Source organism: Acinetobacter sp. ANC 4973 (assembly GCF_002135275.1).
Classification (GTDB): domain Bacteria; phylum Pseudomonadota; class Gammaproteobacteria; order Pseudomonadales; family Moraxellaceae; genus Acinetobacter; species Acinetobacter kyonggiensis.
This window is the reverse complement of sequence record NZ_NEGM01000005.1, coordinates 286,532-344,202: the sequence shown is the minus strand read 5'-3', so window position 1 is coordinate 344,202 and position 57,671 is coordinate 286,532. Positions and strand designations below refer to the sequence as shown.

59 protein-coding genes (1 of these 59 cut by a window edge) are annotated in these 57,671 nt (G+C 38.6%); 38 read left to right on the top strand and 21 right to left on the bottom strand.

Features of this window, described 5'->3' with window-relative positions:
- Window positions 1-122 precede the first annotated feature (122 nt).
- On the bottom strand, window positions 123-563 hold the full coding sequence (locus B9T30_RS09075; RefSeq protein ID WP_086165746.1) for a DUF2147 domain-containing protein: 441 nt from the start codon (window positions 561-563) through the stop codon (window positions 123-125).
- Between the two features lie 474 nt (window positions 564-1,037).
- Window positions 1,038-1,664 (bottom strand): alpha/beta hydrolase, encoded by a 627-nt coding sequence (locus B9T30_RS09070; protein ID WP_086184682.1) that lies wholly within the window; start codon window positions 1,662-1,664, stop codon window positions 1,038-1,040.
- 124 nt (window positions 1,665-1,788) lie between these two features.
- On the opposite strand from B9T30_RS09070, the gene yaaA reads away from it, so the two are divergent.
- The 5 genes from yaaA to B9T30_RS09045 all read left to right on the top strand — a co-directional run bounded on the left by yaaA (window position 1,789) and on the right by B9T30_RS09045 (window position 6,325).
- Complete coding sequence (yaaA, locus tag B9T30_RS09065; RefSeq protein WP_086184681.1) at window positions 1,789-2,568, top strand: peroxide stress protein YaaA; 780 nt, start codon at window positions 1,789-1,791, stop codon at window positions 2,566-2,568.
- Between the two features lie 277 nt (window positions 2,569-2,845).
- The gene (locus B9T30_RS09060; protein WP_086184680.1) at window positions 2,846-3,079 is read left to right on the top strand and encodes a hypothetical protein; all 234 of its coding nucleotides are present in this window, start codon (window positions 2,846-2,848) and stop codon (window positions 3,077-3,079) included.
- A 369-nt stretch (window positions 3,080-3,448) separates the two neighbouring features.
- Entirely contained in the window at window positions 3,449-4,771 is a 1,323-nt protein-coding gene (locus B9T30_RS09055; protein WP_086184679.1) for an NCS2 family permease, read from the top strand.
- A 108-nt stretch (window positions 4,772-4,879) separates the two neighbouring features.
- Entirely contained in the window at window positions 4,880-5,881 is a 1,002-nt protein-coding gene (locus B9T30_RS09050) for an adenosine deaminase (protein ID WP_086184678.1), read from the top strand.
- Between the two features lie 81 nt (window positions 5,882-5,962).
- On the top strand, window positions 5,963-6,325 hold the full coding sequence (locus B9T30_RS09045; protein WP_086184677.1) for a hypothetical protein: 363 nt from the start codon (window positions 5,963-5,965) through the stop codon (window positions 6,323-6,325).
- Window positions 6,326-6,394: 69 nt separating this feature from the next.
- On the opposite strand, the gene B9T30_RS09040 is transcribed toward B9T30_RS09045, so the two are convergent.
- Window positions 6,395-6,949, bottom strand: a complete 555-nt coding sequence (locus tag B9T30_RS09040) for a cytochrome b (protein WP_086184676.1) — start codon at window positions 6,947-6,949, stop codon at window positions 6,395-6,397.
- A 224-nt stretch (window positions 6,950-7,173) separates the two neighbouring features.
- Here B9T30_RS09040 and B9T30_RS09035 point away from each other — a divergent pair, with 224 nt between their 5' ends.
- Entirely contained in the window at window positions 7,174-7,557 is a 384-nt protein-coding gene (locus tag B9T30_RS09035; protein WP_086184675.1) for a hypothetical protein, read from the top strand.
- A 362-nt stretch (window positions 7,558-7,919) separates the two neighbouring features.
- A complete protein-coding gene (gene rnhB, locus B9T30_RS09025; RefSeq protein WP_086184673.1) occupies window positions 7,920-8,498 on the top strand; it encodes a ribonuclease HII in 579 nt (192 codons plus the stop codon).
- Between the two features lie 58 nt (window positions 8,499-8,556).
- Here the strand turns inward: rnhB and csrA are convergent, their stop codons facing one another.
- The 3 genes from csrA to alaS all read right to left on the bottom strand — a co-directional run bounded on the left by csrA (window position 8,557) and on the right by alaS (window position 13,109).
- On the bottom strand, window positions 8,557-8,820 hold the full coding sequence (gene csrA, locus B9T30_RS09020; protein ID WP_004648598.1) for a carbon storage regulator CsrA: 264 nt from the start codon (window positions 8,818-8,820) through the stop codon (window positions 8,557-8,559).
- 248 nt (window positions 8,821-9,068) lie between these two features.
- The gene (locus B9T30_RS09015) at window positions 9,069-10,349 is read right to left on the bottom strand and encodes an aspartate kinase (protein ID WP_086184672.1); all 1,281 of its coding nucleotides are present in this window, start codon (window positions 10,347-10,349) and stop codon (window positions 9,069-9,071) included.
- A gap of 66 nt (window positions 10,350-10,415) precedes the next feature.
- Window positions 10,416-13,109, bottom strand: coding sequence for an alanine--tRNA ligase (gene alaS, locus B9T30_RS09010; protein ID WP_171264145.1), 2,694 nt, complete (start codon window positions 13,107-13,109; stop codon window positions 10,416-10,418).
- 430 nt (window positions 13,110-13,539) lie between these two features.
- Here alaS and B9T30_RS09005 point away from each other — a divergent pair, with 430 nt between their 5' ends.
- Window positions 13,540-14,562 (top strand): type I glyceraldehyde-3-phosphate dehydrogenase, encoded by a 1,023-nt coding sequence (locus B9T30_RS09005; protein ID WP_086184670.1) that lies wholly within the window; start codon window positions 13,540-13,542, stop codon window positions 14,560-14,562.
- Between the two features lie 60 nt (window positions 14,563-14,622).
- On the opposite strand, the gene B9T30_RS09000 is transcribed toward B9T30_RS09005, so the two are convergent.
- Window positions 14,623-15,153, bottom strand: coding sequence for a hypothetical protein (locus tag B9T30_RS09000; protein ID WP_086184669.1), 531 nt, complete (start codon window positions 15,151-15,153; stop codon window positions 14,623-14,625).
- Between the two features lie 292 nt (window positions 15,154-15,445).
- Here B9T30_RS09000 and B9T30_RS08995 point away from each other — a divergent pair, with 292 nt between their 5' ends.
- Entirely contained in the window at window positions 15,446-15,763 is a 318-nt protein-coding gene (locus B9T30_RS08995; RefSeq protein WP_086165732.1) for a hypothetical protein, read from the top strand.
- A 26-nt stretch (window positions 15,764-15,789) separates the two neighbouring features.
- On the opposite strand, the gene B9T30_RS08990 is transcribed toward B9T30_RS08995, so the two are convergent.
- Together B9T30_RS08990 and B9T30_RS08985 are read right to left on the bottom strand one after the other, a co-directional pair.
- Window positions 15,790-16,089: an AzlD family protein gene (locus B9T30_RS08990; RefSeq protein WP_086184668.1), complete on the bottom strand. Its 300-nt coding sequence runs from the start codon at window positions 16,087-16,089 to the stop codon at window positions 15,790-15,792.
- Window positions 16,086-16,832 (bottom strand): AzlC family ABC transporter permease, encoded by a 747-nt coding sequence (locus B9T30_RS08985; RefSeq protein ID WP_086184667.1) that lies wholly within the window; start codon window positions 16,830-16,832, stop codon window positions 16,086-16,088. The genes B9T30_RS08990 and B9T30_RS08985 overlap by 4 nt, the downstream gene beginning before the upstream one ends.
- 155 nt (window positions 16,833-16,987) lie before the next feature.
- Here B9T30_RS08985 and B9T30_RS08980 point away from each other — a divergent pair, with 155 nt between their 5' ends.
- The 5 genes from B9T30_RS08980 (at window position 16,988) to B9T30_RS08960 (ending at window position 21,622) form a co-directional block, all read left to right on the top strand.
- Window positions 16,988-17,443: an Lrp/AsnC family transcriptional regulator gene (locus B9T30_RS08980; RefSeq protein ID WP_086184666.1), complete on the top strand. Its 456-nt coding sequence runs from the start codon at window positions 16,988-16,990 to the stop codon at window positions 17,441-17,443.
- A gap of 231 nt (window positions 17,444-17,674) precedes the next feature.
- Window positions 17,675-18,841 (top strand): ATP phosphoribosyltransferase regulatory subunit, encoded by a 1,167-nt coding sequence (locus B9T30_RS08975; protein ID WP_086184665.1) that lies wholly within the window; start codon window positions 17,675-17,677, stop codon window positions 18,839-18,841.
- 69 nt (window positions 18,842-18,910) lie between these two features.
- A complete protein-coding gene (locus B9T30_RS08970) occupies window positions 18,911-20,230 on the top strand; it encodes an adenylosuccinate synthase (protein WP_086184664.1) in 1,320 nt (439 codons plus the stop codon).
- Window positions 20,231-20,423: 193 nt separating this feature from the next.
- Complete coding sequence (locus B9T30_RS08965) at window positions 20,424-20,732, top strand: hypothetical protein (RefSeq protein WP_086165726.1); 309 nt, start codon at window positions 20,424-20,426, stop codon at window positions 20,730-20,732.
- 113 nt (window positions 20,733-20,845) lie between these two features.
- Entirely contained in the window at window positions 20,846-21,622 is a 777-nt protein-coding gene (locus B9T30_RS08960; protein WP_086165725.1) for a M48 family metallopeptidase, read from the top strand.
- A gap of 127 nt (window positions 21,623-21,749) precedes the next feature.
- On the opposite strand, the gene B9T30_RS08955 is transcribed toward B9T30_RS08960, so the two are convergent.
- Together B9T30_RS08955 and crp are read right to left on the bottom strand one after the other, a co-directional pair.
- Window positions 21,750-22,799: an NADP(H)-dependent aldo-keto reductase gene (locus B9T30_RS08955; RefSeq protein ID WP_086184663.1), complete on the bottom strand. Its 1,050-nt coding sequence runs from the start codon at window positions 22,797-22,799 to the stop codon at window positions 21,750-21,752.
- A gap of 188 nt (window positions 22,800-22,987) precedes the next feature.
- Window positions 22,988-23,695 carry a cAMP-activated global transcriptional regulator CRP gene (gene crp / locus B9T30_RS08950; protein WP_086184662.1) on the bottom strand — a complete coding sequence of 236 codons (708 nt, stop codon included), beginning with the start codon at window positions 23,693-23,695 and terminating at the stop codon, window positions 22,988-22,990.
- A 147-nt stretch (window positions 23,696-23,842) separates the two neighbouring features.
- Between crp and B9T30_RS08945 the strand changes: the two genes are divergently transcribed.
- The 3 genes from B9T30_RS08945 (at window position 23,843) to B9T30_RS08935 (ending at window position 28,881) form a co-directional block, all read left to right on the top strand.
- A complete protein-coding gene (locus tag B9T30_RS08945; protein ID WP_086184661.1) occupies window positions 23,843-24,265 on the top strand; it encodes an OsmC family protein in 423 nt (140 codons plus the stop codon).
- Between the two features lie 514 nt (window positions 24,266-24,779).
- A complete protein-coding gene (clpB, locus tag B9T30_RS08940; RefSeq protein ID WP_086184660.1) occupies window positions 24,780-27,362 on the top strand; it encodes an ATP-dependent chaperone ClpB in 2,583 nt (860 codons plus the stop codon).
- A gap of 232 nt (window positions 27,363-27,594) precedes the next feature.
- The gene (locus tag B9T30_RS08935) at window positions 27,595-28,881 is read left to right on the top strand and encodes a DUF945 family protein (protein WP_086184721.1); all 1,287 of its coding nucleotides are present in this window, start codon (window positions 27,595-27,597) and stop codon (window positions 28,879-28,881) included.
- A gap of 124 nt (window positions 28,882-29,005) precedes the next feature.
- On the opposite strand, the gene rlmKL is transcribed toward B9T30_RS08935, so the two are convergent.
- Window positions 29,006-31,210 carry a bifunctional 23S rRNA (guanine(2069)-N(7))-methyltransferase RlmK/23S rRNA (guanine(2445)-N(2))-methyltransferase RlmL gene (gene rlmKL / locus B9T30_RS08930; RefSeq protein WP_086184659.1) on the bottom strand — a complete coding sequence of 735 codons (2,205 nt, stop codon included), beginning with the start codon at window positions 31,208-31,210 and terminating at the stop codon, window positions 29,006-29,008.
- A gap of 222 nt (window positions 31,211-31,432) precedes the next feature.
- Between rlmKL and B9T30_RS08925 the strand changes: the two genes are divergently transcribed.
- From B9T30_RS08925 to B9T30_RS08895, 7 genes are all read left to right on the top strand, one after another.
- Window positions 31,433-31,792, top strand: coding sequence for a hypothetical protein (locus B9T30_RS08925; protein ID WP_086184658.1), 360 nt, complete (start codon window positions 31,433-31,435; stop codon window positions 31,790-31,792).
- Between the two features lie 337 nt (window positions 31,793-32,129).
- Window positions 32,130-33,146, top strand: coding sequence for an aspartate carbamoyltransferase catalytic subunit (locus B9T30_RS08920; protein WP_086165718.1), 1,017 nt, complete (start codon window positions 32,130-32,132; stop codon window positions 33,144-33,146).
- A 9-nt stretch (window positions 33,147-33,155) separates the two neighbouring features.
- Window positions 33,156-34,391 (top strand): dihydroorotase, encoded by a 1,236-nt coding sequence (locus B9T30_RS08915; protein WP_086184657.1) that lies wholly within the window; start codon window positions 33,156-33,158, stop codon window positions 34,389-34,391.
- A gap of 164 nt (window positions 34,392-34,555) precedes the next feature.
- A complete protein-coding gene (locus B9T30_RS08910) occupies window positions 34,556-36,040 on the top strand; it encodes an OmpA family protein (RefSeq protein WP_086184656.1) in 1,485 nt (494 codons plus the stop codon).
- Between the two features lie 134 nt (window positions 36,041-36,174).
- The gene (locus B9T30_RS08905) at window positions 36,175-37,206 is read left to right on the top strand and encodes a lysozyme inhibitor LprI family protein (protein WP_086184720.1); all 1,032 of its coding nucleotides are present in this window, start codon (window positions 36,175-36,177) and stop codon (window positions 37,204-37,206) included.
- Between the two features lie 93 nt (window positions 37,207-37,299).
- Window positions 37,300-38,082, top strand: coding sequence for a Rossmann-like and DUF2520 domain-containing protein (locus tag B9T30_RS08900; RefSeq protein WP_086184655.1), 783 nt, complete (start codon window positions 37,300-37,302; stop codon window positions 38,080-38,082).
- An 85-nt stretch (window positions 38,083-38,167) separates the two neighbouring features.
- Entirely contained in the window at window positions 38,168-38,842 is a 675-nt protein-coding gene (locus B9T30_RS08895; RefSeq protein ID WP_086184654.1) for a class I SAM-dependent methyltransferase, read from the top strand.
- Window positions 38,843-38,902: 60 nt separating this feature from the next.
- Here B9T30_RS08895 and trmB read toward each other — a convergent pair whose 3' ends face one another.
- Both trmB and B9T30_RS08885 read right to left on the bottom strand, forming a co-directional pair.
- The gene (gene trmB, locus B9T30_RS08890) at window positions 38,903-39,619 is read right to left on the bottom strand and encodes a tRNA (guanosine(46)-N7)-methyltransferase TrmB (RefSeq protein WP_086165713.1); all 717 of its coding nucleotides are present in this window, start codon (window positions 39,617-39,619) and stop codon (window positions 38,903-38,905) included.
- A gap of 515 nt (window positions 39,620-40,134) precedes the next feature.
- Window positions 40,135-41,586 (bottom strand): SulP family inorganic anion transporter, encoded by a 1,452-nt coding sequence (locus B9T30_RS08885; RefSeq protein WP_086184719.1) that lies wholly within the window; start codon window positions 41,584-41,586, stop codon window positions 40,135-40,137.
- A gap of 219 nt (window positions 41,587-41,805) precedes the next feature.
- Between B9T30_RS08885 and B9T30_RS08880 the strand changes: the two genes are divergently transcribed.
- The 3 genes from B9T30_RS08880 (at window position 41,806) to B9T30_RS08870 (ending at window position 43,592) form a co-directional block, all read left to right on the top strand.
- Window positions 41,806-42,417 carry a glutathione binding-like protein gene (locus tag B9T30_RS08880; protein ID WP_086184653.1) on the top strand — a complete coding sequence of 204 codons (612 nt, stop codon included), beginning with the start codon at window positions 41,806-41,808 and terminating at the stop codon, window positions 42,415-42,417.
- Between the two features lie 266 nt (window positions 42,418-42,683).
- Window positions 42,684-43,265 (top strand): NAD(P)H-dependent oxidoreductase, encoded by a 582-nt coding sequence (locus tag B9T30_RS08875; protein WP_086184652.1) that lies wholly within the window; start codon window positions 42,684-42,686, stop codon window positions 43,263-43,265.
- A 15-nt stretch (window positions 43,266-43,280) separates the two neighbouring features.
- Window positions 43,281-43,592 (top strand): putative quinol monooxygenase, encoded by a 312-nt coding sequence (locus B9T30_RS08870; protein WP_086184651.1) that lies wholly within the window; start codon window positions 43,281-43,283, stop codon window positions 43,590-43,592.
- Between the two features lie 40 nt (window positions 43,593-43,632).
- Here the strand turns inward: B9T30_RS08870 and B9T30_RS08865 are convergent, their stop codons facing one another.
- The 6 genes from B9T30_RS08865 to B9T30_RS08840 form a co-directional block, all read right to left on the bottom strand.
- Window positions 43,633-44,358, bottom strand: coding sequence for a hypothetical protein (locus tag B9T30_RS08865; protein ID WP_086184650.1), 726 nt, complete (start codon window positions 44,356-44,358; stop codon window positions 43,633-43,635).
- Between the two features lie 185 nt (window positions 44,359-44,543).
- On the bottom strand, window positions 44,544-45,329 hold the full coding sequence (locus B9T30_RS08860; RefSeq protein ID WP_086184649.1) for a thiazole synthase: 786 nt from the start codon (window positions 45,327-45,329) through the stop codon (window positions 44,544-44,546).
- Between the two features lie 12 nt (window positions 45,330-45,341).
- The gene (gene thiS / locus B9T30_RS08855) at window positions 45,342-45,539 is read right to left on the bottom strand and encodes a sulfur carrier protein ThiS (protein WP_086184648.1); all 198 of its coding nucleotides are present in this window, start codon (window positions 45,537-45,539) and stop codon (window positions 45,342-45,344) included.
- A gap of 21 nt (window positions 45,540-45,560) precedes the next feature.
- Complete coding sequence (locus B9T30_RS08850) at window positions 45,561-45,926, bottom strand: DUF423 domain-containing protein (protein WP_004648639.1); 366 nt, start codon at window positions 45,924-45,926, stop codon at window positions 45,561-45,563.
- Window positions 45,927-46,075: 149 nt separating this feature from the next.
- Window positions 46,076-46,945, bottom strand: a complete 870-nt coding sequence (rpoH, locus tag B9T30_RS08845) for an RNA polymerase sigma factor RpoH (RefSeq protein ID WP_086184647.1) — start codon at window positions 46,943-46,945, stop codon at window positions 46,076-46,078.
- A gap of 138 nt (window positions 46,946-47,083) precedes the next feature.
- Window positions 47,084-47,317: a sulfurtransferase TusA family protein gene (locus B9T30_RS08840; protein ID WP_086184646.1), complete on the bottom strand. Its 234-nt coding sequence runs from the start codon at window positions 47,315-47,317 to the stop codon at window positions 47,084-47,086.
- A 383-nt stretch (window positions 47,318-47,700) separates the two neighbouring features.
- Between B9T30_RS08840 and B9T30_RS08835 the strand changes: the two genes are divergently transcribed.
- Together B9T30_RS08835 and rhlB are read left to right on the top strand one after the other, a co-directional pair.
- Window positions 47,701-47,913, top strand: a complete 213-nt coding sequence (locus B9T30_RS08835; RefSeq protein ID WP_004648643.1) for a cold-shock protein — start codon at window positions 47,701-47,703, stop codon at window positions 47,911-47,913.
- 99 nt (window positions 47,914-48,012) lie between these two features.
- Window positions 48,013-49,164, top strand: a complete 1,152-nt coding sequence (gene rhlB, locus B9T30_RS08830) for an ATP-dependent RNA helicase RhlB (RefSeq protein ID WP_074945237.1) — start codon at window positions 48,013-48,015, stop codon at window positions 49,162-49,164.
- A 525-nt stretch (window positions 49,165-49,689) separates the two neighbouring features.
- Here the strand turns inward: rhlB and B9T30_RS08825 are convergent.
- Window positions 49,690-50,070, bottom strand: coding sequence for a hypothetical protein (locus tag B9T30_RS08825; protein ID WP_086184645.1), 381 nt, complete (start codon window positions 50,068-50,070; stop codon window positions 49,690-49,692).
- 226 nt (window positions 50,071-50,296) lie between these two features.
- Between B9T30_RS08825 and B9T30_RS08820 the strand changes: the two genes are divergently transcribed.
- The 9 genes from B9T30_RS08820 to B9T30_RS08780 all read left to right on the top strand — a co-directional run.
- A complete protein-coding gene (locus B9T30_RS08820) occupies window positions 50,297-50,872 on the top strand; it encodes a nitroreductase (RefSeq protein WP_086184644.1) in 576 nt (191 codons plus the stop codon).
- A 48-nt stretch (window positions 50,873-50,920) separates the two neighbouring features.
- Window positions 50,921-51,994 (top strand): NAD(P)H-dependent glycerol-3-phosphate dehydrogenase, encoded by a 1,074-nt coding sequence (locus tag B9T30_RS08815; protein ID WP_086184643.1) that lies wholly within the window; start codon window positions 50,921-50,923, stop codon window positions 51,992-51,994.
- A 79-nt stretch (window positions 51,995-52,073) separates the two neighbouring features.
- Window positions 52,074-52,529 carry a phosphohistidine phosphatase SixA gene (gene sixA, locus B9T30_RS08810; RefSeq protein WP_086184642.1) on the top strand — a complete coding sequence of 152 codons (456 nt, stop codon included), beginning with the start codon at window positions 52,074-52,076 and terminating at the stop codon, window positions 52,527-52,529.
- A gap of 30 nt (window positions 52,530-52,559) precedes the next feature.
- The gene (gene gspL / locus B9T30_RS08805) at window positions 52,560-53,699 is read left to right on the top strand and encodes a type II secretion system protein GspL (protein ID WP_086184641.1); all 1,140 of its coding nucleotides are present in this window, start codon (window positions 52,560-52,562) and stop codon (window positions 53,697-53,699) included.
- A complete protein-coding gene (gspM, locus tag B9T30_RS08800) occupies window positions 53,699-54,178 on the top strand; it encodes a type II secretion system protein GspM (protein WP_086184640.1) in 480 nt (159 codons plus the stop codon). The genes gspL and gspM overlap by 1 nt, the downstream gene beginning before the upstream one ends.
- A gap of 90 nt (window positions 54,179-54,268) precedes the next feature.
- Window positions 54,269-55,279, top strand: coding sequence for a quinone-dependent dihydroorotate dehydrogenase (locus tag B9T30_RS08795; protein ID WP_086184639.1), 1,011 nt, complete (start codon window positions 54,269-54,271; stop codon window positions 55,277-55,279).
- Complete coding sequence (locus B9T30_RS08790; RefSeq protein ID WP_086184638.1) at window positions 55,276-55,860, top strand: CvpA family protein; 585 nt, start codon at window positions 55,276-55,278, stop codon at window positions 55,858-55,860. The genes B9T30_RS08795 and B9T30_RS08790 overlap by 4 nt, the downstream gene beginning before the upstream one ends.
- A gap of 24 nt (window positions 55,861-55,884) precedes the next feature.
- A complete protein-coding gene (purF, locus tag B9T30_RS08785) occupies window positions 55,885-57,423 on the top strand; it encodes an amidophosphoribosyltransferase (RefSeq protein WP_086165696.1) in 1,539 nt (512 codons plus the stop codon).
- A gap of 130 nt (window positions 57,424-57,553) precedes the next feature.
- Window positions 57,554-57,671: the 5' end (the start) of a M48 family metalloprotease gene (locus B9T30_RS08780; protein WP_413772565.1), read on the top strand. The gene runs 1,733 nt beyond the window's last position; 118 of the gene's 1,851 nt are visible here — the first part of the coding sequence; it begins with the start codon at window positions 57,554-57,556; its stop codon lies off the right edge, out of view.

Here is a 57,671-nt window from a genome sequence, read left to right as displayed (position 1 = left end):
GGAAGATATTGTTGACACCGATAGCTGCTATTTTTGAATTTGAAATGCTAAGGGTTTATTGGTCTTGCATAGTTTGAGCTACGAACAAAACAGTGCTGTGTTGGTAGCTCAGGACTTATATTTTATTCCACACGTAGCCAAGTCTGGTTACGACCTACAGCGGATACTCCCATATATCCGCGAAGAAATAATTTTTTGCCATTTGCGCTGATTCTGCCTTTAAGGCGGTAAACTTTTCCTGAAACAGGATCAATGATTTTCCCATTTGTGTAATTCATTTGATCTTCAGTTTGTAATCCAGAAATAACCTGCATACCTATGATGGGCTTGTTGGTGTAGGGTGCAGGACAATTAGTACAAAACTCTTTCGGTATATAGCCAGCACGTGGTGTTGCTTTGAGTGCTGTACCTGCGTATGTTCCATTGGCTTGCTGCTCAATTTTGACTAATCCCTTAGCTTCACCTGTTTTATCATCCATATAACGCCATGTACCTACAATATTTTCTGCAATGGCTGATGAACTGAATAAAACGATGCAAATTATCCCAAAAATAGTTTTCATAATATCCCTCTAACTATTAAAAATGTTTCCGAACATCTTAAGCCGTACTTGGCTAAGTATTTGATTATATAATTCTTAGATTCTCAAATGAAGTGCAATAGAATTAATTTTGCAAAGATGTGAATTGATATAGCATTTTGCTTAGCAAGTTCATAAGTTGGTTCACGAAGGCATGCTTCTAATGCTTATCTCGTCTCGCCTGACACTTGGCTTAAGGTAGGGCAATATTTATTTATCCAGTGGGGCTCTAAATAAGTTGCCTTTAAAATCGGTATAGGTCTTTATTTTCTATCAATTAAAAACAATCATAGCAGACAAGGGTAAAGGCGTTTAGCCAGCATCACCCTGATGAATATCTTGCAAAGATCTATATAGATTGGAGCTATTACGCAAAAAAAGACTCGGATTTAAGAGTCCGAGTCAGGTGTTATTTCAAGAGCATAGTATTGCACTTTAAATGTTAATTTAAGCCAGTTAAATTAAAAAACGAGAAATTGCAATACGCAATTGTTTTAAATAGCCAGTAAAGAAATGGTTTGCACTAGGCAAGATTGTCAATAAGTGACGTTGAGGTTTTGCCCAAGCGATCAAGTCTGACAATAAAGTAACTTCATCACCTTCACCGTGAATAAATAAAATATCACCTTTAATTTCGGGGGTTACATAATGACGCAAGCCAGCAACAGTTGCAGTCGGTAAACCACATAAAATTAATTGTTTAGGTTTGATTTCATCAGGAAGAGCATGATAGCTTTTAGCCATCACGTGCGCTCCAAAACTAAAGCCGCCAGCATAAAAAGGCAGGCCAATATGTTTGCAACGCATCTGTCTAATTACTTCTAGAATATCATCCGTTTCACCAAAGCCTTCATTATGGACACCGGTACTTTGACCTGAACCACGGAAACTAGGTCGGTATACAATACAACCACGCTCAACAAACATTTGAGCAAGAAGTGTTGGCACTTTATGCTGTGGTGTACCGCCTTGTAATGGATGAGGGTGGCATACAACCGCGAATCCTTTCACTTCACCCTGCGGATAATCAACAAAAACTTCAATTTGACCTACAGGACCTTGAATGAAAATTTGCTCGGACATATTACAACCGACTAATAACAGGAGAATCGCCTATTTTACCGATAATGTTCAGTAAAAACACAAATTGGAAATAAAATAAGTCTACTGTTATAGTCTGTTTAATTATTTTTTGATCAGGTTGTCCATGCTCGCCTTAATTTCTCCTGCTAAGACTTTAGATTATGAATCTGCACTTCCTACCGATTTGCATACTTTACCAAGATTGCTGGAACATTCACAACAACTTATAGACGTAAGTCGTAAACTGTCTGCTACAGATATTGCCAATTTAATGAGTGTCAGTGAAAAGATTGCCAAATTGAATGTAGATCGCTTTCATGACTGGCAATCAGACTTTAATTTTTCTAATGCACGTCAGGCTTTATTTGCGTTTAAAGGTGATGTTTATACGGGTTTAGATGCATACAACCTAAATAATCAAAAACTTGAATATGCACAAAAGCATTTGCGCATGTTATCTGGCTTGTATGGTTTATTACGTCCTTTGGATTTGATGATGCCATATCGTTTAGAAATGGGCACAAAATTACATAATTCACGGGGTCATAACCTCTATGAATTTTGGGGTGATAAAATTACCAGTTTAATAAATGATGATTTGGAACAAGCCAATTCAGAATTATTGGTCAATATTGCTTCGGATGAATACTATAAATCAGTGCATGAACGCAAACTTAAAGCTGAAATCATTAAGCCTGTGTTTTTAGATCAAAAAAATGGCAAATATAAAGTCATTAGTTTTTATGCTAAAAAAGCGCGTGGCTTGATGGCTCGATATATGATTGAGAATCAGTTAAGTAAAGTTGAAGACTTAAAATCATTTAATGTTGATGGTTATTATTTTGATGCTAAGAGTTCACTTCAGGGTGAGTTGGTTTTTAAACGTGATGAAAAAGTAGTTTAAGTTGGTCTTTTAAAGACAGAAAAAATCCTGACATTGTTCAGGATTTTTTATTTATGTGAAATTTAATCAATTGCTTGAAAAGCATGGACGTTATAAGTGTACAGAGATGAAAGGGGGCACTGAACAGCTATTTGGTTTGATAAGGATCATCTATACAATTTTTTTTATTAGTCGCTTTAATGGATATTAAAATATTTAAAAAATGTGTTTCATATCACCTTTTTGTGTTGTTTTTTGTTATTATAATGAAAAGTTTTTAAAATAATAAAATTTTATTATGAAAAAATTACTCATTCCAGTCTTTATTCTTATTGTTGTGCTATTGGGATATTATGTTTATCAGGATGCTCAACGTAAAAAAAAGAATGAAGTTGATCAGTTGATTTATGACGCTCATCAGTCACTCAGTGTAATCGACTCTAATCCTAATTTTTTTATTCACAATACTGAAAGTAAAGAGGTAAATACAAAACCTTTAGTTCAATTGGTTGGTCAGTCCACTAAAGACTAGACGATGAGTTTAACGAACCAAACTAATATCCTATTGAATTTTAATTGAAAATAAATTTTAGAAACAATAAAAAATCATTGTGTTATAATTTGCCCCGACCATATTTGAATCATATTGTTTATTAATTAAGTATTTGATTTTTTTGAATTAATTGAGCTGCATAAAAGTTATGCGGCTTTTTTGTTTACAATTTTTGTCATTTGGCTATTTGGGCTGGAATGAAGAATTGTTCAATATACTTGTTTTTAAATGGAAATATTGGCATATCCATTGCTTAAACATCTACAAAATTAATGATGATTTGTATTAGACGGATCATTAATTTTGTAGCGTGCTGATTGCATAAAGTTTACTTACAGGGGTGAAGTCATGACGACTCCTAGTCCATCTTCAGAGAATATGCTTGAACGCTTATTTAAGTTGAGCGAAAACAAAACCAATTTTCGTACCGAAGTTCTTGCTGGTGTAACTACTTTTTTAACAATGTGTTACATCATTATTGTTAATCCAATGATTTTATCCGAAACAGGGATGGATCATGGGGCTGTGTTTGTCGCAACTTGTCTTGCAGCCGCAATCGGTTGTTTGGTTATGGGGCTTGTTGCAAATTATCCAATTGCACTGGCACCGGGTATGGGGCTAAATGCTTACTTTACCTATTCTGTATGTATGGGTATGGGCGTGCCTTGGCAAACGGCACTTGCTGCTGTGTTTGTATCAGGTTTGGTGTTTATTTTCATCAGTATGTTTAAAATCCGAGAGGCAATTGTCAACGCGATCCCAATGTCATTAAAACTGGCGATTGGTGGTGGTATTGGAATGTTCCTTGCACTGGTTGCGCTAAAAAATGCCGGTATTATTGTTGCTAATCCTGCAACTTTAGTCGGTTTGGGGGATTTAAAACAACCTTCGGTTATTCTTGCATTGCTTGGTTTCTTAATGGTTGTGGTCATGCATCAGTTTAAAGTGCGTGGCGCAATTATTATTAGTATTTTAGCAGTGACGGCTATTTCAACAGTATTGGGTTATAACCAATTCCATGGTGTTGTCGGTCAAGTGCCATCAATTGCGCCAACATTTATGCAAATGGATTTTGAGGGTTTATTCACTGCAAGTTTGGTGGGCGTAATTTTTGTCTTCTTCTTGGTCGATTTGTTTGACTCGACGGGGACATTGGTTGGGGTTTCACACCGTGCAGGTTTGTTGGTAGATGGTAAATTACCTCGTTTGAAAAAAGCACTTTTTGCCGACTCAACTGCAATTGTTGCGGGTGCCGCTTTGGGTACGTCTTCAACTACGCCTTATATTGAGTCATCTGCTGGCGTTGCGGCTGGTGGTCGTACGGGTTTAACGGCTGTTGTTGTGGGCATTATGTTCTTGTTATGCCTCTTTTTAGCACCACTTGCGCAATCAGTACCAAGTTTTGCTACAGCACCTGCATTGTTATTTGTAGGGGTATTAATGATTCAAGGTATTGTTCATATTGAATGGGATGATATCACTGAAGCGGTTCCTGCCTTTTTAACCATTGTATTTATGCCATTCACATATTCAATTGCAGATGGTATTGCGATGGGTTTTATTAGCTATGCGCTAATCAAACTATTCACTGGTAAAGCGAAAACTGTACCTTATATGGTGTGGATTGTTGCCGTACTTTGGGCATTAAAATTCGTATTATTTGGCGGTTAATATTCCAAATTTACAGCACAGCGTGTTGAACTTGCATTGATGAATGTTCCACACGCCTTAGGGTGTAAACTCAAGTTTGCACCTTTTTTTATTTTTAAGGATTAAGGTATGAATAGACTTGAGCTCATCCGTGCTTTGCCAAAAGCAGAATTACATGTACATATTGAAGGGACGTTTGAGCCTGAGTTGATGTTTGCAATCGCTCAGCGTAATCAAATTGATATTCCTTATAAGTCGGTTGAAGAAGTAAAGCAGGCCTATAATTTTCATAATCTACAATCTTTTCTCGATATTTATTATGCCGGTGCCAATGTTTTAGTACTCGAACAAGATTTTTATGATTTAGCATGGGCCTATTTCGAAAAATGTCATGCCGATCATGTGACGCACACAGAAATGTTCTTTGACCCTCAAACCCATACCGATCGTGGTGTAGCATTTGCAACCGTATTAAATGGTTTGCAACGTGCTTGTGATGATGCAAAAGCCAAGCTAGGTATTAGCTCGCATTTAATCATGTGTTTCTTACGTCATTTAAGTGAAGAGGCGGCATTTAAAACCTTAGAACAAGCACTACCATTTAAAGATCAAATTATTGCGGTGGGTTTAGATTCTAGTGAAGTGGGACATCCACCTGCTAAGTTTGAACGTGTTTTTGCCAAAGCCCGTGAAGCAGGTTTCTTGGTGGTGGCACATGCGGGTGAAGAAGGTCCAGCTGAATATGTTTGGGAAGCCTTAGATTTACTAAAAGTAAACCGTATTGACCACGGTGTACGTTCAGAAGAAGATTCTGAATTAATGCAGCGTTTAATTCGCGAAAAAATGCCTTTAACAGTGTGTCCTTTAAGCAATTTAAAGCTGTGTGTGGTTGATGATATGGCGCAGCACAATATCCGTCGTTTATTGCAAAAAGGGGTGCATGTCACGGTAAATTCAGATGATCCATCTTATTTTGGTGGATACATGAATGATAATTTCATTGCCATTGCTGAAGCTTTAGATTTATCTAATGATGAACTGAAACATTTGGCTAAAAATTCGTTTGAGGCTTCTTTTATTTCTGAAGCTGAAAAACAAAAATGGACACAGCAAATTGATGCCTTAGTGTAATTTATATTTGAAAATGTACTGCTTTATTTAGTGGATCAATCGATTGATCTACTAAATTATGCAGGTTGAAAATTAGGTTTGATGGTGAAAAAGAGTCTTTGTTGGATATTAGTCGCAGGTTTAGTGATTGGTTCGATGTCAGTTTTTGCGACCAATCAAGATTATTCTTTAACACAGAAAATGCTCAAGCCAGTATTAGAGCAAAGTTGTAAAAGTGAATTAAATGATTCAAAAATTTGGCAATCGGCTGCATTTTTTATGAGTGCAGAACGCCAAACGGGTTTGCAAAAACAAATTTGTGCTTGTGTGAGCGATCATGCACTGAATAATATTTCAGCCAAAGACTTGGCTTTGGCATCAGTCAGTGAATCTGCAAAAAATAGTCTGATTAAACAAGCGGTATTGAATAGTGTTAAGGGCTGTGCTCAAGAAGCGCTTAACTAAGTTTTAATCGTAAAAAAGCCACATCGCTATATAGCTGATGTGGCTTTTTTGATTTTGGGTTTTAATGCGCTATTTATTTTGTCGAGTCATACTGCGTAAAATATTATCTCTGTCGATAAAATGATGTTTTAACGCTGCTGCAATATGGCCGATGACCAGAAAGCCAGCAAACCAAGATAAATAAATATGGACGGGTTTAACAATCGCTAAAATATCAGGATTGTCTTGAACCAGACGTGGTATTTCAAATAAATATAAAACGGGTGCAGGATGTCCAGCACTCCAACTAAACAAACAACCTGTAATGGGTAAAGCCAATAACATTAAATATAAGGCCAAATGTCCAAGATGTGCCAAGAATTTCATCATAGGTGACATGCTGTCTGGGAGCTGCGGAGCAGGATGGGTATAGCGCCAAAACAAACGAATTAACACGAGGAATATAATCGTTGTTGCGATATTTTTATGCAGGGTAATAACTTGACCTTTAAAGCTGCCATCAACATCATAGCTTAAAAAATTGCCACTATAGAAACCAATCAACCATGCTGCAATGAAAATGATGGCCATGAGCCAATGTAGCATTTGTGCTGTGCGCGTATAGTATTGTGAAGTGCGTTGCATGTTGTACCAACATGTGATTTTTAGTTTAACTATGCTAATCAAATTACAGTCATTTAAAAACCTTGAATATAGAACAAAGCGTATAATTCTTGAAACGCTGAAAGCTGTATTGTTTTTAGCCAGATAGTAAGTGCGCTCGGAATTGCAACGAAATATACGTTTCTTCTGTATCAAAGATTCGGCAAAATACGCGCAATCTATTTTAGAACTTAGGATATTAAACTGTGAAAAAATTAATTGCTGTACTTGTACCTTTGACTTTAGCTCTAACAGCGTGTGTTTCAACGAACACAACAATGGGTACAACAGGCATGCAATCAACAACTCAGCAACTTGGCAATACGGCACTTAAAATTGCCATTAATGCAAAATGCACAACAGAGTTAAATAATACTGCTGCATGGCAAACCGCAACGAAATTGATGACAGCAACGCAAAAACAAAATATTCAGTCTGAAATTTGTGGTTGTGTTAGTGAAAAAGCACCACAGAGCGTTACAGCTGTAGATTTAGCAACTGCTGCTATTGATCCCGCAGCACGTAACACGATTGTTACCAATGCTGTGACTAAAACCATTAATGCTTGCGTTGCTGAAGCAGTGAAATAATTGTTAATAAAGAAGGGTCTGTTGATATTTCAGCCATGCATTGCGTTATTCGCTAAAACAACGCAAACAAGGCATGAAATGCAGACAATGGTGACCCCCTTGTTAAATTTCATAACGAAGTTTGGGGGAGTTTTAGTGATAACCCTACGGGACAGGGATATTTTTGCCGCTACTGCGTTATCTTGCGCAGCTTTAGTCACTGCTCATCATTTAGAATGACTAAATTTCGCAAAACATGCCTTGTACCGTCTAAACATCTTGCGCCGTATACGGCTCATGTCGCAAGCATCGGTGAAATATCAACAGACCCTCATAATGAGGCTGACGTGTTCAGCCTCTTTTTTTTATAGGTAGATGAAGTGATGAAAATTGCTGGTGTAGATGAAGCGGGGCGTGGCCCACTTGTCGGTTCTGTGGTTGCTGCTGCGGTTATTTTAGATCCCAATAACCCAATTGAAGGTTTAAATGATTCTAAAAAACTCTCTGAAAAAAAACGTGAAAAATTATTTGTAGAAATACAAGAAAAAGCATTGGCTTGGGCAATTGCTGAAGCAAGTCATACAGAAATTGATGAAATTAATATTCTTCAAGCATCATTGTTGGCGATGCGCCGTGCTGTGGAGGCTTTAAGTATTTCACCTGAGCATGTGCTGGTAGATGGAAATAAAGTCCCACAAGGCTTGATGATGAGCTGTGATGCGATTGTTGGTGGGGATGCCTTGCATGCGGAAATTTCAGCTGCCAGTATTTTGGCGAAAGTAACGCGAGACCGTGATATGGTTGAGCTGGATGTGCAATATCCACAATTTGGATTTGCTAAACACAAAGGCTATCCAACCAAAGCACATTTTGAAGCGATTGCAGAACATGGTGTGATTGATCAACACCGTCGTAGTTATGCACCTGTAAAAAAAGCGTTAGCTTTGCTTGAGCAAAACTAAGCTTTAGATAAATTTAAAGCGGCTTAGTAAAGCCGCTTTAGGGGAAAACATTTAATGTTTAACGATTAAAGTTATTCTGGGTATTCTGTGTGAAATTATCTTCTTCAAACGAAGGTTGATAATCTTGATCGAGATGTTGAAGATGTTCATGCATAGCGCGTTCATGTTGAATACGTTGGTAAATTTCTTCACGGTGAACTGATACTTCTTTTGGAGCATTTACACCAATACGAACTTGATTTCCTTTAACCCCAAGTACAGTTACACTGACTTGGTCCCCAATCATTAATGTTTCTCCGACACGTCTAGTCAGAATCAGCATGTTTATCTCCTTGCAAAATGCTAAACCTGCAATTGATCTAAAATGAACAAAACACAACCTTAAATATCAAAAGAAAATTTTAACAAAGCAATGTCAGGAACATTACCCAAGATGCAGTTTTGTTAAAATTTTCTTAAAACCTTAGGGCTAATATAACAGAGCCACTATAAGAAAAACTATAGTGGCTCTGCTTTTTTGTGTTGTTTTTCAAAAACTGTCTAACAATGACAATTTTTGTTAGGTGCAAATTATGCGCGTACGCTTGATTCGCCATGTTCTCGGTCTAAACCGAAAGCAGTATGTAGTGTGCGAACTGCGAGTTCTAAATAGTTTTCTTCAATGATCACAGAAATCTTAATTTCTGAAGTCGAAATCATCAAAATGTTAATGCCTTCTTCAGCCAGAGCAGTAAACATTTTGCTTGCAACACCTGCATGTGAACGCATACCTACACCCACGATTGATACTTTGACAATATCATCACGGGTTGCGACTTCACGCGCACCAATTTTTTGTGCTGTATCCTCTAAAATGGCTGTGGCTTTTTTCAATTCACCGCGGTTAACCGTGAAAGTAAAATCAGTTGTACCATCTTCTTCAACATTTTGGATAATCATATCCACTTCAATGTTGGCATCACCAATTGGGCATAAAATTTTAGATGCAATACCTGGTTCATCAGGTACACCTAGAATGGTTAATTTTGCTTCGTCACGGTTAAATGCGATACCAGAGATAATTGGCTGTTCCATGTTGTCTTCCAATTCAGTAGTAATAAGAGTGCCGACGTTTTGTTTAAAGTCTTCGTCAAATGCGCCATCATTGTCATTATCAAAACTTGATAATACACGCAAAGGCACTTGATACTTGCCTGCAAATTCAACTGAACGAATTTGAAGAACTTTAGAACCCAAAGATGCCATTTCAAGCATTTCTTCAAAAGAAATACGATCTACTTTTTTCGCTTTAGGTGCAACACGTGGATCGGTGGTATAAACACCATCTACATCTGTATAGATTTGGCATTCATCTGCTTTTAGTGCAGCAGCAATCGCAACACCTGAAGTATCTGAACCGCCACGCCCTAGAGTAGTGGTGTTACCAAGATCATCAAAACCTTGGAAGCCAGCAACAACGAGTACACGTCCGGCATTTAAATGATCAGTTAAAACGTCAGTATCAATTGCTTCGATACGCGCTTTGGTGAAAGCACTGTCAGTTTTAATGCCAACTTGGCGACCTGTTAGAGACTTAGCTTCAACGCCAATAGAATTAAGCGCCATCGCCAACATAGAAATCGTTACCTGTTCCCCAGTAGAGACCATTTGGTCGAGTTCACGTGGATCAGGGGTTTCGGTAATGGCTTTCGCTAAAGCAAGTAGGCGATTGGTTTCGCCACTCATGGCTGAGACAACCACTACAACCTTGTGACCGTGGTCATGCCAACGCTTTACACGACGAGCAACATTTAAAATGCGCTCGGGAGTACCCATTGAGGTACCGCCATATTTTTGAACGATTAATGCCATAGTTGTTCCATAAAAGCCATGATCCTGAATTACCTTTTCAGGATCAGTTACACAAAAAGTGAAGTCTTATTTTGCTTCAAGCCAAGCAGTTAAACCTGCTATCACTGATGCAAACTTCTCGTTAAGTGGCGCGCCACCTTGTGCCAAGTCAGGTTTACCACCACCTTTACCACCAAGTTCTTGGCTCAAGTGTTTGATAATGTCACCTGCTTTAATGTTTGCAGTGAAATCTTTTGCGACCGAAGCAAGGAGGCTGACTTTGTCGCCTTCAATGCCAGCAAGCACAATCACTGCATTGTCTAATTTAGATTTTACCCCATCATGTAAGTTACGTAGCGATTTCGCATCCATACCTTGCACAGTGGTGATTAAAGTTGAACGACCAGCAATGGTTTGAACTTGGCTTAAAAGTTCAGCTGCTTGCAAGTTCGCCAATTTTTGGTTTAGTTGTTCAATCTGTTTTTGCAATTGATGTGCTGTTTCAACCGTGGCTTCAACTTTTTCAACCGTTTGATCTTTTTGCGCTTTCAATAAGCCATTGATCTGTTGAATGTCTGCATCTGCTTTTTGAATCACTTCAACTGCTTTTGTACCTGTCACGGCTTCAATACGACGTACACCCGCTGCGACACCACCTTCAGAAGTGATTTTAAACAGACCGATATCACCAGTACGTTTGACGTGAATACCACCACACAGTTCGATCGAGAAGTTTTTATCTTCAACCATTGAACCCATAGAAAGTACGCGAACTTCGTCACCATATTTTTCGCCAAACAACATCATTGCGCCTTTTTCTTGGGCAGATTCGATGTCTAACAATTCGGTAGAAACGGCTGTGTTGGCAATCACTTCACGGTTTACAATGCGTTCAACTTGTTGAAGTTGTTCGAAAGTGACTGGTTGATCGTTGGCAAAGTCGAAACGTAAGATATCGCTGGCAACCAATGAACCTTTTTGCTGTACATGAGCACCGAGTACTTGACGTAGAGCAGCATGTAACAAATGCGTTGCAGAGTGGTTACGTGCAGTGGCTTCACGAATATCGGCTTTAACGATTGCGTCAACAGACTGAGTTGCTTTTAAGCTACCCATCGTTACGATACCTTGATGGACGAATGCACCACCAGATTTTTTGGTATCTTGAACTTCAAAAATACCTGTCTCATTTTTGAATAAGCCAGTATCACCGATTTGACCACCGCTTTCTGCATAGAAAGGCGTTTGGTTCAGTACGATCAGTGCTTCATCGCCTTCATTCACTTCAGTAACTTGCTCGCCATCTTTATAGATCGCAATAATTTGACCTTGACCTTGGGTGGCATCATAACCGTCAAATTGAGTTTCGCCTTCAACATTGACAATGCTGTTGTAGTCGATTGCAAATTTACCCGCATCACGTGCGCGTTGACGTTGTGCAGCCATTTCAACTTCAAAGCCAGCTTCGTCAATCGTTAAATCACGTTCGCGTGCAATATCAGCTGTTAAGTCAGCAGGGAAGCCGTAAGTATCGTAAAGTTTAAATACAACTGCACCTGGAATGACTGAACCTTTTAGGTTCGCAAGTTCACCTTCAAGCAATTTCAAACCTTGCTCAAGTGTTTTGGCGAATTGTTCTTCTTCTTTTAACAATAAAGCTTCAATACGTGCTTTATTTGCTTCAAGTTCTGGATAAGCAACACCCATCACATCAACAAGTGGTTGAAGCATTTTATAGAAGAATGAACCTGTTGCACCGAGTTTATTGCCATGACGTACTGCACGACGAATAATACGGCGTAGTACATAACCACGACCTTCATTGGATGGGTTTACGCCATCAGCAATGAGGAAGCAACATGAACGTGCATGGTCGGCAACGACTTTTAAAGATGCAGGGTAGTTAACGGGTGTGTTGTTTGCCGCAGCTTCAGCGTCAATTGCAGTAGTATCAAGCTCAATAATTTCAGCAGCAGATTTAAGCAAGTTTTGGAACAAGTCGATTTCGTAGTTTGAATTGACGTGTTGTAAAACCGCAGAAATACGTTCTAAGCCCATACCTGTATCTACAGATGGAGCAGGTAATGCATGTAATACGCCATCAGCAGTACGATTAAACTGCATGAATACGTTGTTCCAGATTTCAATGAAACGGTCGCCATCTTCTTCAGGTGTGCCTGGTAGGCCACCCCAAATGTGGTCGCCATGATCAAAGAAAATTTCAGAACAAGGACCACAAGGACCGGTATCACCCATTGCCCAGAAATTATCGGATGCGTATTGACCGCCTTTGTTGTCACCAATACGAATAATACGGCTGGCATCTAAGCCAATTTCTTTGTTCCAGATGTCAAATGCTTCGTCATCGGTATGGTAAACAGTGGCATATAATTTATCTTTAGGCAGTGCTAACCATTTTTCACCAGTAAGGAATTCCCATGCAAATTTGATCGCATCACGTTTAAAGTAATCGCCAAAAGAGAAGTTACCTAACATTTCAAAGAAAGTATGGTGACGTGCTGTATAACCGACATTGTCTAAGTCGTTGTGTTTACCGCCAGCACGTACACATTTTTGTGAAGATGTTGCACGAACATAATCACGTTTTTCCAAACCAAGGAAGCAGTCTTTAAACTGGTTCATCCCTGCATTGGTGAACAGTAAAGTCGGGTCGTTGGCGGGTACTAGTGAACTCGACGCGACACGTGTATGCCCTTGCGATTCAAAGTAACGCAAAAATGCTTCACGAATTTCAGCTGATGTCATAAAACGAGTACTCACAACCAAGTCACTCCATATATTTCGTATTGGCTAATAGCATAACCGAGCAAATTCATTTAAGAATAGCTGCCTCAGTATACTGGGCTTAAAATTTTAAAACGCCAAATTATAACGGAAAAAGCTGTATGCACCAATCACTTTAAGGTGAATTAATGACAATTCTATAGAATCGTTGTCCTGAGCTTTTTGATGTAAATCTAAGAGTTAATTGATCTAGAGCTGTTATCGTCAAAATTTAATGCACAGCTTGGTCAATATTTTTAGCTTGCTTTCTTTGATCCTGATTTGTGAAAAAATGACATCAAAATTAAAGTCAGGGTGATTGGAGCGCAATATTCATCAATAGATGTGAAGAAATGGTATCGATATTCAGTCGAAATCCATTAACATATACAAGTATTTACATCTACCCAAGAGTTAAGGATATCTAATGCAACGAGTAGCCATTAATGGTTTCGGGCGAATTGGTCGCAATGTATTACGTGCTTGGTTTGAAAATCCTAAAGATTTTCATTTTGACATTGTGGCGATTAATGATGTTGCAGATGTAGAGACTTTAATTCATTTATTTAAATATGATACAACCCATGGGCGCTTTAAAGGTAAAGTTGAAGTGTTATGGGAAAATGAACAGATTTTTTTGCATATTTCGGCGGGTTTGGCGCAATTAAAAGTAAAGGTCTTTTGCCAGGAAAATCCAGAATTATTGCCTTGGCATGATTTAAATATTGATGTTGTACTTGAATGTACGGGTTTATTTCGTTCCCGTGAAGCTGCGACAAAACATATTACAGCAGGAGCGAGGCGGGTCATTATTGGCGCAGCTCCTTTTGATAGTGTAGATGCCGCGATTGTTTATGGTGTCAACCATCATGAAGTGAAAAGCACGGATCAAATTATTTCCAGCGTATCGTGTACCACACAAGCCTTGGTTCCACTGGTTAAAATCATTGATGATGCATTTGGTATTGATACTGCGCTCATGACGGAAATTCATGCCGTCACAGCAGATCAATCGGTATTGGATCATGCGCATCGTGATTTACGTCGTGCGCGTGCTTCTGGGCAAAACATTATTCCAACCACTTCATCTGCTTTGGGGGCTTTGAAAAGTGTGATGCCAAAAATGGCAGATCGTATTGATGGTTATTCTATTCGTGTACCGACTATTAATGTGGCAGCCATCGACTTAACGTTTATTTCGCAATCGCATGTTACAGTACATAAAATTAATGAAGTTTTGGTCAAGTCAGCACGTCATGATTATGCTGAAATTATGGATGTGACAGATGAACCCTTAGTTTCATCGGACTTTAACCATTCGCCCTATTCGTTGGTGGTCGATCTGAATCAAACTATGGTGGTTGGGCATCAAGCCAAAGTTTTTGCATGGTATGACAATGAGTGGGGTTATGCCAATCGCTTGCTTGATTTGTGTGAATCCTTTACATAACAAGCCATATAAAAACAGAGGCAGATTAAATGTTTAACCTGCCTCTGTTTGAGAAAAAGACTATTCTTCTTCACTGATGTAATTGGGATCGTTTAAGAAGCCTTCTTGGATTTCTTTCGGCATGTCTTTGTGCCACCATGCATATATGGAAGATTGGATCTGTTGGTCTTCATCAGGGTCATTGAAGGGTTCATCATCTTCACGAATAAGTTCATCACCCTCAAATTTAAACCAAAATTCCCAAGGGTCATCATCACCACAACCCCAAGCTTGGGTGTGGATGTCAGAAACTAAGCTTTTTAAGAAGTTTAAAATGGCTTCCATGAATTCATCACCCGATGAACCATGCACAAAGTGGGCAATTGAATATCCTTCAAAACGGTACAGTGATTCTGGTCCTAAGTCATATTCAATCTGATCTACTAGGTCAATGAGATCTTGAGCAAGTTCTTCACCTTCGGTTGGATTGATGGTGGTCGCAATTTGTTTGAATATTTCAGCATTGCCCTGATGTTCTTGAAAAAGGCGATCTAATTTATTCATGATTTCTTGATTAGGATGTTTAAAGTATAAATTACTGTGAAGTTCCATAGTGAGCGCAGACCCCGAAATGTTGAAAGCATAAAATGCTGATAAATAATGATTGTTTTTAACGGTGTAAATGACAACTGAATATAGCGTTATTGATGAATAAAAATACAATGTATTGTGGTTATTTGGGAAGTGTTTTTTGAATGAATGTGTTGGCTGTGTCATTGGTGATTTAGAAATTAGCTCGATAGATCAAAATAGTTGCTGAACTTAAACGAATTTTTGAAAATTTAGATGATTAATTCGTTATGATAGTGAATAACAACTAAATAAGATAAGAGAAATGCATATCATGTTGATATTTATATGGGGTTTTATTCTGCTTTTAGCAATTGCTGTGATTTTTTTAATTTGGGTACAAATAAAGAATCAAACTGATGTACTAAGTGAAACTGAACTTAATCAAAAACTTGAAGAAAAAGTTATTCACTTAGAAGAAAACTTAAAAAAGACCTTGGAAATTATGCAGGACTTGGCCAAAAAAATGCATCTTCAGCAAGAAATGTTGGATAAAACCACAGTTAAATTAAGTCAGATCGAGTTACACAATGCTGAACTGGTTGGGTTGCTGGCAAAGGCGGCAAATTCGTCTGACAGACCATCACTTTAATTTCAGTTTTTAAGGCTTAAACCAGCTTAAATAAGCACGAACCTTAAAACTGCTGCGGATAACATGCTAATCAACACTGTGGGTAGTAAGGAAAAACGTGAAGCTGCAAGCAGTGTAATCGCAATTGCCAGTAAATCGGCAGGGTTGTCTTTGACAAAATAAGGTGCAATCACTGAAATGAGCACACAGCCAGGAACCACTTCTAAGATTTGTTTCTGGCGAGCTGTTAGGGTTTTATTTTTCAGTAAGACATAGCCTAAAATACGTGTCAAATAGGTGGTGATTGCAATACATAAAATGGCAATCAGGGTTGCTGAGTGAATCATTCTTTATCTCCAAGCAACCAATAGGCTGACGCAATACCCGCGATTGCTCCAATAGGGACATGCCAACCTTGGGGTAAATATAAATATGCCAGCGCAGCCGTGATTAAGCTGACCAACCATGGTCGTGCCGCGTGTAAACCTTTCCACATGCTGCGTAATAACACTAGAAATACTGCGGGAAATGCCATGTCAAAGCCAAAACGTGAGGCATCGCCTAAAATGGGGCCAATTGCGCCGCCTAATGCGGTGAATCCAACCCACATGAGGTAGAGAGCAAAACAAAGACCTGCGTAAAAAGACAGATTAAAGGCATGATTGATACCCGTCTGAGCTTGTCTTTTTTGTGCATCCGCCAAGGCAACTGCCCAACTTTCATCACACATAAAAAATAAAGCGGGAAAAACCTGTTTATTGGGTAAATGTCTTAGGTAGGGAACTAGGCTTGCACCCATGAGTAAATGACGACTATTCACTAAAAAAGTAATGAACATCAGCATTAAGATATTGGGTGGATTGGTCCACAATTCTAAAATGGCAAATTCTGAGCCGCCTGCAAAATTGAGACCTGTAAATAAAGGCACTTCAATAAAAGAAAAGCCTTTTTGCGTGGCTTGTGCGCCAAGTACTAAAGCAAAGGGAATAATCCCCAATAGCATAGGAATTGATATTTTTATGCCACGTTTAAATTCAGTAAAGTCCTGCGAATACGTTAAATCTTGAGTTATATTTTTTAACGTAGACATAAGGTTTGGCCTGACAGGAGGAATTGAATTGAGGGAAATATTTTATGATAATTTATGGGGTATTTTTCACTTAAATTAGCTTGATTTTGGTTTTAAATGGCATTAAATAGCGTTAAATTATATTTAATTAAAATTTACTGCTCTGGTGATTGGTGATGGATCATATTGATAAGCGCATACTGAAAGCCTTGCAGCACAACGGAAAGTTGCAAAATAATGAACTGGCTCAAATCGTGGGTTTGTCGGCATCGCCATGTTTACGGCGCGTTAAACAATTAGAAGATGATGGCATTATTGAAAAATATGTGGCTTTGGTTGATCCGACAAAAGTAAATCTTGCGTTAACGGTTTTTGCACGAATTTGGCTGAAAGGACAAGATGCAGAAACTGTAAACCAGTTTGTCGATGCTGTGCATGATATGCCTGAGGTGGTGGAGTGTCAGCTTATGGCAGGGGATTGTGATTTCTTTTTAAGAATTGTGGTTGCCGACTTAGCGGCTTATCGTCAGTTTCAAATTCATCATTTAAATAAAATTGCAGGAATTCAAAATGTCAAAACTGAGATTCCTTTACAAAAAGTCAAACAAACAACAGCCTTACCTTTAGACTGATCACTTGCTTGCTGTATGATTGTGTTTTGGCTTAGATATTGAATTTTCTATTGATTGATAATTTCATAAATTTGAATGATTTCATGTTGATTAAACAATAAGTATTCGCCATTTTTTCTGAAAAAGTCAGGTGCACAGCTAAAATTATCGTGCTAGACTAGGAGAAATCGGGTGTGTTCCCGATTTTTTTATGCGGATTCGTTCCGCGCTGACAGAATTTAGGTTTACAACATGCCCATTTCAGAGACATGGTTATTACCTGATGGTGTAGCTGATGTATTACCCGAACAGGCGCAAGTGATTGAAACTTTGCGTCGTGACGCACTAGATTTCCTCGCATCTCGAGGTTATCAATTGGTGTACACGCCATTTATTGAATACATCGAATCTCTATCTTCTCTTTCAGAATCGAATCAAGATTTAGACTTAGCTACTTTTAAAGTGATCGATCAGCTTTCTGGTCGTTTACTTGGTGTGCGTGCCGATATGACACCACAAGTGGCTCGTATTGATGCGCATGTACATCCAGTAGAAGGTGTGGCTCGTTACTGCTATGCAGGAACGGTTTTACATACGAAACCACAAGGGTTTAATACCACACGTTCACCATTACAATTGGGTGCAGAACTATTTGGTTCAGACAGCATTGATGCTGATGTCGAAATGGTTGATGTCATGCTGAGCTTGATTGAAAAAGCAGGCTTGGCAGCAGGTACGCATTTAGATTTAGGGCATGTTGGGTTGTTCCGTAGTTTAGTTAAACATGCGGGTTTGACCAAGGCTGTTGAAAGCCATCTTTCGGATTTGTATCAACGTAAAGCACTGCCTGAACTGGCAGAGTTTACTCAAGAATTAAAATATGGTTCAGATTTCTATACGCTTGGTCGTTATTCAAGTGATTTAGATGCATTACAGACACATTTAAGTGCTGAAATATTGGCGGATGAAGCATTTAAACACGCTTTTGATGTATTGAAAACGACTCAAGTCGAAATTCAATCACGTTGGCCAAATCTGCACATTGGTATTGATGTTATAGAGTTGCGTTCATATCATTATCACACGGGTTTAATGTATGCAGTGTATGCACCAAACCGTGCAGCTCCACTGGCACAAGGTGGGCGCTATGACGGCATTGGTCAACATTTTGGTCGTGCCCGTCCTGCCACAGGTTTCAGTTGTGACTTATATGCTTTAAGTGCAGGTCAATTTACAGATTTAAATGTAGTGGTTGCACCGAAGGGTACAGCGATGGATTTGCTTGAAGCAATTTCGAATGCACGTACACAAGGCTTTGGTGTAATTCAGTTACTTGGAAATGACAGTTTAAACTCAGTACCACATGCAACTCATCAATTGGTGAATGTGGCAGGTGAGTGGAAAGTCGAAAAGATTTAATGACATGAATTAGTTTCAAGTGACTAATTTAAGTTTTCAATTTTAACAGCATGATGCAATGAGGCTATTATGGGCAAAAATGTTGTGGTACTCGGTACCCAATGGGGCGACGAAGGTAAAGGTAAGATTGTCGACCTGCTCACAGATCAAGCGGCTGCGGTAGTTCGTTACCAAGGCGGACACAACGCTGGTCATACACTCGTGGTTGGTGGTAAGAAAACTGTATTACACCTCATTCCATCTGGTATTTTACGTGAAAACGTACTTTGCTTAATTGGTAATGGTGTTGTACTTTCACCTGCTGCATTAATCGAAGAAATGGACATTCTTGAAAAAGAAGGCGTGCCTGTTAAAGAACGTTTACGTATCTCTCCAAACTGTCCTTTAATTCTTCCGAACCATATTGCACTTGACCAAGCACGTGAGAAAAAACGTGGTAATGCGAAAATTGGTACGACTGGCCGTGGTATTGGCCCAGCGTATGAAGATAAAGTTGCACGTCGTGCAATTCGTATTGCAGACTTAGTGCGTGGTGGTGAACATCTTAAAGCTCAACTTGAAGAGCTACTTGAATACCATAACTTCCAATTAACTCAATTCTACGGTGTGGAAGCGGTTAATCTTGAAGATGTACTTGCGCTTTGTGATCAATGGCGTGAAGTTGTAGCCCCACTTGTTGTGGATGTAACAACTGAATTGCATAACTACCGTAAAAACGGTGAAAACATCATGTTTGAAGGTGCTCAAGGTTCACTTCTTGATGTCGATCATGGTACATACCCATATGTAACATCTTCAAACACAACAGCGGGTGGCGTAAGCTCAGGTTCAGGTTTAGGTCCATTACACCTTGACTATGTGCTTGGTATTACTAAAGCATATACAACACGTGTAGGCGCAGGTCCTTTCCCAACAGAGTTGGTTTATGATGCTGCAAATGACGTAGGTGATGCAATTGGTAAACACCTTGGAACTAAAGGTTCTGAATTTGGTGCATCTACGGGTCGTCAACGCCGTTGTGGTTGGTTTGATGCAGAAATTCTACGTCGCTCTGTAGATGTAAACTCACTTTCTGGTATTTGCTTAACTAAACTTGACGTTCTTGACGGTTTAGAAGAAGTGAAAATCTGTATCGGTTACGAAGCTGCTGATTCTGGTTGTGTTGGTTCTTCTGATGCACTTGCATTTGAAACTTTAAAACCAATCTATGAAACAATGCCAGGTTGGTCTGAGTCGACTTTCGGTGCAAAAAGCATGGAACAATTGCCAGCAAATGCAATTGCTTATGTAAAACGCATTGAGCAGTTAATTGAATGTCCAATCGACATCGTTTCAACTGGTCCAGACCGTGAAGAAACCATTGTATTACGTCATCCTTTTAATGCTTAATTTAAGCGCATAGAAAGATGGTAAAAAAAGCCTCGCAATATGTGAGGCTTTTTTATATTCACTTTTTTTAACAAGATGATAAGTGGATATATTGATGAAAATTTTGCAAGACTAAAGTTGCATCAGAGAATACTGTTTAAATCATTGGCAGTTGCTAAAATACAAAACATAAGATAAATAGCGGGTTGTGCGGATGCATAAAAATATTTCAGGAACGATTTTTTATTCCTTACTTTTTGCAATGGGTGGAGCACCGACCATTGCGATGCTGATTATTCAAGCACAGACTCAAGATCCTAATATTGTCTATGGGGTATTTATTGGTTTAAGTGTCATTATTGCGTGTATTTTGGTGCCATTAATTTTAATTCAAAATGCATTTTTATTTTTTAAACGAAAAAATGATCAACTTGAGCAAAAAATCAAACCACTTTGCCAAGTGTATTTGGTTCTGAATGCTTTATGTCTTATTTATTGGCTTAGTTTTCAGTTTCTTAAATAAGCACGGTTACATAAATGATATGAATGTGGATTGAATAATAATTTAAAGCTGATCCACAATTCCATATAATCGCCTTAAAACAGATATCTATTTTTAAGGTGGAGATTATTATAATGAACAGCAAGTTTATTTTGAGTTTGTGTGCAGCAAGTGTGATTACTATTTCGGGTTGTACCACTGTTGCGGAAATGGCAGGGGCGGATTCATCCACATTAAATGTAGCTGCGGCACAAGGCTTTAATAAAACAGTTCAAGAAGCAAGTGCAAATAAAACCTTAGATACTTCATCTGCGACGTATAAACGTATTAATGCTGTATTTTTGCGTTTAAAGCCGTATGCAGATCAAGTTAACCAAACGGGTCAGAAGTTTAGTTGGCAACTGGCAGTTTTGAAATCTGATCAGGTGAATGCTTATGTCGCACCCGGTGGTAAAGTTGTGTTCTATACAGGCATTGTCAATAAGCTAAACCTGACTGATGCAGAAATTGCGGCAGTGATGGGGCATGAAATGGTACATGCTTTAGAGGAACATTCTAAAAATAAAATTGGTGCTCAAGCCTTAACTGATTTAGCTTTAAATATTGGTTTAAGTGCAGCAGGAAATAACGTTGGACAATTGGGTACAGCAGCAGCGCAGTTAGGGAGTCAAGTCGGGATAGGATTGCCTTATTCACGTAGTCTTGAAAGTCGTGCCGACCAAGGTGGATTACTTCTTATGGCGCGTGCAGGTTATAACCCACAAGCAGCAATTACCCTTTGGGAAAAAATGAATAAACTAGATGGTGCAGGTGGTTCATCATTCTTGTCTACTCACCCTTCAAATAGCCAACGTATTGAAGCGATGCGTAAAAATTTGCCTACTGCTCAAGCAATTTATAACAAACGTTAATAAATAGTTAGGTTCAAAAAGGATGCGATAGGCATCCTTTTTTATATGATTTTTTTGATTTTGAACATCATAAATTATTTGTGACAGGTGAAGCAGTGCTTCACCTTAACAGGTAACTGAGAAATATCTATGGTGCAGGATTAGGTTGTTGACGATGGATATCTTCAATGCCTTGTAAAATGTCTACAGATAAATCAATGTCAAAAGCTTGGATGTTTTCTTTGAGTTGATCTAAATTGGTTGCACCAATAATAGTGCTGGTCACAAAGAACTGTTGCTTGATAAATGCCAGTGCAAGCTGAGTGAGTGTTAAACCATGTTGCTCTGCAAGTTGAGCATACTGTTCGGTTGCCCATTCACTTTCTGGATTGCTATAGCGGCTAAAACGAGAGAATAGTGTGACACGAGCATTGGCGGGACGCGCGCCATGACGGAGTTTACCTGTCAAATAACCAAAAGCTAAAGGGGAATAGGCCAGTAATCCTACATTTTCATAATGAGCAATTTCTGACATACCAATTTCATAGGTACGGTTTAATAGATTGTAGGGGTTTTGCACACTGACAAACTTTTCTAAACCTAATTTTTCTGCCAAGTTTAAAAATTTCATGGTTCCCCATGGCGTTTCATTGGACAGTCCAATATAACGAATGCGTCCTTTTTTAATTTCATTACTTAAAGCGGTTAGGGTTTCTTCTAAAGCTGTAATTTCGCTATTTTGCTGTGCTTCACTGTTGCCATAACCGAGTTTACCAAAGAAGTTGGTTGGGCGTTGTGGCCAATGCAGTTGATAGAGGTCGATATAATCGCTTTGCAGGCGTTGTAGGGAGTCATCAATAGCAGAAGTGATTTCTGCTGCTGTAAAGCGTGTTTGTCCATCACGGATCTGGCTGCCGCCTTGTGATGGCCCTGCTATTTTTGAGGCAATAAATAATTGATCTCGATTGCCACGTTGAGCAATCCAATTGCCCAATATGGTTTCAGTAGCACCTTGAGTTTCAGGTTTGGGAGGTACTGGATACATTTCAGCGGTATCCCAAAAGAACAAACCTTGATCTAAAGCATATTCAAGTTGTTGGAAGGCCTCTGCTTGGGTATTTTGCTCACCAAAAGTCATGGTTCCTAAACAAATTTCAGGAACCAATATTCCTGTATTGGCTAAAGGTTTAAGTTGCATCGAGGTTTATCCTTTAATTTTTATCATGGAGTTTTAAATCGTGTACAAGACTACCTGATTTAGTCATAAGAGTTAAATCATGAATAATTTTAAAGTTGTCATAAATGTGACAAAAGAATAAAAAATTAAAGCATAAAAAAGCAAATCATAAGATTTGCTTTTTTATTGAATTGGCAAAGATAAAAAGCTTATTCTTCGTCATCATCCTTATCTAAAGAAACATCAGTTTCTTCAGGTGTAACATCAAAAATAAGAATGGCTTTACCATCTGTTTCGATCATGCCTTGTTCTTCAAGCGTTTTTAAAACGCGTCCAACCATTTCACGAGAACAACCAACAATACGGCCAATTTCTTGACGAGTAATACGGATCTGGCGACCATTTGGAAGAATCATGGCTTCAGGTTGTGAAGAAAGATCAATTAAACAACGTGCAATACGACCAGATACATCTATAAATGCAAGGTCTGTGACTTTACGTGTGGTATTTTTTAATCGGCGCACCAATTGAGCAAATACAGCATAGCTAAGATCTGGATATTGTTTGCTTAATTCATGAAAATTTTCATAGGTAATTTCAGCAATTTCACATACGTCACGTGTACGAACTTCTGCAGTACGTTGTGGATTTGCTTCAAATAAACCCATTTCCCCAAAAAAGTCACCGGCATTCAAATACGCAACTACAATTTCGCGTTCATCATCTTCGCGTAAAATAATGGAGACTGAACCTTTTAAAATCAAATAAAGAGATTTTGATTCAGTGCCTGCGTCGATAATTGCAGTACGTTTTGGATAGCGATTAATATATGCACGTTTTAATAATGCTTTTACTGACTCTGGTAGCTGGCCAGGAGAAAGCGCATCAGTGCTAAGTTGTGAAAAGTTTGCAGTCATGCTAACGGTTCCGAATATGGATAAGTAATAGATCGCACAAGACCTAAAATGAACTTGTCACATAGAAGAGATGAAATTCCGTATCAACTCAATTTATGTTAGTGTACAGGTACGTCGTAAATTTATAGCTTTTTTCAGGTAGTTGCAATGCAAACAAGTGTTCATTGGCTAGAGAATGTTGCTTTTGAAGCCAAATCAGAGAGTGGTCATCAAATTGTCATGGATGGGGCTGAGGCATACGGTGGTGAAAACCGTGGTCCACGTCCTATGGAACTTATATTAATGGGACTTGGTGGGTGTGCTTCCTTTGATATTGTGACTATTTTAAAGAAATCACGCCAAGATGTGATAGGGGTCGTATGTCAGTTGAAAGCGGATCGTGCTGATAGTATTCCTGCCGTATTTACCAAAATCCATTTACATTTTGTGGTAACGGGTAAAGCGGTAAAAGAAAAACAGGTGGCTAAAGCAGTTGAACTTTCTGCTGAAAAATACTGTTCAGCAAGTAAAATGCTGTCAGATGGCGGTGTAGAAATTACTCACGACTTTGAAATTATTGAAGCTGAGTAATGAAAAAGTGGATGGCAATTCATAGGTGAGTTGCCATTTTATAAATCTAAGAATGATATAAGTCATACCTTTTTTAAGTTAAAAATCTACAAAATTGAATAAAATAGTCTTAGCTCAATCCAAATTAAGAACTTTAACAACAACGTTAAGCAATCTTGTTCGCGTGTTGCTTTATATTCATCAAATTGCTTATTTTAAACTGCATTAAGATTCTGATTGCTCAAATGCACTTGCTATATAAATTTTTAAACTATCAAGCACAAATGCAAGGTGTTTTATACAGTTGCTCAAAATGAGTCAGATAATATATTCTGAATAGAATTTGATACATAAGATATCAAATTGAACTTGAAAAATGTGCAATATATACCCATATTATAACTGAGTTATATTTTTTGTCTTAATGACTTTAATTATTGAAAATTAAAAAATATTTTTTAATAAAATTGTTGAAAAATATCAAACCATTCCCATCTATTATCCAAGTACAAAATTTGTTGTGAGGAAAATAAGAATGCGTTTTGAAAAATTTACAAATCGCTTACAGCAAGCCTTATCAGATGCCCAATCTTTAGCTATGGGTAAAGATAACACCGCCATTGAAGGTATTCACATTCTATCTGCACTGTTGGAAGAATCATCTAATATCAGCTTGTTACAACAGGCAGGTGCAAATTTAAGAGACCTTCAAACCAAGTTGCAGCAGGCATTAAATAATGCTGCAACGATTGCAAACCCAACAGGCGATATCAATTTAAATCCAGAAGCTGTACGTGCATTGAATTTAGCAGATAGTTTTGCACAAAAAGCGGGAGATGAATTTTTATCTACGGATTGGGTGATTTTGGCGCTCGCTGAAACAGGTGCAACGAAAACACTACTCAATAGTGTAGGTGTGACGACAGATAAGCTGCGTAAAGCAATTGAAAATATACGAGGTGGTGACAAAGTTATGGCAAATAACCACGAAGATCAACGTGATTCTCTGAATAAATATACGGTTGATTTAACTGAGCGTGCCATGTCTGGTAAGCTTGATCCAGTCATTGGGCGAGATGAAGAAATTCGTCGAACGATTCAAGTTTTATCACGTCGTACTAAAAATAACCCTGTACTTATTGGTGAGCCAGGGGTGGGTAAAACTGCGATTGTAGAAGGTTTGGCACAACGTATTGTCAATGGTGAAGTGCCTGAGGGCTTAAAAGGTAAACGTGTTTTATCTTTGGACTTAGGGTCATTATTGGCAGGTGCGAAATATCGTGGTGAGTTTGAAGAACGTTTAAAAGCCGTTCTAAAAGACCTTGCTAAATATGATGGCGAGATCATCTTATTTATTGATGAGTTACATACGCTTGTCGGTGCTGGTAAGGGCGATGGCGCGATGGATGCAGGGAATATGTTAAAACCTGCATTGGCGCGTGGTGAGCTTCGCTGTGTGGGTGCAACCACTTTGGATGAATATCGTCAGTTCATTGAAAAAGATGCAGCATTGGAACGTCGTTTCCAAAAAGTTTTGGTCGATGAACCGAGTGTAGAAGACACCATTGCAATTTTACGTGGTTTAAAAGAGAAGTACGCAACACATCATGGTGTGCAGATTCTCGATTCTGCGATTATTGCTGCGGCGAAAATGTCACATCGTTATATTACAGACCGTCAATTGCCAGATAAAGCCATTGATTTAATTGATGAAGCTGCATCGCGGATTAAAATGGAAATTGACTCGAAACCTGAGCCACTTGACCGTTTAGACCGACGTCTTATCCAGTTGAAAATGCAATTGGAAGCGGTAAAACAAGATGCAGATTCTGTCAGTAAAGTTGAAGTTGAATATTTGGAAAAGCAAATTGAAGAAGTTCAACGCGAATATAACAATTTAGAAGAAGTGTGGCGTGCTGAAAAAACCTTAGTCGAAGGAACGAATCAAGCGCAAGTTGAGTTAGATAAAGCTCGAACTGCTTTTGAAAAAGCACAGCGTGAAGGTGATTTGGCTGAAGCAAGCCGTTTGCAATACGGCGTAATTCCTGAATTGCAAAAACGCCTTGCAGCGGAAGAAGTGGCTGAAGAAACTAGTGAAGAGCCGAAATTAATTCGTACCAAAGTGACCGAGAATGAAATTGCTGAAGTGGTCAGTGCTGCAACGGGTATTCCTGTGACAAAAATGTTGCAGGGTGAACGTGAAAAACTTCTTCATATGGAAGATTTTTTACATAACCGTGTGGTTGGGCAAGATGAAGCGGTTGTTGCTGTATCGAATGCAGTTCGTCGTTCACGTGCAGGCTTATCTGATCCGAATCGACCTAGTGGTTCATTCTTATTCCTTGGGCCAACAGGTGTCGGTAAAACTGAATTGACCAAAGCTTTGGCGAATTTCTTGTTTGATAGTGACGATGCTATGGTTCGTGTCGATATGAGTGAGTTCATGGAGAAGCATTCTGTGAGTCGCTTGGTTGGTGCACCTCCAGGCTATGTTGGATATGAAGAAGGCGGTATCTTAACTGAAGCTGTGCGACGTAAACCTTATAGTGTAGTGTTGTTTGATGAGGTGGAAAAAGCACATCCTGACGTGTTTAACATCTTATTACAGGTGCTTGATGATGGTCGTTTAACGGACTCTCAGGGGCGTGTCGTTGATTTTAAAAATACAGTCATCGTGTTGACCTCAAACTTAGGTTCACAAGATGTGCGTGAGCTAGGTGGAGGTGCTACGGAGGATGAAGTTCGTACGGTGGTGATGAATGCAGTATCGCAACATTTCCGTCCAGAATTCATTAACCGTATTGATGAATTGGTGGTTTTCCATTCATTGAAAAAAGAACAAATTCGAGGCATTGCAGATATTCAGTTGGATCGTTTACGCTCACGCTTAAGCGAAAAAGACATGAGTCTTTCTGTAGAGGATAGTGCTTTTGATCAATTAATAGATGCTGGTTTTGACCCTATCTATGGTGCGCGACCACTGAAACGTGCAATTCAACAACAAGTCGAAAACTCGTTGGCACAAAAAATATTAAGTGGTGAGTTTCTTCCAGGCGATACGATTTTGATTAAAGGTGAACATGGTCATCTTGAGTTTGAAAAAATGAAATTGAGTTAAGAGTTAAACTTGTTTTCAATCGCAAAATAAAAAACCTAGCTTCGGCTAGGTTTTTTTATTGAGGAATAGAAATGTTAAAAATGACATTTTAAAGTCAAAATGTGACGTAAGTTTTCACATTTTTGTGATGGAAATATCATCTAAGTGCTTTATTTGCAAAATAATTATCTTTATTTAATGATTCTCTTTATAATTTATTTTAATAAAAAATAAACAGCTTGAGATGGAAAAAATGACTAAATTAAAGTGGGGTATTGGAAGTGTACTTACGCTTGCTGTGGTCGCAGTAGGAGGGAATCTTTATGCGGATAAAAGTTTGAAAACTTATTATCAGCAGGGCAGCAAGCAGTCAAATAATTTAAGTTTACAGTATCAAGCTTTTAACATGGGAGCTTTAAAAGGCAGTGCCAACTGGAGCGCTGAATTAGTACTTGATCCATGTAAACCGAAAGAAGTGCTTCAATTTAGTGGTCAGGATAATATTAAACGTAGTTGGAATGGATACGTTATTTATTCAGATATTAAAATTATTCAAGCACCGGGAGCACTTCAGTCGTTGTTGAAGGAACCGCTTAAAGTCCAAACGACAGTCAATTGGTTAGGAAACATGAATAGCACGTTGACGACGCCAGTCATTACACGAAATGAAGCCCAAATACAGTCTAGATTAGATCCGATAAAATTAAAATTCCGTGCAAAACCGATAGACCAACAATTAAAGATACTGGATTTACAACTTGAAATTCCGAATTTGACCGTAACAGATACAAACACACATTTCCAAATGGTTGGGTTAAAGCTAGAAACCAACCAAGGACTAAATGGCGAGTATCTAGAGGCGGGGAAAACCAAAATTCAGATGGATTTGTTGAAAATGTCAGATCGAGATATCAATAAACCAACCAATGCTGAACTGAAGAATTTTAGTATAGAGACTGAAAGTGAGTTGACGGATCGGGTTTTAAATACTGAAATGTTGCTGCGGCTTGATGAAATGAAAATGCCTTTTGTGCCTGCAATGCAGAAAGTACAGTTTAATTTTAATGTGCTTGATTTGAATCGACAAAAATTACAGAGTTTTTTTGATATCTTGGAAAACGGTGACAAAAGTTGTTTGGCCCAAGAAAAACTGGTGACAGATATAGAACCTGCTTTGTTGGCTGTGATCAATGAGGGCTTTCGTTTTGAATCAAAAGATAATCAGTTTGCTATGGGAGGAGGCGTTGCTCAAGCTGGCATGACGGGGCGTATTATGCCGAGTCATCAATCGACCATGATGGGTTTTGTAAAAATGATGCCAAGTTTAATGGAATACAAAGCAGATGTTCAGTTTGATAAAAATATGCTCTCTAGTGTGATGAATAATTATATGCAAAAAGGCGGAGTTGCCATGTCTGATCAAAATGTCGAAAATATGTTGTCTACTATGCAGCAGTCAGGGCAGGTGAAACGCGAAGGTGATATTTTGAAAATGTCAGTTGAATACAAATATGGGCAGAAAAAGTTCCTGACTGAATAATGCTGTGTGATTAGGTAGGGCATAAAAAATGGGACGAATTACGTCCCATTTTTTATGCTTGAAAACTTTCCAAGGCAAATCTTAGCAGAGATGAAATGCGAGGTCGTATTTCATCTCCAGTGTATTAGCTTTTTGGATGGGTAATTTTCCATGCGCGGTGAATTTTGGTATTGCGTTTGAAGTCAGTACCAATGGTTTCGCTGGTAATTTCTTCAACATCAAAGAAGGCCAAAATTTCATCATCCATTTCAAAACCACGATAGTTGTTTGAAAAGTATAATGTACCTTCTGTGGTTAAGCGGTTCATTGCGCGTTTGAGTAATGACAAATGGTCACGTTGCACGTCAAAAGTACCGTGGAACTTTTTCGAGTTAGAGAATGTTGGCGGGTCAATGAAGATTAGGTCATATTGTTCATGACCTTCTTTTAACCATTCAAAACAGTCGCTCGAGAAAAACTGATGTTGTTGGTCAGCATGATCAACAGTTAAACCATTCAGTACAAAGTTTTCTTTAGACCAGTTCAAATAAGTATTCGATAAATCGACACTTGTGGTACTTGCAGCGCCACCTAAAGCAGCATGAACGCTGGCAGTAGAGGTGTAGCTATACAGGTTTAAGAAGTGTTTGCCTTTTGCTTCAGCAGCAATACGTAAACGCATTTGACGGTGGTCAAGGAACAAACCTGTATCTAAATAATCAGTTAAGTTGATTAAGAATTTTGCTTTGCCTTCTTGCACAATAAAACGCTTAGATGCAGTACTTTGTTTTTCGTACTGTGTTTTACCTTCCTGACGTGCACGAGTTTTAATAAAGATTGCATCACGACCCAAACCTGTTACTGCACGAATAGAGGCAAGTGCTAAATTAAAACGTTTTTTTGCTTTTTCAGGATCAATGGTTTTTGGTGGTGCGTATTCTTGGACGTGTAAACGATCGCCATATAAATCTACTGCAACATTAAAGTCGGGCAGATCGGCATCATATAAACGTAAGCAATAGATATTTTCTTTGACTGCCCACTTTTTCAATGCCTGCATATTTTTTTGCAAACGATTGGTAAAGTCTTCAGCACCTTCAATCTTTTCAAATTGTTGTGGCTGCCAAACAGCAAGGAAAGGTTGAGTTGCTGTAGCGGGTTTAATTTGACCTGAGCGAATGTAAATTGGCAATTTACCATTCATTAAACGTAAAGTTTGCGGATCATTAAACGCTAAAACGTCAGCTTGCTCAATTTGAGAGGCAATAACGGCTGCTGTTTGATTTGGAAAGTGTTTTTGCAATAGGGCAGATAGACCTAGGTATAAAGCACGATTTGAAGCTTTTTCGCCTAAACGCTCACCATAAGGCGGGTTAGTCACAATAAATGCTTTTTTACCCATTGCTGCAAAATCAGGCCAGTCAGCCAGAGTACGTTCTTCAATTTTGATGTGATCAAGTAATGACTCAAAGCCTGCGGCAATAATATTTTGCTTGGTCGCTTTCACCGCTTCCCAGTCAGCATCATAAGCATAGAACTGAGGTAATGGTTTTTCTAATGCAGCTTGGTGACGTTCAGTGGCTTCTGCTTTGATCGACATCCATAAATCATGGTTATGACCATTCCAACCATTGAAACCAAAGCGACGTACTAAACCAGGTGCGCGATCAGTCAACATCATGAGTGCTTCAATGATGAATGTGCCTGAACCACACATTGGGTCTAAAATAATGTCTGGATTACATTGGAGTAATTTGGCTTTTTGCAGAATTGCTGCTGCAAGGTTTTCTTTAATTGGCGCATCGGTCATAAAGTGACGATAGCCACGTTTATGTAAGGAATCACCTGATAAATCTAAGCAATAAGTGTGCTGAGTTTTACCCGCAAGCACATATAAAGTAATTTCTGGTTGTTTAATGTCAACACTTGGGCGTTTGCCGACGGCTTCCATAAAGGAGTCGACCACACCATCTTTTACACGTAAGGTCGCAAATTGGCTATTGACTTTAATGTCGCGTTCTACGTGCAAACGAATGGCAAAGGTACTTTGTGGTGCAAAAATGAGAGACCAGTCAAAGTTCATTGCACCTTCATATAGCTCTTCTGCCACATCACGTGCATCATGGGTGAAGTCCAATTCATGGGTATGAATAGGCGTCAGTACACGAGATGCTAAACGCGACCAAATACAAATACGGTATGCATTTTCTAGCGTGCCTTGGAAAACTAAACGTCCTGGAAAGCGTTCAATATTTTGAACACCTAAACCTTCCAATTCTTCTTGGAGTAAGGTTTCAAGTCCATCTGCACAGGTAACCCAATATGTAGAAAGACGTAGTTTCGAATTCATGCAAATTTCCAAAAGCAGCTAAGCAATCTAATATTTTAACGTATTTTAGGGCGTAAAAGTTTTTAAATTATGGTAAAGCCTGAGTCTAATGGAAAAATATCGACTTTTTATCTCTTAAGCGTTCATATTTGGTATGTATTTTGCTGAAGAATATATGGATTAGTGATCAGTCAGGTGTTTGGGCTGAAAGCGTAGTTTAAAATTGATTTGATGGGGGCATTCATGACGGATTCAGTTTATAAAGGTTTTAAGGAAAATGGCGATGCATTTTCAGTTGCAACACTTATTTATGCGCGATTGAGACGTGTGGCTGGGCGGGTAATTGATGTCATGTATTTGGTGCATAATAAGGATTATGCCCAATATGTTGTTGGATTGGCGCAGGCGGAAAATGATGCCGAATTAGACCGACATGCTGCACGTTTAGATGCTTTAATTCTTGCTGAACGTGAACCTGAGATTGCAGTCATTCAGCCAGAAAAGAAAGTGGTTGTTGAAATGGTGCAAAATGAAGTTGAGGTTACAGAAGACGAAATTTATAGAGCGCAAGTTTCACATCATTATATTGGTGCATTGCGCTGATAAATATGGCTCTAAATCATCGTATTCATTTAGAGCCTGTTTTTTTATACGTGGGAGAAGTGGTGATTGTTTAATTAACATTAATCCTTTTACATAGTTAGAACAGAATGACATAAAAGAGAGCTATAAATACTCAGCTTGAAAATTTTTAATGTTTTGATGGGGTTGATACCGCATAGGCGTTTTATTTGCGCGGTGTTGGACGTGTTTTCGTGAATAAGAGAAGCCAGATCAAAAATTTAAATTGACTAAAAATTGCTTGATCGTGCGCATTGGTCTCGGATTATGCAGAATAATATCTGTATAATAGTTCAACTTAACCGCAAGGGAATCTCTCATGCACTTGGCAGCATTGCATACTCCGAGCCAGATTCAACTCAATCAACAGGGTAATCTTAAACATTTCTTGACCATTGAAGGTCTTTCCAAAGAAACCCTGACAAAAATTCTTGATACCGCTAATTCTTTTTTCAATGAACAAAATCAACTGATTACGACGCCACTTTTGGAAGGTCGTACAGTCATGAATCTATTTTTTGAAAATTCAACACGTACACGTACTACTTTTGAAGCAGCAGCAAAGCGTTTGTCGGCAAATGTTTTGAATATTGATATTGCGCGCTCAAGTACCTCTAAGGGTGAAACGCTACGTGATACGCTGTGGAACCTTGAAGCAATGGCAGCGGATATTTTCGTGGTGCGTCATTCATCTTCAGGTGCAGCACATTTTATTGCACAAACGGTTTCGCCACATGTTGCGATTATTAACGCGGGTGATGGTCGTCATGCGCATCCAACTCAAGCCATGTTGGATATGTTGACGATTCGCCGTGAAACGAAAAAGCCATTCGAAGCTTTAAGTGTTGCGATTATTGGTGATATTAAACATTCACGTGTGGCACGTTCAGATGTGGTGGCATTGCAAACTTTGGGCTGTAAAGACATTCGCGTTATTGCACCCAATACGTTACTTCCATACGCTTTTGATGAATACGGTGAAGAGATTCGTCTATTTAATAACATGGAAGAAGGCATCAAAGACTGCGACGTGATTATTACCTTACGTATTCAAAATGAACGTATTGATTCACCTGCACTCGCGTCGCAAGCCGAATTTTATAAAATGTATGGCTTGAATAAAGAACGTCTAGCAATGGCAAAACCAGATTGTATCGTGATGCATCCGGGGCCAATGAACCGTGGTGTAGAAATTGACTCCAGTATTGCCGACGGTCCACAAGCGGTTATTTTGCATCAGGTGACCAATGGTATTGCTGTACGTATGGCAGTGCTTGCCTTGTCTATGCAAGGTCAGTTGCAGGAAAAAGGTTTAATTGAAGCGATTGCGGGATAAGGGAAAGTCATGAGTATTGTAAAAATTGAAAATGTCCGTGTCCTCGATCCAGTCAAGCAAACGGATAGCGTAGAAACAGTCTATTTAGAACAGGGTAAACGCATTGCAGCAACAGACCATGTGAGCGAAATCATTGATGGGCAAGGTAAATGGTTGATGCCAACCATGGTCGATTTGTGTGCACGTATGCGTGAACCCGGTCAGCAACAACATGGTACGTTAAAGTCTGAAGGTCATGCAGCACGTAAAAATGGTATTCTACATATCTTTACACCACCAGATTCCAAACCAATCGTACAAGACAATGGTGCACTGATTCACGGATTAGTGGAAAAAGCCATGTTAGATGGTGGAATTTACTTAAAAGTCATTGGGGCACAGACTCAAGGTTTACAAGGCAAACAACCTGCAAATATGGCCGGTTTGAAAAAAGGGGGCTGTACAGCGGTATCTAATGCCAATGCTCCCTTTGCGGATGATGATGTTGTACTTCGTACGCTTGAATATGCAGCTGGTTTGGGTATGACCGTTGTGTTTTATGCAGAAGAACATCAAATTGCCAAAGATGGTTGTGTACATGAAGGTTTTGTTGCCTCACGCCAAGGTTTACCGATGATTCCAGCTTTGGCCGAAACAGTGGCAATTGCAAAGTACCTGTTGATGATTGAAGCCACTAAAGTTCGTGCCCATTTTGGTTTGTTGTCCTGCGGGGCTTCTGTTGAACTCATTAAAATTGCCAAAGCTAAAGGCTTGCCTGTCACTGCTGATGTTGCAATGCACCAACTGCATTTAACCGAAAGTTTAACCGATGGTTTTAACTCGTTGGCACATGTACGCCCGCCATTACGTGCTGAAAAAGATAAACAGCTATTACGTCAAGGCGTGAAAGAGGGTGTGATTGATGCAATTTGTACCCACCATGAACCGCTGAGTAGTTCTGCAAAATTAGCGCCATTTGCTGAAACCGAGCCGGGTTTAACCGCTTTTGATACTTATGTTGCTTTTGGTGTTCAATTGGTTAATGAGGGTTTATTTGAGCCTTTAGAGTGGGTGGAAAAAGTCACACTGGCTCCAGCAAAAGTGGCCAATATGGTTGATCGTTGGGTGGAAGAGTCTGGTTGGGCTTTGGTTGACCCTAAACTCGAATGGTTGGTCGCTAAAGATTCAATTCTTTCACAGGGTAAAAATACACCACTTATTAATCAGAAAGTTGTGGGTAAGGTCATTCAAACTTTTGCGGCTTAATTGATTTCACATTTTTCTAAATGTTATAAAAGTCAGCTTCGGCTGGCTTTTTTTATTGTTGAAAAACCATTGTATTTTAAACAATACAATTATTTACACTGCCTAAAAAACGAACAGATAAACTAAAAATAAGCATGATAAAACGAGAATAAAAGGAATAATGGATGAATATTAATTTGATTGACTTGCTTAAGAAAAAAGTATCTGCGATTGTCCTTGAGGGTGAAACGGAATATCTTAGTGAAAAGAGTCAGGCATTAACTAGTTTTTTCCCAATCCTATTATCAATCTTTAAATCTCAGCCAGAGCTTATTGGACGTTTACAAAATCAATTAAATCCAAGATTAACCGATATTTTTACAAATAATCCTGCTTTAAAACATCAATTTTTAGAACAAATTTCAGGTACTGTTCCCACAGGGGCTATGGAATCTACCTTAAATCGCTCAATTGCATTAGTGCTTGGTGTGTTAGAAATTGAAGCGGGGTCGGCTGAACCAAGTGCGATTGTACATCTTATTGAAACACACTGGTCAGCCGTGTCGAATGCCTTACCATATTGGGCTACGGCACTTTTAACTGCTTTAGGGGGTGGTGCTGTATCTGTGCAAGCTTTGCACCAAGCTCCTGAAGTTGCATCTTCTCAAAATATTGAGGAAAAAAAGAAATCAGGTTTTTTATTACCCTTGATTGCTTTTATTATTTTAGCGGTGTTACTGGCGTTAATTTTTAGGGCGTGTTCGGGTAAAAAAGAAACTGAACCAGTAGGAGGTCTGGCTACACAAACAATTAGTAATGAACTCGCTAAATTACAGCTTAGTACTGGCGCATCAGGAGATTTAACAACCTGTCAGCTATATTCTGGTAATGCGAATTATATCAATATTCTGCAACAGGAAATCAAACAAATTTTTAATCACAACATGGGTTGTGGTGCAGAGTCCAATGCCAATTATCATACAGAATTTATTGATCAAGATGCTATTCCAAGCGTATTAAAACTGGTTAAAGGTGTGCCAAATGCCTCATTAACTTGGATGGGAAATCAACTTTCTATTCAGAGTACTAATCCTACAGATGCACAACAACTGGCAGCTAAAATTCAACCACTGGTTAAAAATATGACCGTGATGACGCAAGCAGCCAACAATACCGCTCCAGCTATAGACAGTCATGCTGTAATGAGTACGGGCAATAGCAATGCGGAAAAAGCTTTGGCGGAAATTAACCCCGATCATATTCGTGCCTTAGATATTGCAACAGCACTGAATATGCAAATTATTAATTTTGATACAGCACGTGCCAATATCCCTGAAGCAAATAAATCGATTTTAGATCAAGCCGCGGCCTTGATGAAACGTGCGCCACAAGTGAAGTTAACCGTTAAAGGTCATACCGATGCTGTAGGCAATGCGGCAACAAATAAGACCTTATCCCAAAAACGTGCGCAAGCTGTTGTGGATTATTTAGTGAAACAGGGTGTTGATCCTGCACAATTACAAGCGGTTGGTTATGGTCAAGAACAACCAATCGCGGATAATTCAACAGCTAATGGTCAGTTTAAAAATCGCCGTATTGAATTTGAAGTGCTCAATACTGAAACTGGAGTAACGCGTGAAGTGAATGATCAAGGAATTAAAAAACAGTAAATTATTTGATAATTTAAGAAGAAAAAATCTCTGGCTAAAAGCGGAGATTTTTTTATTGGAACTCTCGCTAAATGGATCACTTTTTGCTTAAATACGCAGCGAAAATTATAAATAATGTGGTTAACAACATAATGATGAATAAAACAATACTTTGCAGCCTAATTGTCGCGACAACTTTAATTTCGGGTTGTGACTATTTTAAAAATAAGAAGAGTGCACCCGTTGAGGAAAAAGTTGAGACCTCAAATTGGAGTTGTACTGATGCAAAAAATATTGGACAAGTTGAAGCATATCTTAAAGCTGAATATTTAAAACAGTTAGATAAACAGTTACGTCATTCAAACTATGCAGCAGATCAAGAATTATTAAAGAAAATCACGCAAAATGTGAAGTTTAAAATTAAGAATGTCACCACAATTACGGATGATCCAAGCACAGCCAAAAACTTAGCCTGTAGTAGTGATCTGGTGGTTCAATTTCCTAAAGGTTTACAAAAACGTGCTGAAAATGCCTATGTAGAAGAACCTTGTGAAGAATGTGAAGGTGAAGAACGTGTATCGACATTCAATTTGCGCGATTATTTGGAAAGTGGTGAATCTAATTTAACGCTCGGTGATGATCAACTGAGCGGTGCTTATAGTTATGATATTACCAAGACCGATAAAGAAGGTTTAACCATTAGCGCTGAAAACCAAAATGCTGTGATTGATGGCATTGTTTTTGTAACGGTGAAAGCGGTGGAATATGAATCCTATGTCAAACAAAATAGTGAAAACCGCGAATATTCAGAAAAGTATTCACAAGAACATGCAGCAGAAGTCGCTTTAGCACAAAAGGTGATGGATATTCGACAAAAAGAATTAGATGCAGACAAAACTAAAGTGGTTGAACGCTTAAATCAGATTTGGGATCAATTCTCTGTTGAACAAAAACAGCAGTTGCAACAAAATCAATCCGATTGGTTTGAAAAACGTGATGTAGACTGTAAAGTCATCGCACAAAAAAATGTAAATCAGCTCGCTGATAATGATAAAGAAACTTATCAAAAGAAATCTGATTATTGGGATGATGCAATGCATCAACAAAATGAAGCGATGCAATACAGCAAATGTTTTAATCAGAAAACCAGCGAACGTATAATTTATTTAAATAACATTTTTAACTAAACTGCCCGATATAAATGCTATTAATGAAAAGGACGAATTGATTCGTCCTTTTTTTATTGGCATGCTGTGCTGAACAATAAAGTGTGAAAGCATATGCGAATTAGTTTTATTGGTGCAGGGCGGGTTGCGCATCATCTTGCTCATAGATTAAGCCAACATCATCAAATCGTTCAGATTTATAGTCGAACTTTAGCAACTGCACAAACTTTAGCAATAAACGTGAAGGCAATGGCAACTGCGAATATCGAAGAACTTAATCCCGAGATTGATTTGGTCATTATTGCGGTGAGTGATCAAGCGATTGCTTCGGTTATTAGCAATGTCCATCAGCAATTACCCAATGCTTTGATTGTGCATACTTCAGGCAGTACAGATATTGAGGTCTTGGCACATATCCATGCACGAGCAGGTGTATTTTATCCTTTGCAAACCTTTAGTTTGGATCGGGACATTCCGTGGTCGGATACGCCTATTTTTGTAGAAGCCAAGTCTGAAGATGATTTGGTGTTATTAGCGGAACTCGCCAATCAGTTCAGTACACGCGTTTATTCATACACTTCAGCACAACGTTTAAGCTTACACTTGGCCGCCGTGTTTGCTTGTAATTTTAGCAATTATTGTTATGACATTGCACAGCAAATTGTGGATGTGCAGCAAGTGGATTTCTCCTTACTGTATCCGCTGATTTTAGAAACGGCCAATAAAGCCCTACAGGGTGATCCGAAATTGATGCAAACTGGCCCAGCCATGAGAGGCGATCAAAATATTCTAAAGATGCATGAACAGATGTTGCAAAAGGCACAACGTGAAGATTTAAAAAAAATATATCACCTCATGAGTGAGCAAATTTTACAATCACATGAGACTCAATCTTAATTTTAAATCAGACTTAATTTTAAATCAGAATACGATTTTCTTAGATTAGTATTTCAATAATCGATAGATAAGGGGGAATAAAGCAATGGCAAAGGATTTTAACAGTCAGCACGTGGTTGATGGTTATGATGTACATATTCGTAAACTTATTCCGGGCTACGAAGTGGTGCATCAACAGATTCAAGCGTTGCTAAAAACCTATGTCAATGAACATGCACATGTACTGATTGTTGGTTGTGGTACAGGTTATGAACTGGGTTATTTATTGCAATTGTTTCCGAATTGGTCTTTTACTGCCACTGATTTATCAGCAACCATGTTGGATAAAGCCAAACACTATATTCAGCCATTAGATGCACTGCATCGAGTGGAGTTTGTATTGGCTGATGTTGATCAGTTAAAAACAGATTCAATTTATGATGCAGCACTTTCCATTCTTGTTACACATTTTGTTCCTTATGCACATAAACCAGAGTTCTTTAAAGCAATTGTTTCGCGCTTAAAGCAGCAGGGTGTGTTTATTGGCTTTGATTTGACCGCAATGAATACCGATCAAGAGCGAGGAATGCTTCAGCATATTTGTGAGGCAAATGGCTTAAGTACAGCGCAGTCTAGTGCAATGTTAAATCGCTTGGCAGATGACTTTTACCCATTGTCGGAACAAGAAACTTTTGAACAATTAAGTTCTGCGGGTTTTACTTCAGTGCGGCGTTTTACACAAGTTTTATCTTATCAGGGGATTATGGCGCTGAAAGTGTAAGCGTTTGAATGAAAAATGGCTCATATTTGAATGAGCCATTTTTTAACTTATATTTGAAATTTACTTGATTTTCTTAAATAGAAAATCATTAATTTTATGACCTTCCTCTAAACCACGACGTTCAAATTTGGTTTGTGGACGCCAGTCTGGGCGTGGGTAGCTATTGCCTTGACCTGCCATGTTTTCAAGATTTGGACGATTATCCAATACGTCTAACATCCATTCAGCATACGGTTCCCAATCTGTAGCAGAGTGGAATGTTCCGCCCATTTCCAACTTTTGTTCAACCAATGGCATACGATCATGCGATACAAAACGACGTTTGAAATGACGTTTCTTTTGCCAAGGATCTGGAAAATAAAGCTGTACAGCATTAATGCTATTGTCTGGCATTTCACGCAGCACTTGAATGGCATCTGCATCAAGTAAACGTAAGTTGGTTAAACCCGCCATACCTGCTTCATAAACGCATTGTGCGATACCGGGTACATGAACTTCAATACCAACATAGTTGCGTTCAGGATTCGCTTTTGCCATAAGCACTAGCGAACGTCCCATACCAAAACCAATTTCAACAGTCAAAGGACGTTCTGGATGTTCAAAGTGCTGACGTAAATCGCCCACAGGATATTCCAAAATGAAGTGACCATATTGTTCAAGCGCAGTACGTTGAGAGGTATTCAGCGGAGATGAACGACGCATAAAAGTAACAATTTCGCGATGTTCATTCAAGTTGTCCAGTTCGACGACTTGCTGGTCTAATTGATCGTTCGACATAACTTTGGCAAATGTAAAAAATTCGAATGCGGTATTTTAAGTCTTAAGGGGTGTAAGTCAAATTTTTTACTGGGTTCAGTTCAATTTAATTGCTGAATAAAGTTGTGCCATATAAAAAAGCGCCTAAATAGATAATGCTAGTCAGTTAAGGGTTTTAGAAATAAAGTCCTTAGTTTTAGTTATTCATGACGGAGTCTTATATTTTTAAATCAAATACTTGGGGCTCATCTATTACTTTGGATAAGCCCAAATGAGAAGCCTCAAAATATATTTTGAGTTCGCAAGAAAGGCATCTTGCGGCGCAGTGCGCCTCACCGCAAAACTCGCCAAATCTCTTTTATTGATTAATAAATCGCAGAAACAGTACTTTTTCAATCTTGCGGTGTATACACCTCATGCCTCGAACAGTTGCGGATGACGTTTCCGTGTATCGAATAACATTATGAATTTAAAAATAAAATACCAGTCAATTTCTTAACTGACAGGCATTACCTAAATAGACGCTTTAAAATCGCTCAAAATGAATTGGAACTATAACGGTCAACTAAAGTGCTGCTCGCTTCATTTAAGCCAATAATATTGACTTCAATATTTTGCGCTTTAAATTTCTGTACCACATTATTGAGCATATTAACCGAGGTAATATCCCAGATGTGTGCATGAGTGAGATCAATTTCAACCTTGCTTATATTTTCTTTAAAGTCAAAAAACTGAAAAAATTTATCTGAACTGCTAAAGAAAATTTGCCCTGAAATACTGTAGTAACGAATATTGTTGATCAGCTCAGATTGAACTTTGACTTCACGCTCTAATTTATTGATTAAAAATAGCGCTGAAAGTAATACACCAAGCAATACACCAAGTGCAAGGTTATGCGTTGCTAAAACAACAATCACCACAGCAAGCATAACGATATTACTTTGTTTGGGATGCTTACTAAAGTTGCGCACAGAATCCCAGTTAAAGGTGGTAAATGACACCATGATCATAATGGCAACCAAAGCGGCCATAGGAATATACGCCAGCCAATCTTTTAAAAAGACCACCAAACACAGTAAAAATACTCCAGCCGTTAAGGTGGATAACCGAGTGCGCGCACCTGACGAGACATTAATAATTGATTGACCAATCATGGCACAGCCTGCCATACCACCCATAAAACCACTAACAATATTGGCATAACCCTGACCGCGGCATTCTTGATGACGATCGCCTTCAGTTCCAGTAGCTTCATTGACAATAGTCGTGGTCATCATGGTTTCTAATAAACCGACAGTCGCTAAAGTCACAGCGTAAGGGAAGATAATACTGAGTGTTTCAAAATTTAGTGGAATGTCAGGAATCAAGAAAATAGGCAAAGTATCTGGGAAGTGACCTAAATCACTGACTGTACGCATATCGGCACCTAAAAAAAGTGCAACCAAACTTAGAACAATAATGCAAATTAGTGGAGAGGGAATTAATTTGCCAATTTTAGGAATGTAAGGAAATAAATAAACGACAGCCAACCCTAGCCCGACAAATAAATAGCCTAAGTTATCCATTTTATTCAGCTCAGGAAGTTGAGCAGCAAAAATCAAAATCGCGAGGGCATTCACAAAGCCGTAGACGACGGATTGAGAAATAAAGCGCATCAACTTTGCCACTTTAAAGTAACCAGCAATGACCTGAATAATTCCTGTAAGCACTGTGGTTGCTAATAAATATTGCAGACCATGATCTTTTACAAGAGTAATCATCAGTAACGCCATAGCACCAGTGGCAGCAGAAATCATGGCGGATCTGCCGCCAAAAAATGCAATGGTGACCGCTATACAAAATGAAGCATACAAGCCGACTTGTGGGTCGACACCTGCAATAGCTGAAAAAGCGATTGATTCAGGAATCAGCGCTAAGCCAACCACCAAACCTGCTAAAACATCGGTACGGATATTGGAAAACCATTCTTCTTTTTTCAGGCTAATCACAACGTTAATTTTCATCAAACTTTAAAGCTGGGTATGTTAAAACATCTTTATAAAAAAAAGCACATTAGATTGACTTGAAAAAAGTGAAATTTTGGACAATATTCAGAAGGTAAATATTTTTTATTCATTGATGCTTTTTTGCAATTTATCGGATTGATCACTTGAAAGTTTGTTAGAAGAGATTTAAAACAGTTAATAGTTAGATAACAAGGATCAAATATGAAGCTTTATTATTCTCCGGGTGCATGCTCTTTGGCTGCTCATATTATTTTAAATGAAATTAACGTTGATTTTGATTTAGAACGTGTCAATCTAAAAACACATAAAACAGAAAAAGGGGCTGATTATTACGCCATTAACCCTAAGGGTTATGTTCCTGCTTTAGAAATTAATCCTGGCTTGATTCTAACTGAAAATGTGGCAATTTTACCTTTCCTTGCACAGCATGATCCAAAACAAGATTTAATTCCACCATCGGGTTTAGGGCGTGCCAAAGTGCTTGAATGGCTTGGTTATTTAAACTCTGAATTACACGATGCTTACGCTGTATTCTTTGGTGCGTCATTATCTGCTGAAGCGAAAGAAAAAGCATATGCGGAAATTGATCGTTTATTAACTTATATTGATAAAACAGTGGGTGAATCTGACAACGACTATTTGGTCGATGATAATTTTGGCCCAGCAGATGCCTATTTATTTGTACTGACAAATTGGTCAAATGGGATCGAACACGATTTAACTCCCTATAAAAATATCATTGCACTGCGTAATAAAGTGGCTGAACGCCAATCGGTGCAAATTGCCATGCGTGATGAAGGTTTGATTGCTTAAGTGAATTTGGATTTAATTTAAAAGTACCTGAGGGTGCTTTTTTTACGTCTATTGAATTGGATTTATGGTGTTTGTTTTACGTGCTGTATCTTGCAAAACTATTTCCGACTATTGATGTGAAATTTTAGATTAAGCAAAAATAATTTTGAAGTGAATTTTTCTTATTGTTGATTTTTTATCAATAATATTTTGCAGTTTGATGAATTTTTATCAATAAAAATCTCAAGTATATTGGTCGCTGAAAATGAATCCTTTAAGGTTAAGTAATGAGTAATATCCTGATTATTAATGGCGCTAAACAATTTGCACATTCTAATGGAGAGTTAAATGACACTTTGACAGAGCTAGCAAATAAGGTACTTTGCGAACTTGGTCATACTGTTCAAATTTCACGTGCAGATAGTGACTATGAGGTTCAGGCAGAAATACAAAAATATGTATGGGCAGATGTGGTGATTTATCAAATGCCCGGCTGGTGGATGGGCGCACCTTGGACGGTGAAAAAATATATCGATGATATTTTTACAGAAGGGCATGGAACTTTATATGCAAGTGATGGTCGATCACGCACAGATGCATCAAAAAAATATGGTTCTGGTGGCCTCATTCACGATAAAAAATATATGTTATCACTTACATGGAATGCACCTATGGCAGCATTTACTGAGCAAGACCAATTTTTTCATGGTGTTGGGGTCGATGGTGTGTATTTACCCTTTCATAAGGCCAATCAGTTTTTGGGTATGCAAAGCTTAGAAACTTTTATTGCCAATGATGTGATTAAAGCACCTGAAGTTGAAGCCTATATGGCGCAGTATCGTGAACATTTAACACAAGTTTTTGCTTAATCAAGAGACGTGACCATGTTAACTGTGATTGCTGAAATTATTTGTCATACTGAACAAGATTTCAAAACGGTACTTGATTCATTTCACAATATCCGTGAACAGGTATTACAAGAGTCTGGTTGTCATCGTTATGATGTGCATATTGATCATTCTGCAATTAAGAGTGCCTTACAGACCAAAGTGCCATTTTCAATCATGATGTATGAAAAGTGGGAGAGCATGCTGCACTTAGAAACACATATGCACAGTGTCAATATGCAACAACATGCCAAAGCAACCGAAGGTGCAGTTGCTAGTGTACAAATCCGTATTTTAGATGCACAGTAAGCTGCGCATATGAGTTTAAAAGAGTCTTCAATGGCTAATTTTATTCAAACTCATGTGGTTCATTGAACTGAACCTGTTCGAGTTTCAATGTATAGCGACGTTTTAATGTCGACCATTGAACTTTGACAGGTTGAGTGCTCTCTGCAAACTCGTTTTCACCTGTCGTGGTTTTCACTTTATTGGTCATAAAGTTAATACTTCGCGCCGTGATGTCGCCTGATGCACGATGGAAATCATTTACATCATAGCCAATCAGCTTAAATGTGTGGTCTTGGTATCGAAAGGCATAAATATGATTGGTCACATACCACGAACCGCAGCTTAGCCAATAGTGCAGATGAATTTTGAGCACACCTTTTTGTATGCTCAAAGCTTCAGATTCACCGAGTGGGTCAGCAAGACAAGGGGACTCTACATCACCTTCAGTCGGCAAAGTGCTATTACTAGCTGCAAGTTGATAACCATTAGCTTGTTTCAATAGAACTAAAAGCTTTCGTTCATTGGTATTGAGTACGTCAGTACCTAAGCCTGCATTGGCAACGAAATGGTCTGGATTGGTGTCTTCAATAATCAGGGCAATATCCGCTTGACCATCTTGGTTTAAATCGCCTTGTACTTTTTCCAAGATTGTCCAGTTTTTGGGAACAAAGGATTTATAGCTTGCTTTGAGATTGGTTTTTATCTCTATTTCTGCCCAAGCACTGTTTGTTAGTGTTATGAAAAAGAGGGTGTTGAGTATGAGTAAGGGTTTGATGAGTTTTAGCATGGGGGGTTAAATTCCTCTCATTTTTATATTGTTATAGGTGGTCAAAGATAGAGATTGTTGAATTTATTTAGATGTGTTGATTGAGCAAATTCAAACATTGAATAATCATAAGGTACTGTTTTATATTGAGATGAATAAAAAGGACTCCGCAGAATCCTTTTTAATGCTTAGAGCAGATCTGGTCGTTATTTAAAGAAATAGCCTGTTTCTGGCGAGCTTGCATTGGCCATACGTTTACGAGGCATACGACCAGCAAGGAAGGCTTCACGACCTGCTTCAACTGCTTTTTTCATCGCAGATGCCATTAAAATTGGATTTTGTGCAGCGGCAATGGCTGTATTCATCAACACACCATCACAACCCAGTTCCATCGCAATTGCAGCATCACTGGCTGTACCGACACCAGCATCAACAAGTACAGGAACTTTAGCATTTTCTTTGATAATTGAAATGGTGTGCGGATTTAAAATGCCTAAACCAGAACCAATCAAGCTACCTAAAGGCATAATGGCTACACAGCCCATACTTTCAAGTTCTTGCGCCACAATCGGGTCATCCGAGGTATAGACCATAATCTCAAAACCATCGTCAATCAGCGTGCGTGCTGCTTTTAAGGTTTCTGTGATATTTGGGTATAAGGTTTTTTCATCACCTAAGACTTCAAGTTTAATCAGATTGTGACCATCTAATAACTCACGTGCAAGCATACAGGTACGCACGGCACTGTTGGCATCAAAACAACCTGCTGTATTTGGCAAAATCGTATATTTTTCAGGAGGGACAACAGAAAGTAAATTCGGTTGATCAGGATGCTGTCCAATGTTCACTCGGCGAATGGCAACAGTGACAATTTCTGCGCCACTGGCTTGAATCGCTAGATCAGTTTCAGTTAAATCTTTGTATTTACCTGTACCAACCAATAAGCGTGAATTAAATGTGCGCGAACCAATTATAAGTGGGGTATCTTCCATGGGAGCTCCGAATTAGCCGCCACCGACGGCATGAATAATTTCGATATGATCTTCAGCACAAATCAGCGTTTGTGCCAATTTACTTTTGGAGATGATCATTTCATTCTGTTCTACAGCAAAGCGTTTGCCTTCAAGTGCTAACTCTTGAACCAATGCTAATAAATTGGTACATGACGTATTTTTTGATTCGCCATTTAAATAAATATGCATACTGATGTCCCTATTTTTACTTTATTTCGCGTATTTAAATGCATTCCAAGCAAGTAACAGCCAACCTGCAATCATGAGTGCACCACCAATGGGTGTAATGGCACCTAAAATACGCGGTAAACCTAACGCCATGACATATAAAGAGCCACAGAAAAATACAATACCGATTTGAATGAGTAAAAAACTGGCTTTAATTGGAAGTTGAGGAATAACTCTGGTTAAAATGGCAAGTGCCAAAAGTCCAAGTGCATGATAGAAAAAATAATCAGTCGCTGTTTGCCACCATGCAAGCTGAGCTTCGGTCGCGTGTGCTTTTAAACCATGTGCACCAAATGCGCCAAGCATGACCGCAAGTGCTAAGTTAAGTGCTGAAATTGCAATCCACATAAGCAATTGTCATATGAGTAAATTTGCGCCTAACCTTAACATATTTTAGGCTTTACACGAAAGGCGAAAAGCAACAATGCTTATTGCTAAATATAAAGAAAGGGCACGCAGCCCTTTCTTTAATGATGGAATAAAATCAGTCCAATGGTTTAATTAGAAGACATTGCAACTTTAATTTTTTCCATTGCATTTTTTTCTAACTGACGAATACGTTCGGCAGACACATTATATTCAGCAGCCAATTCATGTAGTGTCGATTTTTCATCGTCTAACCAACGGCGCTGTAAAATATTGCGTGAACGATCATCCAGTTGATCCATCGCACTATGAAGGGCAGAGCTACTTTGTTCCTCGTAGTCTTCCTCTTCAGCAAGACGCGCTGGATCATAGCGGTTATCTTCTAAATATAATGCTGGTGCAAGATGTGTTGAACCTTCATCGTCATCATCACCTTGTGCTTCAAAGGCAGCATCATAGGCAGTGAGTCGACCTTCCATTTCCAAGACTTGTTCTGGTGTCACATTTAAGTCATTGGCAATAGATTTTGCTTCATCGAGTGTGAGTTTTTTACTCGATTTTTTTAAGCTGCGTAAATTGAAGAAAAGTTTGCGCTGAGCTTTGGTCGTTGCAATTTTAACAATGCGCCAGTTACGAATCACATATTCATGAATTTCAGCTTTAATCCAATGCACAGCAAAAGAGACTAAACGCACGCCCATATTGGGGTCAAAGCGCTTAACGGCTTTCATTAAACCTAAGTTGCCTTCTTGGATTAAATCGCCCTGCGGCAAGCCATAGCCTGCATAACTACGGGCAATATGAACCACAAAACGCAAATGCGACATAACCAGCATTTTTGCTGCGTCTAAATCTTGCTCGTAATAATAGCGTTCAGCCAACTCTTTTTCTTGTTCAGCCGTTAAAATAGGAATCTGATTGACAGTACTGATATAAGCACCGAGATTTACCCCTGGCGCCGATAATGACAGGGGCATCAATTGATTGCTGCTGTCACTCATGTGTTCTCCTTTAAAATGGGATGACATAACCAACTTAAATTTTATCTTAATCTAATATTTTTGTGAATTAAGGAAAATTGGGTAGAGAAATGTAATTTTTTATGCAAATTTGAAAAGCTATAGTCTAATTGAAAATAATTAAGATTCAATTAAGTAGTGGTATTCCGAATCGGAAATTGCTGTCATGCCACATTTGAGCTGATGCATTTGGCAATAGCGCATGACATCTTGTTGACTATGTGGATCCGAAGATTTTAGCAAAAATAGATGATCTGATTTATTCTTGAGTGCTCGCTTAAGCATCAATAAGGGCATGGGGCAAGGTTTCCCCATTGCATCTATAATCATCGCTGTATTCGCTAGATCATTCATCTTATTTAATATCCAGTAAAACTTTCTGAAATGTTAGCAAATTTAGTTCCAAACAAAAATAAAATTATTGAATCACAACATAAAGATACTTTTATAAAAACAAGAAATAATCAGTAAAAAAATAGCTGAATTAATAACGCAGATTAATCAAAAAAACAGTATGAATTGTTAGAAACCCGTGTTAAGCTCTTTGCGTATTCAAAATAATGACAACACTTAAATTTGTCTTAAAATTGAATACAGTAATGGATGTAACCGGGATTTTGTTAATAGTAATACAGAATGATTACAAGCTTAGAAATAATAAATATTTTTAAACCTTGTTTACTCTGCTGTTTGCAACACCGGGTGGTCCTTCTATTAAATACAATGAGGATTAACTTATGACAGCTCGTGAACAAGGCGTAGTTAAATGGTTCAACGACACTAAAGGCTTCGGCTTTATTCAACGTAATGGCGGCGACGACGTATTCGTTCACTTCCGCGCTATCCAAGGTGACGGTCACCGTTCACTTCGTGACGGTCAACGCGTTGAATTCAGCGTAGTTAAAGGTCAAAAAGGCTTCCAAGCTGAAGAAGTACAACCTTTAGACTAATCGCCTGATTATTCATGAGAACGCCCCAATGTAATTTGGGGCGTTTTTGTTTATAATAGGCTGCTATTTTTCCTGATTATTAAGTTAGAGCACATTTTTATGTCATCTGGTTTTGAAACCTTAAATTTACATCCGAAACTTAAACAAGCTATTGATGCTTTAGGTTTTAAAGAAATGACGCCCATTCAGGAAAAGGTTTTAAAATTCACTTTGGCTGGACATGATGCGATTGGTCGTGCGCAGACGGGTACGGGTAAAACAGCTGCTTTTCTCGTAAGTGTAATTAATGATTTACTCAATAATCCGATTAAAGAACAACGTTTTCGCGGTGAAGCACGTGCGCTCATTCTTGCACCAACGCGTGAGTTGGCTTTGCAGATTGAAAGTGATGCTAAAGATTTAACCAAATTTACAGATTTGCATTTAGTTACTTTGTTGGGTGGTGTGGATTTTGATAAGCAAAAAGCACAACTTGATAAGCAATTTGTCGATATTATCGTGGCAACACCAGGTCGTTTAATTGATTTCGTTGAACAAAAAGAAGTTTGGTTAGATCAAATTGAATTTTTAGTGATTGATGAAGCAGATCGTTTATTGGATATGGGTTTCATCCCATCGGTAAAACGAATTGTTCGTTATTCACCGCGTAAAGAGCAGCGTCAAACGCTGATGTTTTCGGCAACCTTTAGTTATGATGTTTTAAATTTGGCACAACAATGGTTATTTGAACCAGTGACTGTAGAGATTGAGCCAGAAAAGAAAACCAATGCGGATGTTGAACAGCGCGTTTATATGGTTGCAAAAACAGATAAATACAAGTTATTGCAAGAGATTTTACGCGATGAACCGATTGAAAAAGTCATGATTTTTGCCAATCGTCGTGATCAGGTGCGTAAACTGTATGATCATTTAAAAAGAGATGGTTATAAAGTGGTGATGTTGTCGGGTGAAATTGCACAAGACAAGCGTATAAAAATGTTAGATCAATTTAAAAATGGTCAGCATAATATTATGATTGCAACCGATGTTGCAGGTCGTGGTATTCATGTGGATGGTGTTTCACATGTGATTAATTTTACTTTGCCAGAACAGTCTGATGATTATGTACACCGTATTGGTCGTACAGGTCGTGCGGGTTCAAGTGGTGTGAGTATTAGTTTCTTGTCTGAAGATGATGCGTTCTATCTTCCAGAAATTGAAAAAGCCATTGGTCAAAAATTACCTTTAACACGTTTAGATGGTTATTGTTAATTTAAAGACTAAATCACATTAAATGTAAAAAGCCGCTTATTTAAAGCTAAAGCCAGTCAGTTAACAAATTGACTGGCTTTTTTTTATTTAAATTCATAATGCCATTTAATGCGTGGAAGTTTCATTCGCAACTTGAGCAATAAATGTAAATAAAGCAGGGCTTTATTTTGTAGTGCAAGATAAGGCGACTTTGAAAAAGTTAGATCTTTGCGATTAATTGGATTATAAAAGGTATTTAACGGCTTTTTCTGTAAGAATGGTTCTAAATAAATTATTTAAAACCATTCTTAAGCTGCTTTTCTTAGGAACTTAAAATATATTTTGAGGTTTCTCATTGGTGTTTATTTAAAGTAATGAATTAAAATATTTGATTTAAAGGTGTAAGTATTTATCTTGAATAACTAAAAAGCTAAGGAGTTTATTGTAAACCCCTTAACTGATTAGCATTACTTATTTAAATCAGCTTATTTGACATACTTGAAGCATTATTAATTTATTGCTGTGCTTAAGTTATTATTCAATTACTTAGTTTGCTCGACATTTAAAGGTGAGCGTGGTTTGATAGTCTTCATCTCGAGCAAGGCTGCCATTTTTTCCTGCTAAAGTACCTATAACGCTTGCTGCCGCTTGAATCATTTGTCCAGTTTGTTCATCGACAACCCCTTTTAACGCACCATTATATTCAGTTTTTTCATCAATAATGACAGCGGTGGCTTTTTTACCACAGGTCGTGTTTGCGGCAGCAATCGCATTGTTTTTAGCAATTAAATTACTTTTTCCTACACCTGTGACTTCATATTGATTATTTTCTTTTTGAATCGCTAAGGATGCAGTTGGGTTTGATGCACAGGCAGTTAATACTAGAGTGGCGGTAGCTGTAGAACATAGTGCGAAAAATTTATTCATTTTTTCCCCTTATTTATTTTCAAAAGAACAAAGGCTATTTGAGCATAACTTTTTGGATGGTTTTTGAAAGACTTGTATAAAATATGCAGTTTTATATGGGCACTCTGTGACTGATTAATCTGTAAGATTGGCGTTGAGTAGAGCACATTGGTTCATCGCTCTAGAGAATCTGAATAAGAGTGTGCTAATCTTATTGAAATATTTTAGTACATAGATATAGAAACCAATGACGGATTCAGTGGTAGATACGGTTCATTATAATATTCATCAACGTCAGTCGATTGGTCATTTGGTCGAGCCGGCACCGAATGCAGAGCAGTTAGAAAAAGCTTTTCAAGCGGCATTAACTGCGCCAGATCATCACCGTTTAAAGCCGACTCGTTTCATTGTTATTCCTCATGATCAGCGAGGAGCTTTTGGGGAGTTGTTATCTAAAGCTTTGGCAGATTTGGGTGAGACTGATCAGACTCAGTTAGAGCGGGTTAAAAATCATCCATTTCGTGCGCCACTTTTAGTTTTGGCATTGACTCAGTTTCAGCCGCATCCGAAAGTTCCTAATTTTGAGCAAACCTTAAGTACAGGTGCCGCGATACAGAATTTTTTATTGTCACTGCAAGTTCAAGGTTTTTCAACGATGTGGCGTAGTGGTGCTGTAGTTGAGTCTAATTTATTTAAACAACTTTTAGGTCTAACGAAAGATGATTTAATTTCTGGAATTATTTATATTGGAACGGCAGTAAAAGCTATTCCAGCACGTGCAGAAATAAATACACAAAATTATGTCAGTTATTGGAATAAATAACTTTATTGAATACTGAGTCATTAAATACTGAGTCGAGATATAAAAATAATGTCAGAGTTAAAATTTTCAGATCTTGTTGAGCCTGTTTCAGTGGATCAAAAAACTGCGTTACGTGTAACAGTTTTGGGTGGCGGTAGTTTCGGTACGGCAATGGCAAATACCGCAGCTCGAAATGGCTGCGATACCATGATTTGGATTCGGGATGAAGCGGCAGCAGCAGAAATTAATCAAACGCATGTAAATAAACGCTATTTAGCCGATTTTACTTTAGAGTCTGGTTTGAAAGCGGTGACAGATTTAGAAACGGCAATTTGTAATCGCGATATTATTTTGGTAGCGATTCCAAGTCATTCTTTTCGTCATGTGCTTCAACAAATTAAGCCATTTATTACTTCTCAGGCGGTTGTATCCTTAACCAAAGGGATTGAAGCCAAAACCTTTAGCTTTATGAGTGACATCATTCGTGAAGAATTACCTGAAGTTCCTTATGGTGTACTTTCAGGACCAAATTTAGCCAAAGAAATTATGGCAGGGCAGCCAGCAGGGACTGTGATTGCAAGTCAGTCGGAACTGGTGCGTTATGCAGTGCAACAAGCTTTACACAGTGCATTATTCCGCGTATTTGCAAGTGATGATGTACATGGTGTGGAACTTGGAGGTGCTTTAAAAAATATCTATGCTGTTGCAATGGGGATGGCAGCTGCTTATAAAGTGGGTGAAAATACCAAAAGTATGATTTTAACCCGCGCATTGGCCGAAATGAGTCGTTTTGCGGTTAAATTGGGTGCGAATCCGCTGACTTTCTTAGGTTTGTCAGGTGTGGGGGATTTATTTGCGACTTGTAGCAGTCCTTTAAGCCGTAACTATCAAGTGGGCTTTGCGCTAGGTTCAGGTAAAACATTGGAACAAGCAACCACTGAATTGGGTCAAACGGCAGAGGGTATTAATACCATTGTGCAGGTGCGAAGCCGTTCGGAAGAATTGGATGTGTATATGCCCATTACCAGTGCTTTATATAATGTGATTTTTGAAGGTGCACCCCCTTTAACCATTGCACTTTCATTAATGAAAAATGGGCATCGTAGCGATGTAGAGTTTGTTTTACCGCATAATGAAGTGTAATTTTTAATATAATTGAATAAATTCGCGCTGTCATAAAGCTCAGGTATAATCGCTACATATTGAAAATAAGGAAATTTTAATGCAACTCACTTTAGTCCGTCACGGTGAAGCCTCTCCAGCGGTCAATGGGAATGATGATAAACGTCCATTAACTGAGCGAGGGCATAGACAAGCACAGCAAGTTGCAGAATATTTAAAGGATGTGATTCAACCAGATGTATTTGTGGTCAGTCCTTTATTGCGTGCACAAGAAACCTTGGCACATCTGCAACAGTATTTTTATGATGTGCCTGTAATGTTGTGCGATAAAATTAAGCCTGAAGATGATGCGAAATTGGCGATTGAATGGTTGTCTCAGTTGCCTTATGAATCTATTGTTGTGGTTTGTCATATGAATGTGGTTGCACATATTTCATCATTATTGACAGCGGAATCTTTTCAGCCTTATGCTTTGGCTGAAGCGCGTATTTATGAGCAAGCAGTCATTACAACTGGGTTGTCTACGCAGTTAAACAGTTTTATTCCAAACACATAAAATATTAATTAAAACGGCAGAAAAACATTAATGTTGTATTTATGGATGCCTGAAGCCAATGGGGTTTGGCAATGGTCGACTGGAGAGAGCTGGTATCAAGCCTCTAGTCTTGAGCATTTAATTCAAGAGACTCAGGCCTATCATGGCGAAGAAGCAGTTGCGTTTTTTCCAAGCCGTGATGTACAAGTGGTTCAACAAACCTTAGCCAAGCCGCAATATAAAAAATTAGGGGTGGATGGGGTTAAATACTTACTTGAAGAATTTGTGGTTTTGCCCATTGATTCAATGAAAGTATTGCATCATTTTCAGAATCCAGATCAGCTCATTATTTTGGGTGTTGCCAATACGACGGTTGAAACACTACAACATGCCTTGACCTTGATTCCAGTTAAGGTCATTTCCTTATTGCCAGATTTTTTGATTTTGCCGAGCTCTGATGTGGGGCAAACAGTCATTGCCAATGTATCTGGACGTTTACTGGTACGTGAAAATGAGTTTGTGGGGAATTCCGTCGATGATTTGGCTTTATTTTTAGATTATCAGCTTCAAGGGCAGCGTTATAGGATTAGTAATTTTACGGCTGAGCAAATGCAGAGCCTTGAAGCTATGGTTGCATCTGATCAGATTGAAACTTTTCATTATGAAGTGCCTGTATTAAAAAAAGCCAAGTCTCATCCATTTAATATTCTACCTAAATCAAAAACTGCGACAGCTATTTCGGGCTATTGGAAGGCATGTGCTGTTGTGCTGGTTGCTGCACTTGTGGTTCAGTTTAGCTATGATGCGACACGTTGGTATAAGTATAAGAAAGTGGCAGATCAGACTGCGCTGCAAGCGATTGATCAATACAAATATTGGTTCGGGCAGAGTAGCCGTGTGACTGAGCAAAATTTAAAAAGTCAGTTTGAAAGTCATGTGCGCTTAAATAAAGGTGCCAATACTCAATCTTTACAGTTATTAAGCCGTGTTGGCCCAGTGCTTATGCAAAATCAGATTGTCGCCAACCGTGTTAATTACGAGACCTCTATTTTAAATATGGAATTGAAAGCCAATTCTGCTGCTACATTACAGGGTTTGACTCAACAGCTTAACCAACAGGGCTTTAAGGTTGAATTGGGTAATATTCAGCCGAATGGTACGGGGGTAATTGGATTGGTGAAAATACAATAATGAAAACAGCAGAAACAATACATAACTCCATTGAGAAATTGATAGAAAGAATTACCGATTATCTTGAGCGTCTGTCTGTGCGTGAGCGCTATATGGTGATTTTTACCACGATTGTTGTGGTGGTTGCCGCAGTGGGTTCCGCACTTTGGTATATGCATGCAGCCGCAGAAAAACAGCAAAACCGTGTCAATGATTTAAAAGACATGATGGTTTGGATGCAAAGCAATGCGGTGACCATGAAACCTGCCGATGATTTGCAATTAAGTGCATCGGATAAAGTTCAGCGTGTTGCTCAGCAGCAGGGTTTGTCGGTTGCATCGCAACAAACAGGTGAGCAAATTCAGATTGTGGCCACACATGCAAATTATGCAATTCTAGCCAATTTTTTAACGCAATTAGCACAAATGGGCCTAAGTCTTGAAAAAATAGAATTAATTTCAGATGCGGGGCAGATTAAATTAACAGCGACAGTGCAATAATGGGTGAAAATAAAGACCCGCTAAGCATGGTGTTTTCGATAGGCTATGCCTATAATATGGCGACTTAAAAAGCAGTAGACTTTTACAGATATGTTATATTCTCTTGCTCGCCCTTTGTTGTTTTCTTTAGCACCAGAGCGTGCACATGAGCTAACACTATCGTTATTGAAATCGGCTCATCGTATGGGCATGATGCGTCAAAGCATTGCCTCTAAACCTGTTACTTGTATGGGAATTCAATTCCCGAATCCAGTTGGTTTGGCGGCAGGGTTAGACAAAAATGGCGCTTATATTGATGCCTTAGCTGGACTAGGTTTTGGTTTTATTGAAATTGGAACCATTACACCGCGTCCGCAAGTGGGTAATCCGCATCCTCGTTTATTCCGCTTAGTTGAAGCCAAAGCCATTATTAACCGTATGGGCTTTAATAATGATGGCGTAGATCAACTGGTTGAAAATGTCAAAGCTTCAAAATTCAAAGGAATTTTGGGGATTAATATTGGTAAAAATGCCGATACTCCAGTTGAAAATGCAGTCGATGATTATCTTATTTGTCTTGAAAAAGTCTATAATTACGCTTCTTATGTAACGGTGAATATTTCATCGCCAAATACCAAGAATTTGCGTAGCTTGCAAAGCGGTGATGCACTGACAGAATTGTTAGAAACGCTAAGAAAGCGTCAGCTTGAATTGGCAGAAGAACATCAACATTACGTACCGCTTGTGCTTAAAGTTGCGCCAGATTTAACCGCTGAAGATATTGAATTTATTGCAAAGCAATTGCTCCAATTTAAAATTGATGGGTTGATTGTGACCAATACAACTTTGTCACGTGAAGGCGTGGAAAATCTTAAATATGCAGACGAAGCAGGTGGCTTATCTGGTGCGCCAGTGTTTGAGAAAAGCACAGCATGTTTGGCAGCATTTTCGAAAGCTTTGGATGGTCAAATTCCATTGATTGGTGTCGGTGGTATTTTGTCGGGTGAACAAGCTTTGGCTAAACAAAATGCAGGTGCAAACCTTGTACAAATCTATAGTGGCCTCATATATACAGGGCCAACACTGATTAAAGATTGTGTTGATGCTCTAAAACCATTATGAATACACTGGATATCTTTGTACTCATTATTTTGCTCATTGGAGGGCTAAACGGTTTGCGACAAGGATTGGTTACAGCCTTTGCGAACTTGGTAGGATGGATTTTTGCACTGATTATTGGTGCAAAATATGCAGTCATCTTAGCACCTTCGATGGTCTCATTGAGTCAAGATCCAGTGGTACAAAAAATAGCAGCTTTTGCATTTATTGTATTGGTGATTGTGGTTTTAACTTGGATTGTTACTGCATTACTCAATAAAATATTAAAGAGCTTGAGATTAGGACCATTAAACCGTTTAGCGGGTGGTGCTTTTGGCTCTTTAAAAGGTTTGTTGATTGTACTGATTACCATGCAGGGAATTGGCCCTTGGGTAGAAAGCTCTCCTCATTGGAAACAATCTAAACTTGTACAGCGCCTGATGCCTTATGCACCATGGGCAACCAAACTTTCAAAAGACGCGGCGCATGATGCGCTTGATCATATTAAGTCTGAAGATGCATCGAAATCTTCAGGCTCGTCATCTGATAAAACGCAGAAGCATGCAGCGCGTACAGATGAATCAACGAATAATCCTTTTTATTAATCCTAGCGTGTTTGCGAGGTTGCTATGTGTGGAGTAGTTGGTATAGCTGGTAAGTCACCTGTTAACCAAATGTTGTTTGATGCATTAACGATGTTACAGCATCGTGGTCAGGATGCAGCCGGAATAGTAACTTGTCATGAAGGACGGTTGTTTTTACGTAAAGACAACGGTATGGTGCGCGATGTTTTTCATACGCGTCATATGCGTGCATTGCTAGGTAATTATGGTATTGGTCATGTGCGTTATCCTACGGCAGGTTCATCAAGCAGTGCAGAAGCACAGCCATTTTATGTGAACTCACCTTATGGGATTACTTTGGCGCATAATGGTAACTTGACCAATGCTGAAGAAATTCACGATGATTTGTTTAAAACAGATCTTCGTCATATGAATACTGATTCAGATTCAGAAGTATTGTTAAACGTATTTGCACATGAAATGCAAAAAAATGGCAAGCTGAATCCAACAGCGGAAGATATTTTTAAAGTGGTTTCACGTGTCCATGAGCGTTGTAAGGGTGCTTATGGTGTTGTGGCAATGATCACTGGACATGGTTTGGTTGGCTTTCGTGATCCAAATGGTATTCGTCCACTGATTTATGGTTCACGCGAAACTGAACAGGGCATGGAATACATCATTGCCTCTGAATCTGTTGCGATTAGGGCTTTAGGTTTTAAAGTTGAACGTGATATTGAGCCGGGTGAAGCAATCTTTATTTCATCAGAAGGTGAGATTTTTACCCAGCAATGTGCAACCAACCCAGAATATCGTCCATGTATTTTTGAATACGTTTATTTTGCGCGTCCAGATGCGATTATTGACGGTATTTCGGTATACAAAGCACGTTTAAAAATGGGTGAAAAACTTGCCTATAAAATTTCACGTGAATGGGGTGAGGAACACGATATTGATGTTGTGATTCCAATTCCAGATACATCACGTACTTCAGCTTTAGAGCTTGCCAATATTCTTGGTGTGAAGTTCCGTGAAGGTTTTATGAAGAACCGTTATATCGGACGTACCTTCATTATGCCGGGTCAGAAGCAGCGTGAAAAATCAGTTCGTCAAAAGTTAAACCCAGTGGAACTTGAGTTTAAAGGCAAAAATGTATTGCTGGTGGATGACTCGATTGTTCGTGGTACGACCTGTAACGAAATTATTCAAATGGCACGTGATGCAGGTGCGAAAAAAGTATTTTTTGCTTCTGCTGCACCTATGGTGAAATATCCAAATGTGTATGGTATTGATATGCCTGCGAAAGATGAGCTTATTGCATCTGGTCGTAGCGTTGAAGAGATCCGTGAAATTATTGGTGCAGACCGTTTAATTTTCCAAGATTTGGAAGATTTAAAAGGTGCAGTGCGTACCAGTAAAGTGCCAGCATTACAGGAATTTGATTGCTCTGTATTTGATGGTGTGTACGTTGCGGGCGGAATCGATGAAGCTTATTTAGATGAGCTTGAACGTAAACGTAATGATTCTGCAAAAAAAGCTAAAGGTGGCTATATTGATGTGAATATTGATGCCGCATCAGTTGATCTTACTGGAGTAAAAGAAGAATAAAATTCTTCTTTAATTCGATGAAAAGCGGGAATTTCCCGCTTTTTTCATTTATGATAGTTCAATAAAGACAATGTAATAGAGGATCTTTACATTGAAGAGCGTGGGTTATTCTTTCATTAAAAATAAAAACATGGTTTGGTCTGCAAGTATTTGTATACTTGCCGTGCTGTTAACGCTATTCATTTTAAATACGATTTTGGGCTTGTTGGTCTTTTATCTTGATTCAACTCAGTCTATTTTTTGGCATG

Bases quoted from the DNA above. Each gene is read 5' to 3' on its own strand.
- B9T30_RS09060 (WP_086184680.1), top strand. From the start codon at position 2,846: ATGAAAAAATTACTCATTCCAGTCTTTATTCTTATTGTTGTGCTATTG.
- purF (WP_086165696.1), top strand. From the start codon at position 55,885: ATGTGTGGAGTAGTTGGTATAGCTGGTAAGTCACCTGTTAACCAAATG.
- thiS (WP_086184648.1), bottom strand. From the start codon at position 45,539: ATGCATATTTATTTAAATGGCGAATCAAAAAATACGTCATGTACCAAT.
- B9T30_RS08840 (WP_086184646.1), bottom strand. From the start codon at position 47,317: ATGAATGATCTAGCGAATACAGCGATGATTATAGATGCAATGGGGAAA.
- trmB (WP_086165713.1), bottom strand. From the start codon at position 39,619: ATGTCGAACGATCAATTAGACCAGCAAGTCGTCGAACTGGACAACTTG.
- B9T30_RS08995 (WP_086165732.1), top strand. From the start codon at position 15,446: ATGTTGATATTTATATGGGGTTTTATTCTGCTTTTAGCAATTGCTGTG.
- B9T30_RS08985 (WP_086184667.1), bottom strand. From the start codon at position 16,832: ATGTCTACGTTAAAAAATATAACTCAAGATTTAACGTATTCGCAGGAC.
- yaaA (WP_086184681.1), top strand. From the start codon at position 1,789: ATGCTCGCCTTAATTTCTCCTGCTAAGACTTTAGATTATGAATCTGCA.
- B9T30_RS08975 (WP_086184665.1), top strand. From the start codon at position 17,675: ATGCCCATTTCAGAGACATGGTTATTACCTGATGGTGTAGCTGATGTA.
- rhlB (WP_074945237.1), top strand. From the start codon at position 48,013: ATGTCATCTGGTTTTGAAACCTTAAATTTACATCCGAAACTTAAACAA.
- B9T30_RS08820 (WP_086184644.1), top strand. From the start codon at position 50,297: ATGACGGATTCAGTGGTAGATACGGTTCATTATAATATTCATCAACGT.
- B9T30_RS09045 (WP_086184677.1), top strand. From the start codon at position 5,963: ATGGTGAAAAAGAGTCTTTGTTGGATATTAGTCGCAGGTTTAGTGATT.
- B9T30_RS09050 (WP_086184678.1), top strand. From the start codon at position 4,880: ATGAATAGACTTGAGCTCATCCGTGCTTTGCCAAAAGCAGAATTACAT.
- B9T30_RS08835 (WP_004648643.1), top strand. From the start codon at position 47,701: ATGACAGCTCGTGAACAAGGCGTAGTTAAATGGTTCAACGACACTAAA.
- sixA (WP_086184642.1), top strand. From the start codon at position 52,074: ATGCAACTCACTTTAGTCCGTCACGGTGAAGCCTCTCCAGCGGTCAAT.
- B9T30_RS08955 (WP_086184663.1), bottom strand. From the start codon at position 22,799: ATGCAACTTAAACCTTTAGCCAATACAGGAATATTGGTTCCTGAAATT.
- B9T30_RS09070 (WP_086184682.1), bottom strand. From the start codon at position 1,664: ATGTCCGAGCAAATTTTCATTCAAGGTCCTGTAGGTCAAATTGAAGTT.
- gspM (WP_086184640.1), top strand. From the start codon at position 53,699: ATGAAAACAGCAGAAACAATACATAACTCCATTGAGAAATTGATAGAA.
- B9T30_RS08900 (WP_086184655.1), top strand. From the start codon at position 37,300: ATGCGAATTAGTTTTATTGGTGCAGGGCGGGTTGCGCATCATCTTGCT.
- B9T30_RS08935 (WP_086184721.1), top strand. From the start codon at position 27,595: ATGACTAAATTAAAGTGGGGTATTGGAAGTGTACTTACGCTTGCTGTG.
- rpoH (WP_086184647.1), bottom strand. From the start codon at position 46,945: ATGAGTGACAGCAGCAATCAATTGATGCCCCTGTCATTATCGGCGCCA.
- B9T30_RS08795 (WP_086184639.1), top strand. From the start codon at position 54,269: ATGTTATATTCTCTTGCTCGCCCTTTGTTGTTTTCTTTAGCACCAGAG.
- gspL (WP_086184641.1), top strand. From the start codon at position 52,560: ATGTTGTATTTATGGATGCCTGAAGCCAATGGGGTTTGGCAATGGTCG.
- rlmKL (WP_086184659.1), bottom strand. From the start codon at position 31,210: ATGAATTCGAAACTACGTCTTTCTACATATTGGGTTACCTGTGCAGAT.
- rnhB (WP_086184673.1), top strand. From the start codon at position 7,920: ATGAAAATTGCTGGTGTAGATGAAGCGGGGCGTGGCCCACTTGTCGGT.
- csrA (WP_004648598.1), bottom strand. From the start codon at position 8,820: ATGCTGATTCTGACTAGACGTGTCGGAGAAACATTAATGATTGGGGAC.
- B9T30_RS08870 (WP_086184651.1), top strand. From the start codon at position 43,281: ATGTTAACTGTGATTGCTGAAATTATTTGTCATACTGAACAAGATTTC.
- B9T30_RS08880 (WP_086184653.1), top strand. From the start codon at position 41,806: ATGAAGCTTTATTATTCTCCGGGTGCATGCTCTTTGGCTGCTCATATT.
- crp (WP_086184662.1), bottom strand. From the start codon at position 23,695: ATGACTGCAAACTTTTCACAACTTAGCACTGATGCGCTTTCTCCTGGC.
- B9T30_RS09015 (WP_086184672.1), bottom strand. From the start codon at position 10,349: ATGGCATTAATCGTTCAAAAATATGGCGGTACCTCAATGGGTACTCCC.
- B9T30_RS08875 (WP_086184652.1), top strand. From the start codon at position 42,684: ATGAGTAATATCCTGATTATTAATGGCGCTAAACAATTTGCACATTCT.
- B9T30_RS09075 (WP_086165746.1), bottom strand. From the start codon at position 563: ATGAAAACTATTTTTGGGATAATTTGCATCGTTTTATTCAGTTCATCA.
- B9T30_RS08910 (WP_086184656.1), top strand. From the start codon at position 34,556: ATGAATATTAATTTGATTGACTTGCTTAAGAAAAAAGTATCTGCGATT.
- B9T30_RS09055 (WP_086184679.1), top strand. From the start codon at position 3,449: ATGACGACTCCTAGTCCATCTTCAGAGAATATGCTTGAACGCTTATTT.
- B9T30_RS08790 (WP_086184638.1), top strand. From the start codon at position 55,276: ATGAATACACTGGATATCTTTGTACTCATTATTTTGCTCATTGGAGGG.
- B9T30_RS08850 (WP_004648639.1), bottom strand. From the start codon at position 45,926: ATGTGGATTGCAATTTCAGCACTTAACTTAGCACTTGCGGTCATGCTT.
- clpB (WP_086184660.1), top strand. From the start codon at position 24,780: ATGCGTTTTGAAAAATTTACAAATCGCTTACAGCAAGCCTTATCAGAT.
- B9T30_RS08905 (WP_086184720.1), top strand. From the start codon at position 36,175: ATGAATAAAACAATACTTTGCAGCCTAATTGTCGCGACAACTTTAATT.
- B9T30_RS08990 (WP_086184668.1), bottom strand. From the start codon at position 16,089: ATGATTCACTCAGCAACCCTGATTGCCATTTTATGTATTGCAATCACC.
- B9T30_RS09000 (WP_086184669.1), bottom strand. From the start codon at position 15,153: ATGGAACTTCACAGTAATTTATACTTTAAACATCCTAATCAAGAAATC.
- B9T30_RS08865 (WP_086184650.1), bottom strand. From the start codon at position 44,358: ATGCTAAAACTCATCAAACCCTTACTCATACTCAACACCCTCTTTTTC.
- B9T30_RS08960 (WP_086165725.1), top strand. From the start codon at position 20,846: ATGAACAGCAAGTTTATTTTGAGTTTGTGTGCAGCAAGTGTGATTACT.
- B9T30_RS08965 (WP_086165726.1), top strand. From the start codon at position 20,424: ATGCATAAAAATATTTCAGGAACGATTTTTTATTCCTTACTTTTTGCA.
- B9T30_RS08915 (WP_086184657.1), top strand. From the start codon at position 33,156: ATGAGTATTGTAAAAATTGAAAATGTCCGTGTCCTCGATCCAGTCAAG.
- B9T30_RS08920 (WP_086165718.1), top strand. From the start codon at position 32,130: ATGCACTTGGCAGCATTGCATACTCCGAGCCAGATTCAACTCAATCAA.
- B9T30_RS08860 (WP_086184649.1), bottom strand. From the start codon at position 45,329: ATGGAAGATACCCCACTTATAATTGGTTCGCGCACATTTAATTCACGC.
- B9T30_RS08815 (WP_086184643.1), top strand. From the start codon at position 50,921: ATGTCAGAGTTAAAATTTTCAGATCTTGTTGAGCCTGTTTCAGTGGAT.
- B9T30_RS08980 (WP_086184666.1), top strand. From the start codon at position 16,988: ATGGATCATATTGATAAGCGCATACTGAAAGCCTTGCAGCACAACGGA.
- B9T30_RS08925 (WP_086184658.1), top strand. From the start codon at position 31,433: ATGACGGATTCAGTTTATAAAGGTTTTAAGGAAAATGGCGATGCATTT.
- B9T30_RS08945 (WP_086184661.1), top strand. From the start codon at position 23,843: ATGCAAACAAGTGTTCATTGGCTAGAGAATGTTGCTTTTGAAGCCAAA.
- B9T30_RS08895 (WP_086184654.1), top strand. From the start codon at position 38,168: ATGGCAAAGGATTTTAACAGTCAGCACGTGGTTGATGGTTATGATGTA.
- B9T30_RS09040 (WP_086184676.1), bottom strand. From the start codon at position 6,949: ATGCAACGCACTTCACAATACTATACGCGCACAGCACAAATGCTACAT.
- B9T30_RS09005 (WP_086184670.1), top strand. From the start codon at position 13,540: ATGCAACGAGTAGCCATTAATGGTTTCGGGCGAATTGGTCGCAATGTA.
- B9T30_RS08970 (WP_086184664.1), top strand. From the start codon at position 18,911: ATGGGCAAAAATGTTGTGGTACTCGGTACCCAATGGGGCGACGAAGGT.
- B9T30_RS08825 (WP_086184645.1), bottom strand. From the start codon at position 50,070: ATGAATAAATTTTTCGCACTATGTTCTACAGCTACCGCCACTCTAGTA.